Annotated in this window: 54 protein-coding genes and 1 riboswitch (2 of these 55 only partly in view); of the genes, 32 read left to right on the top strand and 22 right to left on the bottom strand. The window is 45.3% G+C overall.

Annotation, left to right across the window (positions count from 1 at the left end):
• The 8 genes from ON006_RS11965 to ON006_RS11930 form a co-directional block, all read left to right on the top strand.
• Positions 1 to 202 carry the 3' end of a sensor histidine kinase gene (locus ON006_RS11965; protein ID WP_244820020.1) on the top strand. 890 nt of this gene lie to the left of the window's left edge, so 202 of the gene's 1,092 nt are visible here — the last part of the coding sequence; its start codon lies off the left edge, out of view; the stop codon is at positions 200 to 202.
• 210 nt (positions 203 to 412) lie between these two features.
• Complete coding sequence (locus ON006_RS11960; RefSeq protein WP_244820019.1) at positions 413 to 1,363, top strand: exonuclease/endonuclease/phosphatase family protein; 951 nt, start codon at positions 413 to 415, stop codon at positions 1,361 to 1,363.
• 77 nt (positions 1,364 to 1,440) lie between these two features.
• The gene (locus ON006_RS11955) at positions 1,441 to 2,754 is read left to right on the top strand and encodes a Gfo/Idh/MocA family protein (RefSeq protein WP_244820018.1); all 1,314 of its coding nucleotides are present in this window, start codon (positions 1,441 to 1,443) and stop codon (positions 2,752 to 2,754) included.
• A 15-nt stretch (positions 2,755 to 2,769) separates the two neighbouring features.
• A complete protein-coding gene (locus tag ON006_RS11950) occupies positions 2,770 to 3,921 on the top strand; it encodes a beta-propeller fold lactonase family protein (protein WP_244820017.1) in 1,152 nt (383 codons plus the stop codon).
• 48 nt (positions 3,922 to 3,969) lie between these two features.
• Positions 3,970 to 4,107: riboswitch (cobalamin riboswitch) on the top strand.
• Between the two features lie 215 nt (positions 4,108 to 4,322).
• The gene (locus ON006_RS11945; protein ID WP_244820016.1) at positions 4,323 to 4,949 is read left to right on the top strand and encodes a cytochrome c biogenesis protein CcdA; all 627 of its coding nucleotides are present in this window, start codon (positions 4,323 to 4,325) and stop codon (positions 4,947 to 4,949) included.
• A 311-nt stretch (positions 4,950 to 5,260) separates the two neighbouring features.
• A complete protein-coding gene (locus tag ON006_RS11940; protein WP_244820015.1) occupies positions 5,261 to 8,335 on the top strand; it encodes a carboxypeptidase-like regulatory domain-containing protein in 3,075 nt (1,024 codons plus the stop codon).
• Positions 8,336 to 8,941: 606 nt separating this feature from the next.
• Entirely contained in the window at positions 8,942 to 9,286 is a 345-nt protein-coding gene (locus ON006_RS11935; protein WP_310590190.1) for a Dabb family protein, read from the top strand.
• A 49-nt stretch (positions 9,287 to 9,335) separates the two neighbouring features.
• On the top strand, positions 9,336 to 9,545 hold the full coding sequence (locus tag ON006_RS11930) for a hypothetical protein (protein ID WP_244820014.1): 210 nt from the start codon (positions 9,336 to 9,338) through the stop codon (positions 9,543 to 9,545).
• 209 nt (positions 9,546 to 9,754) lie between these two features.
• Here ON006_RS11930 and ON006_RS11925 read toward each other — a convergent pair whose 3' ends face one another.
• Both ON006_RS11925 and ON006_RS11920 read right to left on the bottom strand, forming a co-directional pair.
• Positions 9,755 to 10,426 carry a T9SS type A sorting domain-containing protein gene (locus tag ON006_RS11925; RefSeq protein WP_244820013.1) on the bottom strand — a complete coding sequence of 224 codons (672 nt, stop codon included), beginning with the start codon at positions 10,424 to 10,426 and terminating at the stop codon, positions 9,755 to 9,757.
• 183 nt (positions 10,427 to 10,609) lie between these two features.
• A complete protein-coding gene (locus ON006_RS11920) occupies positions 10,610 to 12,349 on the bottom strand; it encodes an FAD/NAD(P)-binding protein (protein ID WP_244820012.1) in 1,740 nt (579 codons plus the stop codon).
• 290 nt (positions 12,350 to 12,639) lie between these two features.
• On the opposite strand from ON006_RS11920, the gene ON006_RS11915 reads away from it, so the two are divergent.
• The 4 genes from ON006_RS11915 to ON006_RS11900 all read left to right on the top strand — a co-directional run bounded on the left by ON006_RS11915 (position 12,640) and on the right by ON006_RS11900 (position 15,791).
• The gene (locus ON006_RS11915) at positions 12,640 to 13,011 is read left to right on the top strand and encodes a BlaI/MecI/CopY family transcriptional regulator (protein WP_244820011.1); all 372 of its coding nucleotides are present in this window, start codon (positions 12,640 to 12,642) and stop codon (positions 13,009 to 13,011) included.
• 14 nt (positions 13,012 to 13,025) lie between these two features.
• On the top strand, positions 13,026 to 14,360 hold the full coding sequence (locus ON006_RS11910; protein ID WP_244820010.1) for a M56 family metallopeptidase: 1,335 nt from the start codon (positions 13,026 to 13,028) through the stop codon (positions 14,358 to 14,360).
• Positions 14,357 to 14,956, top strand: coding sequence for an OmpH/Skp family outer membrane protein (locus tag ON006_RS11905; protein WP_244820009.1), 600 nt, complete (start codon positions 14,357 to 14,359; stop codon positions 14,954 to 14,956). The genes ON006_RS11910 and ON006_RS11905 overlap by 4 nt, the downstream gene beginning before the upstream one ends.
• Before the next feature lie 109 nt (positions 14,957 to 15,065).
• Positions 15,066 to 15,791 (top strand): 3-keto-disaccharide hydrolase, encoded by a 726-nt coding sequence (locus tag ON006_RS11900; protein WP_244820008.1) that lies wholly within the window; start codon positions 15,066 to 15,068, stop codon positions 15,789 to 15,791.
• Positions 15,792 to 15,804: 13 nt separating this feature from the next.
• On the opposite strand, the gene ON006_RS11895 is transcribed toward ON006_RS11900, so the two are convergent.
• The 6 genes from ON006_RS11895 to ON006_RS11870 all read right to left on the bottom strand — a co-directional run bounded on the left by ON006_RS11895 (position 15,805) and on the right by ON006_RS11870 (position 24,028).
• Positions 15,805 to 16,308: a DUF7678 domain-containing protein gene (locus ON006_RS11895; protein ID WP_244820007.1), complete on the bottom strand. Its 504-nt coding sequence runs from the start codon at positions 16,306 to 16,308 to the stop codon at positions 15,805 to 15,807.
• 176 nt (positions 16,309 to 16,484) lie between these two features.
• A complete protein-coding gene (locus ON006_RS11890; protein ID WP_267609980.1) occupies positions 16,485 to 17,000 on the bottom strand; it encodes a hypothetical protein in 516 nt (171 codons plus the stop codon).
• A 22-nt stretch (positions 17,001 to 17,022) separates the two neighbouring features.
• The gene (locus ON006_RS11885; RefSeq protein ID WP_244820005.1) at positions 17,023 to 18,483 is read right to left on the bottom strand and encodes a RagB/SusD family nutrient uptake outer membrane protein; all 1,461 of its coding nucleotides are present in this window, start codon (positions 18,481 to 18,483) and stop codon (positions 17,023 to 17,025) included.
• A gap of 13 nt (positions 18,484 to 18,496) precedes the next feature.
• Positions 18,497 to 22,015 (bottom strand): SusC/RagA family TonB-linked outer membrane protein, encoded by a 3,519-nt coding sequence (locus tag ON006_RS11880; RefSeq protein ID WP_244820004.1) that lies wholly within the window; start codon positions 22,013 to 22,015, stop codon positions 18,497 to 18,499.
• Positions 22,016 to 22,234: 219 nt separating this feature from the next.
• Positions 22,235 to 23,299, bottom strand: coding sequence for a FecR family protein (locus tag ON006_RS11875; RefSeq protein WP_244820003.1), 1,065 nt, complete (start codon positions 23,297 to 23,299; stop codon positions 22,235 to 22,237).
• Positions 23,300 to 23,437: 138 nt separating this feature from the next.
• Positions 23,438 to 24,028, bottom strand: a complete 591-nt coding sequence (locus tag ON006_RS11870; protein ID WP_244820002.1) for an RNA polymerase sigma factor — start codon at positions 24,026 to 24,028, stop codon at positions 23,438 to 23,440.
• A gap of 212 nt (positions 24,029 to 24,240) precedes the next feature.
• Between ON006_RS11870 and ON006_RS11865 the strand changes: the two genes are divergently transcribed.
• The 10 genes from ON006_RS11865 to ON006_RS11820 all read left to right on the top strand — a co-directional run bounded on the left by ON006_RS11865 (position 24,241) and on the right by ON006_RS11820 (position 36,372).
• Entirely contained in the window at positions 24,241 to 25,647 is a 1,407-nt protein-coding gene (locus ON006_RS11865; RefSeq protein WP_267609979.1) for a mandelate racemase/muconate lactonizing enzyme family protein, read from the top strand.
• 264 nt (positions 25,648 to 25,911) lie between these two features.
• The gene (locus ON006_RS11860) at positions 25,912 to 26,199 is read left to right on the top strand and encodes a hypothetical protein (RefSeq protein WP_244820001.1); all 288 of its coding nucleotides are present in this window, start codon (positions 25,912 to 25,914) and stop codon (positions 26,197 to 26,199) included.
• A 341-nt stretch (positions 26,200 to 26,540) separates the two neighbouring features.
• On the top strand, positions 26,541 to 27,197 hold the full coding sequence (locus tag ON006_RS11855; RefSeq protein WP_244820000.1) for an SDR family NAD(P)-dependent oxidoreductase: 657 nt from the start codon (positions 26,541 to 26,543) through the stop codon (positions 27,195 to 27,197).
• 164 nt (positions 27,198 to 27,361) lie between these two features.
• A complete protein-coding gene (locus tag ON006_RS11850; RefSeq protein ID WP_244819999.1) occupies positions 27,362 to 29,716 on the top strand; it encodes an ABC transporter permease in 2,355 nt (784 codons plus the stop codon).
• A 201-nt stretch (positions 29,717 to 29,917) separates the two neighbouring features.
• On the top strand, positions 29,918 to 30,205 hold the full coding sequence (locus ON006_RS11845; RefSeq protein ID WP_244819998.1) for a dihydrofolate reductase family protein: 288 nt from the start codon (positions 29,918 to 29,920) through the stop codon (positions 30,203 to 30,205).
• Between the two features lie 20 nt (positions 30,206 to 30,225).
• Positions 30,226 to 30,486, top strand: a complete 261-nt coding sequence (locus ON006_RS11840) for a dihydrofolate reductase family protein (RefSeq protein WP_310590196.1) — start codon at positions 30,226 to 30,228, stop codon at positions 30,484 to 30,486.
• A 119-nt stretch (positions 30,487 to 30,605) separates the two neighbouring features.
• Positions 30,606 to 31,250, top strand: a complete 645-nt coding sequence (locus ON006_RS11835; protein WP_244819997.1) for a (2Fe-2S)-binding protein — start codon at positions 30,606 to 30,608, stop codon at positions 31,248 to 31,250.
• A complete protein-coding gene (locus ON006_RS11830; RefSeq protein WP_244819996.1) occupies positions 31,247 to 32,245 on the top strand; it encodes an FAD binding domain-containing protein in 999 nt (332 codons plus the stop codon). Before ON006_RS11835 ends, ON006_RS11830 begins: the two co-directional genes overlap by 4 nt.
• A gap of 4 nt (positions 32,246 to 32,249) precedes the next feature.
• On the top strand, positions 32,250 to 34,430 hold the full coding sequence (locus ON006_RS11825; protein ID WP_244819995.1) for a xanthine dehydrogenase family protein molybdopterin-binding subunit: 2,181 nt from the start codon (positions 32,250 to 32,252) through the stop codon (positions 34,428 to 34,430).
• A 106-nt stretch (positions 34,431 to 34,536) separates the two neighbouring features.
• Positions 34,537 to 36,372, top strand: coding sequence for an alkaline phosphatase (locus ON006_RS11820; RefSeq protein WP_244819994.1), 1,836 nt, complete (start codon positions 34,537 to 34,539; stop codon positions 36,370 to 36,372).
• A gap of 201 nt (positions 36,373 to 36,573) precedes the next feature.
• On the opposite strand, the gene ON006_RS11815 is transcribed toward ON006_RS11820, so the two are convergent.
• A complete protein-coding gene (locus tag ON006_RS11815) occupies positions 36,574 to 38,073 on the bottom strand; it encodes a choice-of-anchor I family protein (protein WP_244819993.1) in 1,500 nt (499 codons plus the stop codon).
• Between the two features lie 665 nt (positions 38,074 to 38,738).
• On the opposite strand from ON006_RS11815, the gene ON006_RS11810 reads away from it, so the two are divergent.
• The 5 genes from ON006_RS11810 to ON006_RS11790 all read left to right on the top strand — a co-directional run bounded on the left by ON006_RS11810 (position 38,739) and on the right by ON006_RS11790 (position 45,755).
• Entirely contained in the window at positions 38,739 to 40,460 is a 1,722-nt protein-coding gene (locus ON006_RS11810) for a phospholipase D-like domain-containing protein (protein WP_244819992.1), read from the top strand.
• Positions 40,461 to 40,690: 230 nt separating this feature from the next.
• Positions 40,691 to 41,884 (top strand): inositol-3-phosphate synthase, encoded by a 1,194-nt coding sequence (locus ON006_RS11805; protein ID WP_244819991.1) that lies wholly within the window; start codon positions 40,691 to 40,693, stop codon positions 41,882 to 41,884.
• A 150-nt stretch (positions 41,885 to 42,034) separates the two neighbouring features.
• Positions 42,035 to 42,400: a hypothetical protein gene (locus ON006_RS11800; protein WP_244819990.1), complete on the top strand. Its 366-nt coding sequence runs from the start codon at positions 42,035 to 42,037 to the stop codon at positions 42,398 to 42,400.
• 165 nt (positions 42,401 to 42,565) lie between these two features.
• On the top strand, positions 42,566 to 44,326 hold the full coding sequence (locus ON006_RS11795) for a serine hydrolase (RefSeq protein WP_244819989.1): 1,761 nt from the start codon (positions 42,566 to 42,568) through the stop codon (positions 44,324 to 44,326).
• A gap of 10 nt (positions 44,327 to 44,336) precedes the next feature.
• Positions 44,337 to 45,755, top strand: a complete 1,419-nt coding sequence (locus ON006_RS11790; protein WP_244819988.1) for a carboxylesterase family protein — start codon at positions 44,337 to 44,339, stop codon at positions 45,753 to 45,755.
• Positions 45,756 to 45,777: 22 nt separating this feature from the next.
• On the opposite strand, the gene ON006_RS11785 is transcribed toward ON006_RS11790, so the two are convergent.
• Positions 45,778 to 46,566, bottom strand: coding sequence for a DUF3050 domain-containing protein (locus ON006_RS11785; RefSeq protein WP_244819987.1), 789 nt, complete (start codon positions 46,564 to 46,566; stop codon positions 45,778 to 45,780).
• A 430-nt stretch (positions 46,567 to 46,996) separates the two neighbouring features.
• Positions 46,997 to 47,386 (bottom strand): VOC family protein, encoded by a 390-nt coding sequence (locus ON006_RS11780; protein WP_244819986.1) that lies wholly within the window; start codon positions 47,384 to 47,386, stop codon positions 46,997 to 46,999.
• Positions 47,387 to 47,691: 305 nt separating this feature from the next.
• Between ON006_RS11780 and ON006_RS11775 the strand changes: the two genes are divergently transcribed.
• Complete coding sequence (locus ON006_RS11775) at positions 47,692 to 47,814, top strand: VOC family protein (RefSeq protein WP_255772863.1); 123 nt, start codon at positions 47,692 to 47,694, stop codon at positions 47,812 to 47,814.
• Positions 47,815 to 47,844: 30 nt separating this feature from the next.
• On the opposite strand, the gene ON006_RS11770 is transcribed toward ON006_RS11775, so the two are convergent.
• Positions 47,845 to 48,936 (bottom strand): PIN domain-containing protein, encoded by a 1,092-nt coding sequence (locus ON006_RS11770; RefSeq protein WP_244819985.1) that lies wholly within the window; start codon positions 48,934 to 48,936, stop codon positions 47,845 to 47,847.
• A gap of 401 nt (positions 48,937 to 49,337) precedes the next feature.
• Between ON006_RS11770 and ON006_RS11765 the strand changes: the two genes are divergently transcribed.
• A complete protein-coding gene (locus tag ON006_RS11765; protein WP_244819984.1) occupies positions 49,338 to 49,592 on the top strand; it encodes a hypothetical protein in 255 nt (84 codons plus the stop codon).
• A gap of 194 nt (positions 49,593 to 49,786) precedes the next feature.
• Here the strand turns inward: ON006_RS11765 and ON006_RS11760 are convergent, their stop codons facing one another.
• From ON006_RS11760 to ON006_RS11730, 7 genes are all read right to left on the bottom strand, one after another.
• Entirely contained in the window at positions 49,787 to 50,257 is a 471-nt protein-coding gene (locus ON006_RS11760) for a hypothetical protein (protein ID WP_244819983.1), read from the bottom strand.
• Between the two features lie 52 nt (positions 50,258 to 50,309).
• Complete coding sequence (locus ON006_RS11755) at positions 50,310 to 51,182, bottom strand: CE1 family esterase (protein ID WP_244819982.1); 873 nt, start codon at positions 51,180 to 51,182, stop codon at positions 50,310 to 50,312.
• Between the two features lie 110 nt (positions 51,183 to 51,292).
• A complete protein-coding gene (locus ON006_RS11750; protein ID WP_244819981.1) occupies positions 51,293 to 51,475 on the bottom strand; it encodes a hypothetical protein in 183 nt (60 codons plus the stop codon).
• 5 nt (positions 51,476 to 51,480) lie between these two features.
• Positions 51,481 to 52,005, bottom strand: coding sequence for a hypothetical protein (locus ON006_RS11745; RefSeq protein WP_244819980.1), 525 nt, complete (start codon positions 52,003 to 52,005; stop codon positions 51,481 to 51,483).
• A 302-nt stretch (positions 52,006 to 52,307) separates the two neighbouring features.
• A complete protein-coding gene (locus ON006_RS11740) occupies positions 52,308 to 52,730 on the bottom strand; it encodes a VOC family protein (RefSeq protein WP_244819979.1) in 423 nt (140 codons plus the stop codon).
• A gap of 12 nt (positions 52,731 to 52,742) precedes the next feature.
• Positions 52,743 to 53,246, bottom strand: coding sequence for an SRPBCC domain-containing protein (locus ON006_RS11735; protein WP_244819978.1), 504 nt, complete (start codon positions 53,244 to 53,246; stop codon positions 52,743 to 52,745).
• Positions 53,236 to 53,562, bottom strand: coding sequence for an ArsR/SmtB family transcription factor (locus ON006_RS11730; protein ID WP_244819977.1), 327 nt, complete (start codon positions 53,560 to 53,562; stop codon positions 53,236 to 53,238). Before ON006_RS11730 ends, ON006_RS11735 begins: the two co-directional genes overlap by 11 nt.
• A gap of 301 nt (positions 53,563 to 53,863) precedes the next feature.
• Between ON006_RS11730 and ON006_RS11725 the strand changes: the two genes are divergently transcribed.
• The 3 genes from ON006_RS11725 to ON006_RS11715 all read left to right on the top strand — a co-directional run bounded on the left by ON006_RS11725 (position 53,864) and on the right by ON006_RS11715 (position 55,971).
• Positions 53,864 to 54,637, top strand: coding sequence for a hypothetical protein (locus ON006_RS11725; protein ID WP_244819976.1), 774 nt, complete (start codon positions 53,864 to 53,866; stop codon positions 54,635 to 54,637).
• A gap of 98 nt (positions 54,638 to 54,735) precedes the next feature.
• Positions 54,736 to 55,365 (top strand): WG repeat-containing protein, encoded by a 630-nt coding sequence (locus tag ON006_RS11720; protein ID WP_244819975.1) that lies wholly within the window; start codon positions 54,736 to 54,738, stop codon positions 55,363 to 55,365.
• Between the two features lie 117 nt (positions 55,366 to 55,482).
• Complete coding sequence (locus ON006_RS11715) at positions 55,483 to 55,971, top strand: hypothetical protein (protein WP_244819974.1); 489 nt, start codon at positions 55,483 to 55,485, stop codon at positions 55,969 to 55,971.
• A gap of 166 nt (positions 55,972 to 56,137) precedes the next feature.
• On the opposite strand, the gene ON006_RS11710 is transcribed toward ON006_RS11715, so the two are convergent.
• From ON006_RS11710 to ON006_RS11700, 3 genes are all read right to left on the bottom strand, one after another.
• Complete coding sequence (locus tag ON006_RS11710) at positions 56,138 to 56,647, bottom strand: SRPBCC family protein (RefSeq protein WP_244819973.1); 510 nt, start codon at positions 56,645 to 56,647, stop codon at positions 56,138 to 56,140.
• Between the two features lie 12 nt (positions 56,648 to 56,659).
• Entirely contained in the window at positions 56,660 to 57,019 is a 360-nt protein-coding gene (locus ON006_RS11705) for an ArsR/SmtB family transcription factor (RefSeq protein WP_244819972.1), read from the bottom strand.
• A 142-nt stretch (positions 57,020 to 57,161) separates the two neighbouring features.
• Positions 57,162 to 57,671: the 3' portion of an NYN domain-containing protein gene (locus tag ON006_RS11700; protein ID WP_244819971.1), read on the bottom strand. The gene runs 345 nt beyond the window's last position; 510 of the gene's 855 nt are visible here — the last part of the coding sequence; its start codon lies beyond the right edge, outside the window; the stop codon is at positions 57,162 to 57,164.

The following is a 57,671-nucleotide window of genomic DNA, read 5'->3' as shown; positions in this document are numbered from 1 at the left end:
CAAGGATCAGGGAGCTGGTTTCGATATGGATCTCGTGAAAGACAGGCTCTTCGGGCTAAATCAGACATTCCATAACCATAGCGACGCCAAAGGTATCGGGCTTTACCTGGTACGTAGCCACCTGACCAGCCTCGGAGGAAGCATTGCAGTTGAAAGCAAACCCAACGAGGGCACGACATTTACATTGTCGTTCAAAAGCTGACGCGGGCTTTTCGTACCGGGTTTTCCCATATCAAGTCATTCCTACCATTTTTCCAAGGAAATCCACCGTTTATGAACCCGGCGAATCTGTGGTAGATTTTTAAATCAATTTTGATTCAGAAATTTTAAATTAACGATTACATAATTTTCCAGAAGTACTGGGGCAACATGAAAGGGCTAGATTTGACAAACATATCCAGGAAAAAAGAGAATGTCCAAAGTCTACGCTTCTCCCATTACCGCTTTGTTGCTAATCTTAATGCCTTTTATTTTCAGCGAGGCCCCTTTACATGTTTCTTCCAAAAGGCATCTTGCTTCTTTAAGTATTTCGGATTCCGGCAGCTTTTCAGCGATCACGTATAACATCGCGGGGCTGCCCGAATTCATTTCAAGCGCGGTTACCCGGCGGGCTGTCAGTATTGCCGATATTGGCGGGCGGCTCAATTCGTACGACATTGCGCATGTCCAGGAGGATTTCAACTACCACAAAAATCTCTGTGAAAGTCGCAACCAGCATTTCTACCGCACACAAACCAAAGGCGCGGTACCATTTGGTGACGGCCTGAATACGCTATCGAAATACCCGATCCACCGTCTCAGCCGCATCCGCTGGAACGACTGCACGGGAGCTGACTGCCTGACGCCGAAGGGATTTACTTATACTCAGATACAGGTTGCGCTGGGCGTGTTCATTGATTTTTACAATGTACATGCCAATGCTTATAACCATCCGGCGGCGGCCAGGGCGCGATGTGGGAATGTTCGGCAGCTTAGCAGCTACATTGCCAGTCATTCAAAAGGCCACGCCGTCATTGTCATGGGAGACCTCAACGGACATTATAGCTTTTCAAAAGATAATATTCATACGTTGCTCAAAAATAACGGTTTAGCGGATGCCTGGGTGTTGTTGCAAAACAAAAATGAAATGCCCGGTCACGCAGATTCGTTGCCGGCAAGCAATATTCTCGACATCGGGCAGGGCACTGAAACTATTGACAAAATTCTGTACCGAAGCTCTGAGGACCTCATGCTGGAACCGGGAAATTATAAACTGGAAAATGAAAGCTTCCGAAACCATACGGGATTGCCACTGTCCGATCACCATCCGGTAAGCGTTTCGTTTCAATGGAGGAAACGACAGGCACGGATCGCCAGCATGTAGTCGCGCAGATTCCACGGGTAATATTTCACCGGTAGTGACCTTTTATGATTTATATGATCTACTAGATTTTATTAATCATGACAAATTCGCGACGAAAATTTATCAGTTCTGCTACCGCTATTGTGGCGGGCGCAAGCATTTCAACGGTATTCCCGTCTACATTGTCGGCTTTTCCTAAGCTTTCATCTCCCGCAGATACCATCCGGATCGGTGCCATAGGTGTGAATGGAATGGGTTGGTCGGATCTTACGGCCATTTTGAAAAACCCCGGGGTTGAATGTGTGGCGTTGTGCGACGTGGATAAAAATGTCCTGGACAAGCGCGCTGCCGAACTCGCTGCGAAAGGAATGAAAGTGAAAACCTACGCCGATTATCGTGAATTGCTGAAAGACAAAAATATAGATGCCGTGGTCATCGGGTCGCCGGATCACTGGCATTGTTTGATGATGGTAGAGGCTTGTCAGGCGGGGAAAGACGTATATGTCGAAAAACCCATCGGAAATTCTATCGCGGAATGCCGTGCTATGGTTGCTGCGCAGAAGAAATCGGGCCGGGTGGTGCAGGTAGGGCAGTGGCAACGGAGCCAGAAACACTTTCGGGATGCGATGGATTTCGTGCATTCGGGTAAGCTGGGTAAGATACGGCTGGTGAAAGTATGGTCGTATTTTAGCTGGGTAACACCTATTTCCAAGCTGCCTGATGGTACTCCGCCAGCCGGGGTTGACTACAATATGTGGCTGGGGCCAGCTCCTAAAAGACCTTTTAACCCAAACCGTTTTCATTTCAATTTTCGCTGGTTCTGGGATTATGCCGGCGGGCTGATGACTGACTGGGGCGTTCATTTGCTGGATTATGCGCTGCTGGGAATGAAAGCCGAAATTCCGAACAGCATTATGGCGGCGGGAGGTAAGTTCGCGAATCCTGATTCCGGCGCAGAAACGCCTGATACGTTGACTACTGTATATGAATTCGGCGATTTCAACATTCAATGGGAGCACGCCATTGGCATTGACGATGGGCCATATAACCGCCAGCACGGGATCGCTTTCATTGGCAATAATGGCACACTTGTCCTCGACCGGAATGGATGGGAGGTGATACCGGAAGGTAAAAAAATGGAGGCGGTGGCACTGCAGAAATCGTCGGACAATGGGCTGGACCTGCATGCGAAAAATTTCATCGAAGTGGTCCGTTCCCGGAAATTGGAGGACTTGCACGCGCCGGTCCAGGTGGGGGCTGACATTGCTATTTTTTCGCAGATGGGAAATATTGCTTTCCGTACCGGCAAAAAATTGTATTGGGACAAACAAAAAGGCTTGTTCACCGATGCTGCGGCCAACAAATTCATTGCCAAAGAATACCATAACGGTTATAAAATACCTTCTGTTTAAATGACTAATCCCATCATGAAAGCCAGACTGTTTACATTATTCTGCGGCCTGATCCTGCTCTCTTCGAATGTACATTCGCAAACATTAGCGAAGACGGTAGTGGCAGATAAGCGTCCAAAAACCGATAGAAAAGCTGTTGAAAAACGATACCTGTACGTAGCCACGCCCGGCATCCGCGACTACCTCGGGTATGGTGGGCACGGGCTGCTGGTTTTTGATATGAACGACAATCATCGTTTTGTCAAAAGGATCACTACCAATGGATTGCACCCCAACGGCAAGCCGTCCAATGTGAAAGGCATCGCGGTCAGCATTCCGCTCAACAGCATTTATATCAGTACGATAGAAGGCTTGCAGCGCATTGACCTGACGAGTGAAAAGGTGATATGGGAAAAGACTTATGAGGGAGGATGCGACCGGATGTCGATTTCGCCGGACGGGCAAACCATGTACCTGCCGTCACTGGAAAAGGGTTTCTGGAATGTAGTCGATTGCAAAACCGGGGACATTATGAAGAAGATCAATGTCCATAAAAGGGCGCATAATACCATTTACGGGCCGTCCGGGAATTTTGTTTACATGGGCGATATTGCCAGTCCGTGGCTGCATGTGGCAGATCCCAAGACTCATACGCTGGCAGGGAAAGTTGGGGTTTTTGCCAATAACATCAGGCCATTCACGATCAATGCGAAGGAAACGATGGTGTATGTGACGGTGGATAGTCTGCTCGGTTTTGAGGTAGGGGATTTGAAAAAAGGCACTAAAATCGCGCATGTAGCCGTGGAAGGATGGGAAATGGGCCCCGTGCGTCGCCACGGAAATCCCAGTCACGGAATTGGTCTTACGCCTGACGAAAAAGAGCTTTGGGTTTGTGATGGGCATAATATGCGGTTGCACGTATTTAAAGCGACGGCACCTTACCAGCAACTGACGACCATTCCGGTGCAGGATATGCCCGGCTGGGTCACATTCAGCATGGACGGGAAATACGCGTATCCGTCGAGCGGGGAGGTGATAGAGGTGAAGACCCGCAAGATTATTTCTACATTGAAAGACGAGTTCAATAATAGTGTGGCCAGTGAAAAAATGGCCGAAGTGCAGTACAGCGGCAACCGGGCTGTGCGTGCGGGCGACCAGTTTGGGATCGGAAGAGCAGGCCAGGATTAATATGTTAATGTAAAAAAGCTTACTTTGCGCACTTAAAGTTCTTTGTCTTGCTTCTCCACAAAAATTGGTTCACGTCCACGATGTGAAAAATAGGGAACCGTGTTAAATTCACGGACTGTCGCGCAACTGTGAGTAACGATGATAAAACGTTACAAGTCAGATACCTGCCATTTTTTGTTTGATGATGCTTTCGCGTAAAAAAGCTAGTCAGGTCCGGATCATTTTCTGCATATCCTGTCAAGGATATTTGTGCGTCTTTGCGCGATGCTAATGCATAATTTCTCTTCTTTTCCTGTCTGATTTATTTCCGCCGCATGATCGGCAGCCTCTGAGCTTTTAACTTCTTTTAATTCATTTTGGATTACGGGAATGCTAAAAATTCTAAATCATATTTACAGGAAATGTTAAATTACTTATTGATTGATTCTCTTCTTTTGGGTGTACAGCATTCATTTGAACCCGACCACATGGCTGCTGTGTCTGTACTGGCTACCGGCAAAAATCAAAAACCGGCGGATCGTTTAAAACTAATCTGGCGCTCGTCCCACTGGGCACTGGGGCATTCATTTACATTGATTCTTTTTGCCTGCCTGGTTTTATTATTAAAATCCACCATTTCCTTAGATATAGCCGAGAAAGTAGAGCTGATTATCGGGCCCTTGATGATATGGCTTGGTGTACTTGCACTACGGCGAAATTTTCACAAAATAAATGTGGTAAAAGAACCATTGAATGCTAAAAAAGTAAGCCGATCATTTTGGGTAGGAATGGTGCATGGACTGGCCGGAACTGGCGGCGCATGTGCAGTTGCATTGACGCTCGCGGCGAGTGATGCATATACAGCAGTTTGGATTATCATACTTCAAAGTGCCGGAATTATTTTATCAATGTCCGCCTACGGATATTTCTTCGCATTTTCAATCAACAAATTTGCTGCTAAAAAAGAATCGGTGCTGAGAGCTATTAATTATATCGTTGGTTTTTTATCCATTACAATCGGAACAATCACATTATTGGAAGCATTTTAGATTTCGTTTTTGTAAAATCTATTTATTAATATGAACAAATCATATTAATAAATTTCACGGAATAAATATCCGCATACTTACTTTTTGTACAACAACTATCTGCCAATAAATCAAGTAGTTATACTTACTCATTTCAGTATAACTACTCTGTGATTTAATGTTGGTAGCAAGCTACATTTACTCAATATTTTATTGCTCCTGCAAGTCATCGCCACTACTTCTCATTTTTATTGACCAATACAAGATTTCCATTTTGTAGTTAGTACGCAGTCCAATTTCTATTCCGTATCGATAATTAACCTTTTATTACCATGAAAAAGATTTATGCTTTTGCGTTAATTTCTATGGGCATTATTGCCTTGCTGCAATTGGAGTCGTGTTTTAAGCCAACGCCGAACGGCCCGATAGCAGGACTTATAACAGGATATGTCTTTACGGAAGTTAGAATAAAAGACCAATCTGTTAAAAAAGTATTCTTACCGGATGTAATTGTCACTATTAAAAATACTTCCGGTAGTACAGTTGCAATTGACACTACGGAATTGGATGGTGGTTACCGCACGAAAGATCTTCAACCTGGTGATTACACGATTAATCTTTCTAAACAAGGATTTATCAATCAGAGTTATAAAACAACTGTTGAAAAAGCGACCAATCATCCGGGACAATTGAGAATTAGTTTTCGTGAGAATAATTACATTTTCGGTACCGTAAAATTAGCTGATGGTTTTCCTGCTATTTTTAAAAATGAAGTATTTGGGATTAGTTTTTTTACAACCGTTTTTGTTGATCTTGATAAAATAAAAAGTGCAGTAAGGTGTAATACTTCCGGAGAATTTATTTTAACAGGAGTACCACCAAAGGCAAGGTTTTCCATTACGGCTACTTGCCAGCGGGCAGTGGTCAATCAGACGGTACAGGCTAATGGTCAGGTGTATGACTTGGTTTTTAAAAATACAAAACCTGCTATTAAATACATTGTAGCATTCAATGAGAGTGGTAAGGCAGTGCTGCGCACTTTGCCTTCGACCAAACTGAAAGTTGTAGCAAATACATTGGACAAGGAAGGGCAAACCCTTACCTATATGTGGCTTCCCGGCGGAGATTATCCGGGCTCAACGTTTTCAAATAATGCTGAGGCGACATGGCAATTAACGGCCGTGAAAGCAAAAAACCTGCTGACATTACTAGTACTCGATGATTTTGGAGGGGCCGCATTTACCTCTTATTCAATTGATGACAACGACGGAAAAGTCGCATTTTCGGGTGTGGCGCTCAACATCGACGGGAGCGGGAAGATCCCCGGTGCTGTGATCACGATTAATGGGCAACAGGTGGCGGCAACTGACAGCAAAGGGCATTTCAGTGTGCGGGTCGATGAGGCGGAAAACAACCGCTATGTGCTCAATGTCGAGAAACCGGGATTCATGCTCAGTTCGACGATTTTCCAAAAAGAGGCTTTTGAACAAACATATAAATTGGTTAGCGCCACGGTGAAGGAATTTGATCCGGGAAATGACATTGTTTTGACGGAGGAAGAAGACAAATTCACCAGATTTGTCACTTTTGACAAAGAACAAAAACGACGCTCCCGACCAGCGGCGACCATCAAAATACCTGCCGGGAGTATTACAGACAGCAACGGCAATAAGGTATTATCAGCAGTGAATGTTCAGCTTCGTACCATTGACCTGTACAATTCGCAGGGATTAATGCCGGGAGATTATGCGGCTGTGGAAAATGGATCGGACAAAACATTGGTGAGTTTCGGGGCCATTGACGTACAAATACGAGATAAGGCAAACCCCACAAAAAGGTACAACATCAGCCCAACCGCCCTTGCGGACATTAATGTGCCTATTTCATCAGATATTCAAAGTGCTGCTCCGGCCAATATCGGGCTTTGGGACTATAACGAGAAGAGTGGGATCTGGGAGAAGATTACGACGGTCAATAAAAGCGGTGACAAATACGTAGGCACTACCAACAAGTTTTCGTCGATCAATACGGATGTCGCCATTACCGGAGGAACTTGCATTTATCTGCAAGACAATCTGAACAACCCGATTTTTCCGGGTGGAGATTGTGACGTAACCATTACGATCCCGACAGCCGGTGCGCCGAAAATCAAGCATGCAACCATCAGTGCGGCGGACCCGACATTGATCATAGCCCGACTTCCGCTGAACACCAACATTTCGATTGAAGTGAAAAGAGGTGCGGACATTGTGGCGGCCCGTACATTACTTACTTCCTCTGTATCCTCAGGTGCTGCCTCGGCTATTGATCCGGCCGATCCCGGAACTGTTTGTACCAATGATTTCTATAAAAAAGATCCGCCTCTTGCGGACGTGACATCTGCACCTTTTCTGAGTATGGTTGAAACGCTTACCGAGGCGCAGGCCATAGCTTATTACAGGTCCACTGGCGCCATTAAGGATACCGACGCCGACGGTGTATTTGAATTGAGTGAAGGAGAGACATTCGCCCAATGGAAAGCGAGGAACAATTTCGGGGCTGGTGATGACGCACACGCTTCTTATTTCAATGCGGGCGATTTAGGATTTCACCGGGCTATGCATCAAAAAGGTTCTGGTGGTCACATTGCCTACTATGTGTCCAATTATGCCAATGCTGTGCAGGCGGAGGACGATGTTTTCGGGACACGTTCGATTGTGCCCAATGCGACAGTTGCCATGGAATATGATATCAATGCGAACACCGGCGTCCGTGGAATTATCAAGTTCTACTTGTTCACAGGTCCCGCGGAGACGCTCAACACGCATGTAGACTTGGACGGAGGTGGCGAGAGATTTGTACCGGGCTTATGTATTGTTTGCCACGGCGGTCGGGAGATTGACTACTTGGCTGTGACCAGTTTGCAAGACTACTATAAGCTTAATCCCACACATTCACCCGCGTTTCTGGCATTCGATGCGCAGTCATTCGAGTATTCGGCAGCCCATGACCGCCCTTCGCAGGAGACGGAGCTAAGAAAGCTAAATCAGCGGGTTTATGATGCCAACTCGACACAGGCTATTAAGGATTTTCTGAATGCGGCGTATAGCAGCACCGGCACATTGGCGGGGAATTTCGCTGACAACAGTACCGCTGTGAACTGGCTCCCCGGGGCTACCAATGGCATTAATAATGCATTTTTCTATTCCCGCGTGGTCGGGCCTTCGTGCCGGACTTGTCACGCATCCAAATCGGCAAATGTCGTTTTGCAATTTAACACGCCGGGCGACTTTTCAGCATTTCCGGTGTGTGGGCCAGGAAAATATATGCCCAATGCCAAGGTTACGTTTATTAATTTCTGGACAAGCTCGAATCCTTATCAACCTGAGCAGCTACGGTTATTTGTCGGTGACCAAATTTGCGAATAACGATTGGGTGGCATTCATTTCAGAAAGAGTTCCATTCCCTCGCTCTGCTGGTTACGGAACCAGTCCAAAAAAAATATTGATGCTGTACGCTGATGATCACACCCGCCATCACTCTGCAGATTGAAAGCGAAAAGCTGATGCAAATAAGAGTTGCGTTTTGTACATTGAGCTGCTTTAACTCTTAAACGCATTTTTATAGGAGCATCATGAATAAAAGGATCATCGCTGTTTGCTTGATCGCCGCGCTTGTCTCGGTCACAGGTGTACTTTATAGTTTCACAGAGCACGGTTCAGCCAAACCGCTGAAATGGAAAACTGGTGTGGCACTGTACTCATTTAATCATTTCTCCTTCGCCGAGTCGCTGAAAAGGGCGGATAGTGCCGGTGCCAAATACGTGGAAGGCTTTTTCTTTCATAAGCTGGGTGATGATTTTGGCGGCCATTCCATTCCAGCACTGTCGAATGAAGAGATTGCTAAGATGAAGACCATGTTGAGCACGAAAGGGCTTCAAATGAAGTCGTTATATGCTGGCAATGGTAAAAATCTGAAAGAATGGCTGGCGTATTTTGACTTTGCAAAACAAACCGGTGTTGAATTTCTGAACTGTGAGCCCGAGAAAAAGGACTGGAACTTGCTGGATAGCCTCGCCGGGGTTTACAAAACTCAAACTTCCCGAAAACTCACCGGAACAGACCAGGTTTTGGGAGGTGGCCAGGAATCTCGCCCATATACCCGGCGTCCTGAATTTTCAATGTCTGAAACAAACCAGCCCCAAAAATCCATTCGAATATGGCTTGTCCATGGAATTCGAGGATCAGGGAAAATATGATAGTTATTCGGACCATGTTGAACACCAGGCGTTTATTCAAAACTTCTGGCTCAACGATGTCGGGGATTTTCTGGAAATAGATTATGAAGTTTTAAAAGTGAAGTTGTGGCAACTAAAATAAAAATGAATCAAAATTTGTCTAATATCCGACAAGTAAATATATTTGAAATATGAAATCCTTTGATACTATTCCCGAGGCTTTTGACTGGTGGATAAAAAATCTTTACCCATTACTTAGTCCCGAGTTAAAAAAGGGAAAAGCAGTAAGAGCCTGGAAGGATTACACATATAATCAGGGGATTTCAGAAAAGCGTATGAGAGAGATCCTAGTAGAGTTTGGACATTTCAAAATTCAAACTTCTATCGTTTATGAGCCTTAAACGGCTTTTTATTTGTCTGTTTTTTGTCGGAAAATAGACAAATTCTTGAAAAGAAAAACCCGGAGCAGAGTCGCGAAACTTAAATCTCCGGGTTCAGTTCAATCAATTTACCAATGGCAAATAAAGTTGCGCTGGTGCCGGTCAGGAGACCGGCTATCGCTCGGACGTAGTGGGACACTACGCCCAACTGTGGCAAATGACCTTAACAATCAATCCAGATCTTCCAGTTTATAACCCAGGTACTCGTCGATTGTGAGCTTGTAATTCAGCTTTTTGCGGGCGTTGTAGACATGTATACTGTAAGTTCCTTCCATCAATTGTGATACATCGAACCAGCGACCATAGGACGATGCATTGATCTGTTCGGTATAAATAGTATGTAGTTCGTTATCGAGGATAGTGACCTGGTAAAACTCTTCCAGCGGGTTTTTCAGGATCACTTTTACCCTGCCTTGCCTGGTTACATATACATTATGAGCCGCGACTTTCGGGTCCGAAGCGACGGTTTCGAACTCAACCGGTTCTGATTTATATGTCTCGTGAAATCCTATTCTGCTGTCGGCAATGATGTCATATGCCTTTACATCGGATTTTAGCATGTTTTTGCTCATCAGTTTACTGAGTAGTTCGTCGAACTTTCGCACATTCTTTTTGCTGAGCTTAATGTATTTTCGCGACATCGTTTCCTGATACATCGGCTGATGGTCGGCGTCAAAAAAACGGACCATCGTGTTTTGGGTCTTGTAATCCGTGTGCACCTGCCAGTATCCACTTTCGGATTTCTGTGGTGAATAATACGATTGGGCGAAGAGGTGGATTGAAATACCCGGCAGGAGCGTCAGCACGAGCATTTGAACGATGATTAAATGGACTTTTTTCATGGCTGTAAGGGGTTTGAGATTTGTAAAGACAAATGCAAAGAAATGCCTGCGGAAAGTGTTCTTTTCTCCGTTTACATTCAGTCAAAAACTCGATGGCCATAAGTAACTCAAAGAAGAAGAATGCGTTATGAACGTTGCAGGAAACCACAATTCTTTTTTAGATCCTGCAAAAGAAATCCCGGATTAATGATCGGATTGTTTCAAATGCGTCTTTTGAAGTTTCTCGACAATGCAGCCAGATGCCTCCTTGCAGAAATCCAGGCCGGAATAATCGGGATTATAGCCGCCAATGTACGGGACTGCCATGATGTAAATGCGTTCATTTTCAAGACCGTATTCATTGACAACCTGGAAATCGTCATTGATCGTGATGCCGGATACTTTTAAAAAGTAATCCCCATTTGAATTACATACAACCAGATCATTTCCTTCCTTCAATTCCTTTGCGCCAGCCTCATTATCCTTGAACCGAATGACCGCCTGGCTTACCGTCTTCTTGACGATCAGACTTTTGAACGGTAGGTCTTCGTAAGACAAATGAGGCTGTCCGACGCAGTTAATGTAAGTTTTGTAATTGATCGCATGCGCTTTGCCTTGCTCGTCGGTGTATTTGTAAACAATGCCGCCTTCTTTCTTCGGTACCACCGTGCTGTCGGGCCCGACGGGGACAATGTCGAGCCTGCCGGCGTCATTCAATGCGAATAATTCTTCACAGGGACTTTGCGGAACGAATGCGATCACGACCGATATGAGCGGCATAAGTACCTCTTTCAACCTGAGCATATCTTCCGCTGACAGATATTTGGCGGGGTAGTTCATCGTAAAGCTCAGTTCAGCGAGCATTTCTTTCCAATAAATAGATTTCCGCTCCTCGATCGATTTTTCCGCTTCCGCATATTCTTCCCTGAAAAGCTGAAATGGCTCTTTTCCTTCCCGCATATCCATCACCAGCTCCACGAAGCGTTCGATCTTCATGTTGCTGATCTTTTTGTGAAATTTCGGATCTTTTTTGCGGAAACCTTCTTTAAAGTTCTTTTCAAAAACATAGTCAAGAGAAAGAAAGCCGTTATTTTCTTCTCTGTTTTTCGCGATCTCTTCTTCGGTCAGCAGCGAGTCGCCTGAAAGTTGCGGTTCGTCGAGGTGGAAACGGATCGCTGGTAGCAATCCGTTCCTCGAATGCATGACGATCTTGAATTTTGGACTTTCTTTCGACGGTATAAAGATCAGTTTTCCTTCTTCATTCTTTTGAAAAGAGCCATTATTTCTTGCCAAAGTACGTATCGCGTCGATCGCGGTGAGCGACGAGCCTTTCATCGCGATCGTGTGATTGAATGTTTTTTGAAGCTTTGCTGGCGGGTAGGGAGAGTCGTAGTAGCCAGGGGTTTCTCCTTCGTGCTCCAAAGGCCAGTTGTGACCGGTACATATAATGACTGAGTCAAAGTCTTTGAATCCCTGTCCCTCCACTTCGACCTGAACCGTACCTAATTCCGGCCAGTCGATGATATCTGTTACATTGCTTCCGGGGTGAACCCTGGTGACTATACCGGACCTTTCGGCCTGTTCCTGCAAAAGCTTAAACTGTGCCGTCAGATATTGACCAAACAAAAGCCGTGGCAGCACGTGGTATTGGTTAAAAGCTTCACGATCGATCTGAAACTTACTAAGCGTTGTTTGCGGCACTGTTTCGATCCAATCCTCAATGGAATTAACAATCTCAGGTATTTCATTGTCCGAAACATTGGTAATGTGTTCAATGCAGGCCCCTTCTTCGCTGTACGGCATACCGGCGCCCAATTTCGTTTTTCTCTCGAAAATGTCAATTTCAAAATCGGTATCCGATTCAACCAATCGTTTATAGACAAACAATGCGGCTGGTCCGCCACCTAGCAAGGCAATTTTTCTTTTTTCTTTTTTGGAGGTCATAGTCTGACAGCACTTTTTATCACCATTACAAAAATCGCGCCGCTACATATCCGTATTTGTCCGGAAATGCAGCGACAGTACCAGTGCAGAAAACGTGTATTTCTTCAATCCAACGTTTTTGTGGGTATCATTTGTGATCAAAACATAGCGTGAAAATTGCTGATATGGTGCTAGTCTTGTATTTTTTTACCAAAAAAGCTGATACTACTAACTAATTAGTTTGCAAACTAATTAGTTAGTAGTATCTTTGTTTCAAGGGGTTGCTATTTACCAGTCTCACTATTACGTTTATGGAGATCCGTTCGCTTACCCGTGCCGAGGCTGAGATTATGAGGATTCTGTGGCAGCTGGAAAAGGCTTTTATTAAGGATATACTGATCCGCATGTCGGAGCCGAAGCCAGCTTATACTACGGTTTCTACATTCATCAGGATATTGGAAAAAAAGGAAATTGTCGCGCATAATACCTACGGGAATACGCATGAATATTACCCGCTGATCAGTGAGGAGGAGTACAGAAGGCACGAGGTGCAGCAGCTAATGGAAAATTACTTTGACAATTCGGTAGGTAACCTGGTTTCCTTTTTTGTGAAGGATAATTATCTGAAAGACAAGGATTTGGACGAGTTGATGGCATTTATTACCACTAATAAGGGCAAATAAAACGATTGGATTTTATGGAACAACTTCCCTACTGGGTCAAAGTGAACCTGTACTGGTTCCTGTTTTACGCTTGTTACTGGCTGCTTTTCAGGAAGCATACTTTTTTCCGATGGAACCGGGTTTATCTGGTCGCTACGCTCTGCCTGGCCATGATATTGCCGTCCATTGAATTTTCAGAACCGGTGAAAGTGCTGCCGGTAGTTGTGACGGAGAGAGTCTCCAATCCTGAAATGACCATTAGTCCTGAAATAATGGAGCCGGAATCCGGCTGGATAAACGCCATTCCGCTGATCTATCTGGCGGGTGTTTTGCTAATGTCATTTAAATTTCTGGAAGGATTGTATAAACTCAAACAACTGATCAGCAAAAGTGAATGCATTGATTTGGAGCAATTTACCCTCGTTCTGTTACCTGATGGCCCGGGTGTTGCGACAGGTTCATTTTCATTCTTTTCCTACCTGATCGTGAGCCGCAATGATTATGAGAATCATTTCCAAACCATTCTTGAACATGAAGAAGTACATATCAGGCAGTGGCACAGCGTTGACATTGTTTTGATTGAAATACTAAAAATAGTCTTCTGGTTTAATCCTGTACTGTGGATGTACAAGCTTGCGCTCCGGGAAATTCACGAGTATCTGGCTGATGAACAGGCTGCTAACCGGGACAGCTACGCCACTTTTTTGGTACTGTATGCAAGGAATGCGGCCATCAGATCTATCTCCAATCAGTTTTACAATTCCTCACTGCTGAAAGACCGTATCAAAATGATCTACAAAGGCCGTACTTCCCGCTGGCTCCGGGGCAAATACCTGCTCCTGATCCCATTTGTGACTGTTTTGGTCATGATCACGGCGGCACGCAAGCAGCGCATTGAGCACGAAAAAAAGCCAACCGCCACAGTAGCAACGGCTCAGAAGGCTGCCGGGAAAAAAGGGAAAATAATTGTTGCTAAGGAGTATACTGCGAAGGAAGTTACCGTTCGGGGCAAAAAGGCAAAGGCTTCGGGAAAGAGCGCAAGCAAGCGTGTTGCTTTGAAGGCAGTTGCCGGAAACGAAGAAGCTAAACCGGTAACAGAAAATTCGAAATCTGCTGATAAAGAGGAATTCCTGCAATTCAGTAACTGGAAGAACGCTCTCGCACCGCCTGATATATTCGAGAAAACTGGCGAAAGTAAGACATTTCAGAATTATGCAATGAACTACGCTGTGTCCAACTATTTGGATTTTCTAGCGCCCAAACTGACCGTCATTGAACCGCCGAAAATGAAGTTTCACAGAGCCGGATTTATTACCCGTCCCGCTGTTTTACGTGCTGTTGATATGAAGTTTAAAAGAATCGAATTATGAAGTACTGTTTGTTTTTGATTACCCTGTTGCTGCTTCAAACGCTGTCAACCTCAGAAAGCTATGGCCAGAATATCAAAATTGGCTATGTAGACATTGGTTATGTTTATGATAACCTGCCTGCCTACAAGGCTTTTATGAAAGAAATCGAAGCGACTTCCCTGCAATACCAGAACCTGCTGAATGAGAAAATGACGAGCTATCAGCAGAAACTCGAAAGCTATCAGAAAGCGGTGAAAGATGGCGTATCCGAACCCATTCAGAAAGACAAGGCCACCGAGCTGGAAAACCTCCAAAGGTCGATCCAGGAATTTCAGGCGAATGCGGAAAACGATGTAAAGACGCAGTATTCGAAGAAATTCGGGCCGATCCAGCAACGCGTCAGACAGGTGATCGAGAACCACGCGAAGGAACAGAGTTTTACCTGCATAGTCAGGCTGCATGAGGATGAGGCTGGCGGTGAATCGCGGCCATTCCTACTTTATGCGCATGACCAAAGTGGTGATGTGAGCGACGTGATCCTGTCGAAGTTGGGGGTAGCGGCCCCGACAGGGAAACCCAATCGCCCGGTTGGTATGCAAGTGAAGGTTAGAAAGTAAGAGACCCCGAGGCATCAGATCGGGACAGCTGATACTTTTTCAAGATTCAACAGTATTTTTTGACTCGCGAATGCTTGTGATAGTTTGAAATATAACCTCACCGCATCACATGATAAGATTTTCCTTTTTTGTCCTGCTTTTGACCCTCGTTGTTGTAAAATCCAATTCACAGAGTCTCAATACACTTTCCGCCGCTGAAAAGAAGGATGGCTGGAAGCTTTTGTTCGATGGAAAGGATTTTAAAGGCTGGCACGCTTATGGAGGCACGGGTGTTGGATCGGCCTGGATTATCGAACAGGGCGCTATCAAATTAAATGTTCCGGAAAGAGCGGGCAACAAGGCAAAGAATGGCGGCGACATTGTGATCGATGATGTGATCAATGGCGATTTTGAATTTAAGGCGGAATGGAAAGTGAGCAAGTATGCGAACAGTGGTATCTTTTTCTTCGTGAATGAAGCGCCTAAGTACAAAAATATGCACGACACTGGCCTGGAATTGCAGGTAATCGACGACAAGATCTACGAAGGCGCCAAGGAAAACACGCACCGCGCGAGCGATTTTTTCGGCGTTGCCAATGCGCGTCTGCGGGAGGGTAACCCCGAAGGTGAATGGAACAAGATCCATTTTATCATCAAAAAGAACAAGCTGACCGTGTACCAAAACGAATTTATGGTACAGGAACACGACCTGGCTGGCACGGACTGGAAACAAAAAATCGCCAACAGCGGATTGAAAGCGGCTCCTATCGGCAAAGGTTCTTACTCAGGAAGGATCGGCCTGCAGGACTGGGGCAGCACTGTGTGGTACCGCAACATTAAGCTCAGGAAATTGTAAGATCAGCCCCTATCTACCTCAAAAATCTGTTCTTAATAAATTGCTCTGCTGATTGTACCAGCAGGGCTTTTACTTTGTTGAAGTAGGGCTCGGCGATTTTGCTTGGTTTAATGTCCCAGCCCCGGTCGTAGTTGACAATGCAGGAGCCGATGAAGTTGCCGGTATTCTTCAGCACCTCGGGATCCCAGATAGCAACTTTGGATATTTTTCCCCTGTCGAGGCCTAATTTGGAAGGCAATTTCAGGATCAGCGCTGAAAATTCATATTTGTCGACAGTGCCCGAAACCCAGAAAGCCCCCTGCACATTGGCGTCGCCGGAATGGTCCCTGAACTCAGCCCGGATATCATTTTCCTTAGGAGGCGTGAAGTCCAGCTTTTGCTTTTGAAGATATTCGTCAATGGCTCTTTTGGCGTGCTCCATGGGGTCTGTCCCATCAAACTCGCTCAATTCAGTTAATCGCCTGCTTTGTAAATCGGTCAAGGCAACGTGTTTTCGGTACCTTTTCGGCGGTGTCATGGCTTTGTAATTTTGTGCTTAACTCAAAATTACAAAGCCTGAAAACGTATTCGATGGATAAAACTAAATTTTTAGAATCTAGGATAAAATTTAGAATTGTTCCTAATATAGATAGGAAATAAAAGAAAGCCCTTCGCAATCTGCAAAGGGCTTCTAACCTAAATGGTAACCTTTATTTATTTCACCTGCAGTTTTCCTACCTCGACGACCGCCAGCTTGAAGTCGTTTGTGTTATAGCCGTGATTGGTCACTACCACTACCAGATTGAATTCCCCGGCTTTGGGATAGGTGTAAGTACAGTACCAGCCTTCGCTCGACAGGGTGGTTTTAAGGCCTTTGGCACCTACCAAACCATAATCGGAATAGAGATCGCTTTTGACCAGCACCGGGTGGTTGAACATGTCAACGGAGTCGGCGAAGGTCGCGCCGCCGTCGGTACTGATCTTTTTCTTCATGATCTCCCGGGTTCCGCCCGGCCACACCGAACACATATCGGCATCGGTATCCACCACGATCTTCACCGATTTCCCTTTCACCGGCTGAGGTACCAGCGAGTCTTTTCCTTCGGCGGTAGTAATGTAGAATTTGACGCCGTTCAGCGATGGGGTCGCCACAATGTCTTCTTTAAGACAGGATGTGAACAGCATTCCCGCGAACATCCCAATGGTAATTTTGGAGAATATATTTTTCATTTTCGTCATTTCAATTAACATATTAATAACCTGGATTCTGAGGTAATGTCTGGTCTTTCTCAATTTCACCTACAGGAATGGGCAGTAGCAGCTGCTCTTCCGGGATCGGTCCTGATATGGCGATATTTGTATCATAGTCAATAGGTGTCATGATGGCTTTGGTGAGTACTTCCACGGCCTTTCCAGTTCGTACCAGGTCAAAGTACCGGTGTCCTTCAAATGCCAGCTCCATTCTTCTTTCATGCAGGATTGCGTCAATGTCGAGTTTGGCGGCTGTAATGGCGGGAACTTTTGCCCGTGCGCGGACCATGTTCACGTAGGTAACGGCTTCGTCCTTTTTACCCAAAACCATCAATGCTTCGGCATACATTAAAAGTGCGTCTGCGTAGCGGGTTATGACATAATTGTTGTCGGTACCAGTATTATTGTAAGGTTTCAGCTGTGCCGGGGCGGGGGAGTGTTTGATCACCCATGCCTGGATCGGGATCGTACTGGAGGCAATGTAGCCGGAGTCGATAGTGGTTTTGTAGCGAACTGTTTCTCCGGTATTTACAAACTCCCGCATCAGATTATGCTCGATCAAAAGGTTGGATGCACCGGCAACTCCCCAGATCAGCCCCACATCATTATTGACCCACCTGAAAAAGTAGCTGGGCTGGCCAGCAGCAATGTTGAAGTTCACCTCGAAAATGGATTCATTGTGAAATTTGTTTGTTGCCAAAAACACATCGCTGTAATTGGGTAAAAGTGAGTATGAACCTGCCTCATTATCCACAATCAGCTTTTTCAGCGCTTCCGCGGCTTTCGCATGGTTGTTCAAAGTCAGATATACCTTTCCCAGCATCGTCAATGCAGCACCTTTCGAAGCCCGGGCTTCCTCGCCTTTCAACTCTGATTTTTTTAAACAGTTGGCCGCCGCGAATTCCAGGTCTGGAACGATCAGTTTGCTGTAAACATCGGCTACCGGCGTTCTTCCGATGCCAAATGCTTTGGAAAGATCGGTGAACGGTTCCGAAACCAGCGGAACTGCACCGTAGATTCGCACCAGATTGAAATAGCCCAATGCACGCAGGAATGACGCTTCTGCTTTGTAAGCATTGATCGTCTTCTCTTCATCTGCATTTTTGGGCACATAAGCCGCCATGATCGCAATGAGTGTGTTGGCATTGGCAATCATCTTGAAATTGTTATTCCATATGCCTGCCTGCGAGTTTCCGTTGGTCTTCTTGAAGGTCTGCCAAACGTCCGTGCGGAAGCGGTCTTTTCCATCATCCGACATCAGTTCGGGAATGAGTGGAAGGTCATTTTGATTGTAAATGCTTTGCAGGACTTTGTAAATTCCTACAAGCCCGGTTTTCATCTCGGCCGGGTTACGGTAAAATGCTCCTGGCGAAAGTGTGTCCTCAGGCTGCCTGTCGAGAAAATCTTCCGAGCAGGAAACGAATAAAATCGCGGCTATAAAAACTAAAAATATATGCTTCATTTTGATGTCTGAGTTAGAAAGTTAAGTTCACACCGAACGAGATCGACCTGGACATGGGGTAGGAATCCCGGTTGATTCCCTGCGAGAGTGAATTGTCGCCTTGCGCATTAGCCTCAGGGTTGTATCCCGGGAACTTGGTGAAGTAAAACGCATTGATCGCCGTCGCATATAGCCTTACCCTAGCCAGGTTTAACTTGGCAACCAATTCCTGGGGCAGCGTATATCCCAGAGCAATGTTCTGGAAGTTTACGAAAGTTCCTTTGTACAAAAGCGATCCGCTGAGGTTGGTACCGTCATACGATTTGCGGCTTGGCGCGGTGTACTTGGCATCCGGATTGGTGGGTGTCCAATAGTTCTGATAGTAGTCAACCGTCGTGTTGTTTTGGCCGGTACCTCTTCCATAAATGCCTTCCATCTGACGCATCGAAATATCTCCGCCTTGCGTACCGTTAACCTGAACAGTGAGGTCTATGCCTTTATATTCGAACGAGTTGGTCAAACCCCAAACAAAATCAGGGATTGCCGAACCAATGATCGTGTTGTCGCTCGCATCGATGATCCCGTCGCCGTTCACGTCGGCCAGCTTGGGAGTTCCAGGACTGGATCTGAACCGCCAGCTAGGATTATTAGCATTCACGATCGGGGAGTTTTTTACATCTTCCCAGTCACGGTATGGCCCCAGGTAACTGGCCCCGTAAATTCCAGCAATGGGCCTTCCTTCCGTGGTATAGCCGTCATTATTCAGCAACGGGCGTTTGTCGGCTCCAATGTCCAGTACGCGGTTGCGATAATATGACAAGTTTGCGTTCGTCGTCCATTTTAGCGCGCCTACCAGATTGCGTGTGGTGATGGAATACTCAAAACCACGGTTACGCATTGCACCAATATTTGCCATGTAGTCACCGAAGCCGGTGATCACCGGAAGCGGCATTCTGAAAAGCATGTTTTGGGTATGACGGTAAAAATAATCGACACTGAGGGAGATGCGGCTGTTCAGTAATTCAGCATCAACTCCTGCGCCCCAGTCAGTCGTTTCTTCCCAGCCGAGGTTTGAATTCGCGATTTTGCCTTCGGTATAGGAAGGTGATACCGTTGAACCACTGCCGAGTACATAAGAAGATGAATTCAGTGTGCTCAAAGCCAGATAGTTACTGATTCCGGCGTTTCCAATAATACCCCAGCCTCCACGGATTTTCAGGTCGTTGATGAAGCGTTGAAATGGCTTGAAGAATGGCTCATCCGAAATACGCCAGGCCGTGGACACGGAGGGAAATACACCCCATTTCTTGTCAGCTCCAAATTTTGAGGAGCCGTCGCGACGGATACTTCCTGTCAGGTAATACTTTCCGGCAAAATTGTACATCACCCTTCCAAAACTTCCGATCATTGCCTCACTGTACCGGTTTGTCCTCGCGTCGGTTTGTGCATTCTGAACCGTGATCGCCTGATTTAATGTCGGGATAAGATCAGTTGGGTAATCGTATTTCATCATATAGGCATCCCGGTATTTCGATTCTTCGATAGAATAACCCGCAACCGCGCTCACCGAATGTTTCCCAAATTCACGCTGGAAAGTCAGGAAATTCTGAGAGTTCCAGTACAGCCTGTTGGTGGTCTCATTAATACCCTGCGATCTTGAAAAAGTGGCAGAAGCCGTCGGTACCGAGCTTGGATTGAAATAATCCCGTTCGCGATAGCGGTATTCAGTGTGGAATTCTGATCTGAATTTCAATCCTTTAATAATGTCGATCTCCGTGTAAAGTGTCGAGAGATTCTTGAAATTACGTCTAGCATCCTGTTTGCGGAACAAATGCAGCGGGTTCACGTAAAATGCAAAGTTCCAATCCCACGGGTCCAGTAATGTATTTCCATAAAATACAGGTTCGCCGTCAGCCGTTGTCGGATTCCAGATCGGAGGCATGGCTACCGCGTTGTAAAATGGGTTATTATTGCTGCCGCCCTCAATATTGGGAAGCACATTTGAATTTTCCAGGGTAGGGGCCAGTAACAAGCCGGCGCGAATGCGGTTGGTCAGTTTCAGGTCGATATTGGCACGGAACGAAATACGGTTGTAATCCGAATTCAGTACAATCCCTTTTTGACCAAAATAGCCACCCGAGATCATATAACTAACATTATCAGTACCACCTGATGCCGAAAGCTGTACGTCCGTGACGCTACCCGTACGGGTGATCAGGTCCTGCCAGTCGGTATCATAAGGCATTTTGTAAATGGTGTCCGTAACCGTGATCCAGCGGTGGAAAAGGTTGCCGGGAGCGGCCATCCCTGCTGCATTGCTGGAATATTTTTTCCAGTTTTCAATGCGTTTTTCAGGAGAATCCGTCCACTGCCATTGCGGCGCATCCAGGTTATTGGTGCCAAAATTGGGGTCTTCCACGATGTAGGCATTGGCGCGTGCATCGTCCAGGTATTTCAGGAAGTCGTCGCCATGCAGGACGTCTATTTTATTGATCATCCGGTCAAAACCCCGGCTCGCATTGATGCTCAATGTCGGTTTTCCTTTCTTTCCTTTTTTAGTGGTGATCAGAATAACACCATTGGCAGCCTGGGTTCCGTAGATCGCACTCGAAGAAGCGTCTTTCAGCACCTCTATCGATTCAATGTCGGCGACGTTGATACCATTCAATGGGTTTTCGTCCTTGCTAAAACCGTCTTTCAACGGAAAACCATCGATTACAATTAGTGGATTGTTACTTGCGTTGATAGAGCTCACGCCACGTATACGGATGCTCGTTCCGCCGCCCGGAGCTGTGTTTGAATTTGCAATTTTCACGCCCGCCATCTTGCCAGCCATCGCCGCGGCAAAGTTGGACATCGGTTTGTCTTTCAAATCCCGGCTGGAAACCGACGAGATAGCCGTCGAAACATCACGCTTTTTCTGCGTTCCGTAACCTACCACGACCACTTCTTCCAGCGCTTTGGTATCCACTTTCAATGCAACGTCCAGCACCGTCTGGTTCGATATCGCGATTTCCTGGTTGAGGTAGCCGACAAATGAATACACCAGTGATACATTCTCATCTGGCAGCGAAATGGAGTATTTTCCTTCCGTGTCCGTGATCGTACCTCTCTGGCTTCCTTTAACAATAATGCTGACACCCGGAAGTGGCTCAGCCTTATCGTCGGTGACTGTTCCGGTTAAGGTCCTTTCAGCCTCCACCTGACTTGCTTCGATGATTTCACCCTGCTGATTGGTTTTACGCAGGACGATGTGTTCTCCTGAAACTTCGTACCTGATTTTCAATGGACTGAGAAACCGGTCCAACAGATCTGAGAGCTGTTCTCCTGACGATTCCAGGGTGAAATTGTTATCAGGTTTGGTCAGGGTAGAGCGGTATGCAAATTTTACATTGGCTTTTTTTTCAATCGCTAGCAGGGTTTTGTCGAATGACTGGTTCCTGACGTGGATCTTGATTGGCCGGGTGAGCACGTTTTGCGCCTTCATCGTATGCGCGAGCGAAATTCCCGTACATATCACTGCTATGGTTAGCTGTAATAATGACCTTTTCATAAGCTGGTACAGAAAGGCTTGATTTAGTAATTTTTTGTTCATTAATTTAAACAGGTTTTGTGATTGGGAAATGCAAAACAATGGTCGCTGGTTGCTGCCAGTTACCTCGAAAATCCGGACCGGTAGTGTTGCTGCATTACCGGTTCAATTCTTTGAAAATGTGAAGTTTAAGGTTCGTGTTTTGTCATATATGGTTAAGGGTTTAGGTTTGAGTAGTCATTATTCGCTGCATCCGTCTCCGATAAATATCACCTGGCCGTCTATCATATTATACCTTGCCTCGACGACTTTACCGATCAATTCAAGCTTTTCAAAAAGCGATTCGTCGGAAAGTGACATATTCAAGCGGCAGTTTTTAAACTTTTCCTGGTCGTACACCACCTTAATGCCATAGATATCTTCCAACCCCTCAAAAATCTTTGAAATCGGGGTGTCGGTGTAGGTATACGTTTTGAGTTGTTCAACGGTAACCAGCACTTTCGGCTTCTCCACGACCATGCGGGTCAGCTGCAAGTCCTTTTTTCGGTACACAGCCTGCTGGTTGGGGGTTAATGTCAAGCCACCTGATTCGGGGTCGTCTTTTCCGGTCTCAGTGCTGTACACGCGCACCCGCCCGGAGGTGACCTCTACTTTTACCTCTTCGCCATTGGGATAGGCGGATACTTTGAATCGCGTGCCCAGTACCTTGGTGATCAGGCCATTGGCAAAGACAAAAAATGGTTTTTGGGCATTCTTGGTCACGCTGAAAAACGCTTCTCCCTGCAAATGCACTACCCGACGGTCGCTGCCATTCATTTCATAAGTGACACTGCTTTTTGGCGACAATGTGATCGTGCTGCTGTCGGGAAGGGTAATTACCTTACTCGTCACACCTTCATTTTCAGTATGAATTTCCGTTTTGCTGCCGGTCAATGGTTTTTGTGCAAATGGAATGGAAATGACGTCGGATCTGAACCATAACGCGAATCCGAGCAACAAAATGACTGAGGCGGCCACGGATAAATACATACGTTGCCTGCCGATCGGTAGCGTTCTGCGACGCGGGTATTGGTCCAAAATAGCCTGCCGTCCTTTTTCAATTTCAGAGTCAGGAACCTCGGGATAGAATGTAGAAAAAGCATTCACAAGGTGAACTGCCTGGTCCATAAGAGGAGACTGATCGGGGTATGCGGTTCTGACGGACTCCCAAAATCCGTTACTTTCAGCGTCGGGATATTTTACCCAATGGATGAAATGCTCGTCCTGTATAAAATCGCGAAGGGTATAATTAGCGTATTGATCCATTGTTTGATAAGACTATATATTGACAGATACGAAGTCTTAAAAAACGTACTCAGTAAAATCACAAAAAATATTAAAATAATTCGATCAGTGATTTTTTGATATGATTTTAAATGGATTTTTTGATAATCACAGGGAAAGTTAGGCCGAAAAGCAAAATACCAATGTGAGTAATGAAACAGGGAAGAACGGAAGTTCAGAGCGTAATTGCTGCATAGCCCTGTTTTGCAGGTTTCGCACAGACTGCTGATTAATATTCATGATCCGGCCAATTTCTTCGGCTGAAAAATCATGGTAATAACGTAATTGAATGGCCTCCTGCTGGCGTACAGGCAATTTTTGAAGTGCCTCGTGTAACATCGAAAGCTGAATGCGGTTGCTTTCATCGGAGATCCAGCTGGTTTCAATGTCTTTCTCACTCGGAAACCATTGATCCGAAAGATCGCCGTCGTCACTGAACACAAACCGGTTCGTTTCCGAAGAGCGGATCAGCTTGTTTCGCAGCGACCGGTAAAGATAGAAGCGGGGAGAGGTTACCTGTTCCAGATCGTGGCGTTTGTTCCAAAGATGCAGAAAAAGGTCCTGAACACTGTCCTGAACGAGTTCATGATCGGTCGAGATCCGGTAGCCATATCTGAACAAATCACGGGCAAAGTAGCTGTACAGCTTTTCGAAAGCGTGAGCATTGCCTTTGCACATTTCATTCCAATGTTCCTGTTCTTCTAACCTCATTACCTGTCCGACCTGTTATTTTGCGGGAATTGATAAATCCTTCAAACAATAAATGTAATAATTTAAAGATTGGAATACGAGTACGATCCACTTTATTCGTCATTACTATTAAAGTTATTTTTTGTGCGATTTCCTGTCAATCCAGATCTGTAAAACAATCAAAGTAGGGAAATGACAAGGTCGGCTTTTACTCAATGATCAATCAATCAGCCATGCCAGAAGCGAAAAACGAAGAGATATCACGAAGAGATTTTATTGGCCGTACGGGCGCAGGAGCCGTGTTGGCAATGAATTGGCCGGATGTAGCCGGAGACATTATCCCTACCAAAAAAGCGATGAAAAAGATCAAGATCAGCCAGGTGAGCTCCAACTTCGAAAGGGAGCCGCTAAACCCATACCGGTTCAAAGGAAGCGCCATTACCGACAGCTGGCAGGCGGTTTCAATGCTGGAATCGGAGTCGGGGATACGTAAGGTAGGGCTTGCGACACAGGGTGTGCTCTGGTCTGATTCAACGGTATTTGCGGCACATTCGGAAAGCGCGGGCAATGCTCTGATGTACGCGATGAGCGAGCGGGCGCTGCAAATGATCAAAGGGACTTCGTTTACAAGTCCGGTGCAGCTATTGGACGACCTGCTGCCTGAGGTACTGGCTTATGGCAAGAAAATTACATCCAATCCCGACCTGAGGAAAACCTTTGCATTGAATGCATTGGTATCCGTCGATAATGCAGCCTGGCTGCTCTTTGCCCAGGAAAATAACATTACAAAGTTCGACGATCTGATCCCGGAAGCATACCGCCCCGGCTTATCCTATCGGCACGAAAAAGTGGCAAGCATTCCTTCGTTCGCCGTAGGCACGGCCCCCGACCGGATCAAGCAGGCAGCCGATGAAGGGTATTTTATCATGAAATTGAAGACCGGGTCGGCTGGTACGCAGCAGGAAATGATCGAAAAGGACATTGCATTTCTGACAGCCGTGCACAAGGCGGTCGGACATTATGAAACACCTTATACCAAAAACGGCAAGATACCTTACTACTTTGATCCGAATGGCCGTTATGAGAAAAAGGAAACATTGCTGCGGTTTATAGACCACGCCAAAAAGATAGGCGCATTGGACCAGATCGCTGTGATAGAAGAACCATTTGCAGAAAGCAATGAAACTTTTGTGGGCGATTTGGGAGTATGCATCGCCGCCGACGAAAGTGCGCATACGGTCGAAGATGCAGCGCACCGCATTGAGCTTGGTTACTCGGCAATTGTCGTCAAAGCGATTGCCAAAACCATGAGTATGACCATGAAAATAACCCAAATGGCTTATGAAAAGAAGATACCATGCTTTTGCGCCGACCTGACGGTAAACCCGATATTGGTGGATTGGAACAAGAATGTCGCCGCGCGTTTGCAGCCTTTTCCAGGCATGAGCGTGGGGTTGCAGGAGACCAATGGACATCAATACTACAAAAACTGGGAACGGCTGATGAGCTACCATCCCAAAGCTTCGGGTACCTGGATTCGGACGCAAAAAGGCGTTTACCCTACTGATGCATCGTTTTATGCGGAGAGCGGCGGGATACTGGCACCTTCGCAGCATTATATGGATATGTTTAATGGGTAGGGGTATTATACCATTAGTGCCTTATTCGTGCATTCGTGGCAACAAAAAATATCCGCCACGAATGCACGAATGAACACGAATAATAATCCCCTATATTTGCCACGCGAATTTCAATATTAATACGATGTTAACATATTACCACAAAACCGGCCAAAAATGGTCTTGGAGAGGCATACGGGTGAAAGTTCCGGGGCCGGATCATGATAACATCGTGATGAAGTTCGCAGTGACCTCTCCATTTTTCTACACTTCAATCCATTTAAAATGCGAACACCAAATGGTCCGAATGTTGACTCGAATGCAGATTCAGTCAACAAAACGATTAATACACTTCACGTATCGAACATCAATGTATCATTAACCCAATCCCAATCCGACTTCCTGAATCTTGTCCAGGGTCAGGGCTATCTGGAACTGTCCAGATCACTTAAAATGATACACGATCTTGCTTTGTACCACTTGGACATTTCCTTTAATGGAGTCGAGAAATCTGCTCTTTTTGATTTGAAATTGCTTTGGGAGGGTTTTGAACGAATGGAGGAAAATGCTTAGAATTTATGGAGGACTGTCGTTCGGCAGTCTTCTTTTTTGTCACTGTCAAGTAACGTAGCTCAGTGAAGAAAAAACCTTACCCAGGACGAGCATACCAAAATCATAGCAACCTAAGGCTTCAGCCTTAGGACCGCCAGCGGATGCAAAATCGGCTTTAGCCATAAGCATGTAGCTCGTTTTGCGGCGTCTGTGATCTTCCAGTGTGCTGCATGATCTTTGGCTAAGGCCCGGCATTCTGCGCTTTCTAATTCCAAGGCTGAAGCCTTGGGTTAATAATTGTGTGATGCTTATTTTTGGCTTTACTTTTGGTCTGATCATTTATTCGACAAAAAACAAACGAGATGAGCAATATTCTGATGACCGGCGGCACTGGTAACCTGGGCAAATCGGTGGTTGAAACACTGTCCGCGGCTGGATACCATCTTCACCTTTCCGTGCGGGAAATAAATGAACCGGGAACCGACAAAATATCTTATTATCAGACAGATCTGGAAAGCCCCGGACAATCGGAGAATTTGGTAAAATCGGTATTGGACACGGAAAATGATATTCTGGCAGGGGTTTTTCTGGCCGGGGGCTTTGTTCCGGGCGGACTGGAAAAGACAGGTTGGGACGATATTTCGAAAATGATATCCCTCAATTTTGCTACTGCTTTCAACACGGCACAATCACTCCTTGCTCATTTCCGGCAAAAGGGAGCTGGAAAACTCATTTTTGTTGGTGCCAAAGCAGCAATGGACAGCGGCAGCGCTATTAACAATGTGGCTTATTCGTTATCCAAACAGCTGCTCTTTAATTTTTCGGAAATGGTGAATGAAAGTGAAAACAAAAACGGCATTACTTCTCATATTTTACTTCCCGGAACGCTGGATACGGCATTAAACCGGGGATTTATGCCCGACGCAGATTTCTCCAAATGGACCAGCACAATTGCCATTGCGGAAACAATCAGCGACATTATTGGGGGCCAGGAAATTAGAAGCGTAATATCTTTCTGATTCCGAGGTACGACAAGTTTCGTTCCAAAACGAACAAATATTGTCCGCTAGCGAACATTTATGGAACAGAATTGACGCTTAAATGATTGATTTTGAATTAATTGAAATCCTGGCAGGCTATTTGAGCTGGCTAATGTGAACTTCCACCTTAGCCATAGCCGACGATGTTAGAAAACTATTTCAAAATCGCTTTCAGGAACTTGCTGAGAAACAAAGGATTCTCTGCCATTAACATTTCCGGGCTTGCCGTTGGTATGGCGAGTTCCCTGCTCATTTTGTTATGGATTTACAATGAAGTGAATTATGACAAGTTTCATTCCAAGAAGGATTACCTCTATCATGCATGGAACCGGGGTGTTTTTGATGGCAAACTGCAATGCTGGGATAATACCCCCAAGATCCTCGGGCCCACATTAAAAGAGGAATATCCTGAGGTTGCCAATATCTCCCGCCAGTCGTCCCGCTGGTTTGTCACCAAGGCTGGTGAGAAGAAACTGTCTACTGAGGCGCTCATTACTGATGCTGCGTTTCTTCAAATGTTTGATTGTCCAATGATGCAGGGCGATCCGAAAACTGCATTGACTGGCGCGAATTCCATCATTGTGACGGAGAAAATGGCGATGAAAATGTTTGATACGAAAGACGCATTGAACAAGGTAATCACCATCGACAGAGACAATTTTACGGTCACAGGGGTGTTGAAAGACCTTCCTACCAATACTGTTTTCCATTTTGACTACATTCTCCCCTGGCAATATTTGAAGAGAATTGGTGAGGATGATGATAGCTGGGGTAACAATTCAGTAAAAACATTTGTCCAACTGAAACCCAACGCGAATCCGGAAACATTGGCAGGGAAAATCAAAGACATCACTATCCGGCATTCTAATAAAGAAGAGGAACATGAAGTTTTTCTACATCCGATCAGCAAATGGCACCTTTATTCCAATTTTGAGAATGGGAAAATCTCGGGCGGCAGGATAGCGATCGTTCGGTTATTCGGGATCATTGCGGCCTTTATTTTACTGATCGCCTGCATTAATTTCATGAACCTGAGCACAGCCCGTAGTGAAAAACGTGCGAAGGAAGTGGGTATCAGAAAAACGGCCGGGGCAAATAAAGGATTGCTCATGGGGCAGTTTATCGGCGAGTCGATCCTGATATCCCTGATCGCCGGAGTAATGGCTTTGCTTCTTGTAGCCGCGACATTGCCTGCTTTCAACACGCTCATCGCGAAAGAACTTGCATTTCCATACGATAGCGGTTATTTCTGGATCGCCACTTTGCTTTTTGTGGTTTTTACCGGCATCATAGCAGGTAGCTATCCAGCCTTTTTTCTATCCTCTTTCCAACCCATCGCCATTTTAAAGGGAACATTCAAAAGAACAAATGCAGCCTTGAACCCACGAAAAGTGCTGGTGGTTTTACAATTCAGTTTCGCCATTACACTCATCATTTCCACACTGATGGTGGCACAGCAAATACGCTACGCACAGGATCGGGATGCGGGATACGACCGGGGGCAGGTGGTGTACCACTGGCTCACAGGAGACATTGATAAAAATTACAGGCAGATCAAAAGCGAGCTGATCAATGCAGGTATAGCGTCTTCCGTAACAAAAACGGCTTCACCACTCAGCTTCGGTTCAAGTGATACGTGGGGTGTTGAATGGCAGGGAAAGAACAAGGCCGAAAAAATAGATTTTGACAGGTTCAGTGAAGATGAGGGGCTTGTGAAAACCGCCAGACTTCAATTAATAGCAGGCCGCGACATGGATCTCAGCAAGTATCCGTCAGATTCCAGCGCGATGATTCTCAATGAGTCTGCCGCAAAAGTAATGGGCTTCGAAGATCCGATCGGGCAGATCGTGAAAGACGGGGATAAGGCCTATCAGGTGGTCGGCGTTATCAAAGATTTTCTGATTGGTTCGCCCTACGATCATGCCAAGCCAATGATCATTGAAGGCGCGCAAAGTTATTTCAATGTTATTCATATGAAGCTTAATGCTGCAAAACCGACTGCGGAGAGCGTGAAAGCAACAGAAGCAATTTTTAAAAAATACAATCCAGACTATCCTTTTGAATACCATTTTGTAGATGCAGATTACACTTTGAAATTCGATGATACACAAAAGATCGCAACACTAACGGGCTTATTTGCAGGCCTTACTATATTCATCTCTTGTCTTGGACTGTTCGGGCTGGCTGCCTATATGGCCGAAAACCGGATTAAGGAAATCGGGGTACGGAAGGTACTGGGCGCATCCGTGATGAGCATTACTACTTTGCTTTCGAAGGAGTTCCTGATACTTGTTTTGATAGCCATCTTGATCGCAAGTCCAGTCGCCTGGCTGGCTATGGATACCTGGTTGAACGACTTTTCTTACCGCATCAGCATGCAATGGTGGGTGTTCGCGCTGTCAGGCGCAATGGCCGTGATCGTGTCTTTGCTTACAGTGAGTTATCAGGCAGTGAGGGCGGCTTTGCTTGATCCTGTTAAGAGTTTGCGGAGCGAGTAGTGTGTGTGGCCATTGCCACACACACACACCATAGCCCAGGGTTTAAACCCTGGGCTAATCGCGTATCGCCGGTTCGTGTTTTTACAATTTTTCTTCTGCGTCAGCCTTATTTTTGCTTCCTTAGAGTTGCCGAAAAAGCAACAACTTCTTCTTGTCTGAATGGATGGACGGAGTATTCATCAAACTAAAAATAACAACACCATGAGAAAGATTATTTTAAACCTGGCTGTCACATTGGATGGTTTTATTGAAGGCCCGAATGGCGAGACAGACTGGTGCACAATGGACGATCCTTCCACAGCAGAGTCAACTTTTGAATCACATTTTGAGCAGTTTCTGGCAAGAATCGATACTATATTTTACGGGCGCATCAGTTATGATCTCTGGGGCAATTATGACCCTGGAAATGATGCGTCATTGCCTGAAAAGAAACTATGGAGCGGTGTTCACAGTAAAAGAAATATGTTTTCTCGAAAAGCCCGAATGTAGCGGATGAAAGGGCAACTTATATTAGTGAAAATATCACAGAGCACGTTCGGGAAATTAAAAACCAGCCGGGCAAAGACATCTGGCTTTATGGCGGGGCGAGTTTAACTACGAGCTTTATTAACCTCGGCTTAGTCGACAATTACCTCCTCGCGGTTTACCCGATCATTCTCGGTGCAGGCAAGCCTCTCTTTTCAGATATCCAAGACAGGACGCAACTATCTCTTACTAAAATAGAGACTTCGAAGTCTGGTGTTATTTTGCTGGATTATGATCGTAAGTAAACGGAATAGTCGTTTTTTTATCGATTGAAACAAAGTACAAAACGCCCGTTTTGTACTTTGTTTTGTTTTAAGGCCACCGTGCCGATGAATTGCAACATGCTTTCCTAAACCTAAAACTGATGTTCGAAGAAAAACCACTGAATAGAGAAAATCCTGAAAACGGTGCGCCCGATCATCAGGAAGACCGGCGGTTTTTCCTAAAACAGTCGGTCGCTCTTGCTGGCCTTACATTCGCGCCGATCGCTTTTTCGCAAGCCTGTGACGATGATGAAGTGCCGGTCGGGAATGCCGAAAAAGTGAAACTCACGCTGACTGTCAATGGTACCAAAAAACGTCTGACCATTGATCCGAGAGTAACCCTGCTGGATTTGCTTCGGGAAAAATCCGGGCTGACCGGCACCAAAAAGGGCTGTGATTTTGGTCAATGTGGCGCTTGTACAGTCCATGTCGACGGCCAGCGCGTCCTTTCCTGTTTGACGTTCGCGGTGATGCAGCACGGCAGGAAAGTCACTACCATTGAGGGCCTGGCGAATGGCGAGCAGTTGCATCCGATGCAGGAGGCATTTATCAAACATGACGGATTTCAATGCGGGTACTGCACACCCGGCCAAATCATGTCGGCAGTTAGCTGCATTCGAGAAGGCTGCGCAAATTCCGAGATTGAAATTCAAGAGTATATGAGCGGAAATCTATGCCGCTGCGGTGCCTATCCTAACATTGTCAATGCGATTATGGAGGTTAAAACCAATGGTCAGAAAGTATGAAGCCATTCCAATACCTCCGCCCGACCAAACTCAATGAAGCCATTGACGCAGTGGCTTCCGACCCAAACGCCCGCTTTATAGCAGGCGGTACCAACCTGGTCGACCTCATGAAAAGGGGCATTGTAGCTCCTGAGAAGCTAGTCGATATCAATCATTTGCCTCTCAAAAAAATCGAACAAAAAGACGGAATGCTGCGAATCGGTGCGCTGACATTGAACAGCGACGTAGCGCAACATAAACTGGTGATCGCAAAACATCCGCTGCTGGCGCAGGCACTGAATGCCGGGGCATCCGGGCAGCTGCGCAATATGGCGACGGTGGGAGGTAATATCCTGCAACAGACTCGCTGTACCTACTTTTACGATACGGCACTTCCTTGCAACAAACGTAAACCCGAAACCGGTTGCAGCGCGTTGGAAGGCATTAATAGAAACCACGCCATTTTCGGTATCGGTGAAAAAGCCGATCAAAAATCATGTATAGCAGTGCATCCGAGTGATATGTGTGTGGCCTTGCTGGCTTTGGACGCTACTGTGTTAGTCATGGGGCCAGGTGGCGAAAGGCGCATCAAATTCGCCGATTTTCACAGGTTACCAGGTGACCGGCCTGATTTGAATACGAACCTGGAAAAGGACGAACTGATCGTCGCGGTAGAGATACCGGATGCGCCATTTACCAAACATATACATTACCTGAAAGTACGCGACCGGGCTTCCTACGCATTTGCGCTGGTGTCGGTGGCTGCGGCATTGGAGATTGACCAAAACCGGATCAAAAACGTGCGGCTGACAATGGGCGGCGTGGCTCACAAACCCTGGCGAATGTATGAAGCTGAGAAGATATTAGCAGGTCAAACCCTTTCAGAAACTGTTTTCCGGCAAGCCGCTGAGGTGGCCATGGCCGGAGCCATTTCGAATGAACACAATGCATATAAGTTGAAACTGGCACCGAATGCAATGGTCGAAGCATTGAAAATCGCCGCGCAAATTTCGTAACATCATGGCAAAAACATTACCTGACCCGGCAGTAGCCGACATTTCGCTTGATCGCGTCGATGGTCGCACCAAAGTCACCGGTGCTGCGACATATTCAGCAGAATATCAGATTGAAAACCTCGCCCACGCCGTGTTGGTAACCAGTACCATTGCCAAAGGTAGAATTCTAAGTATTGACACAAAACAAGCGGAGGCTGCACCGGGCGTTTTGGCGGTGATCAGCCATTTGAATTCACCCGGTATTCCCGGTTATGGTCAGGCCAAAAAACCTGCTGAGCGAGCGCCGGTAGGCACTTCATTCCGGGTATTTCATGATGAATTGATCTATTTTGACGGTCAGCCGGTGGCGATGGTCGTGGCCGGTTCGTTTGAGCAGGCCAGGTATGCAGCGTCATTGATTCAGGTAAAATACCAGTCTGAAACGCACCAAACTGATTTTAGTGCGAATCTTGCCAAAGCGGTGGTGCCATTGAATGTACAGAGAAACAAGAACTCGCCTTTCCAGGACTACAATCGGGGAGACGCCCGGGCAATTGAAACTGCCGAAGTGAAAATAGAGGCAGCCTATACCATTCCCACCCAGCACCATCAGCCATTGGAACCGCACGCGATTATTGCAGTATGGGAAGCGACCGACAAGCTGACGGTTTACGATAAAAATCAAGGTGTAAAATCCACGCAAGGCAATCTGGCGCAGGCTTTCAAATTACCGCGTGAAAATGTAAAAGTTATTTCCAGGTTTATCGGAGGCGCTTTTGGCTCGGGTATCCGGGTTTGGCCGCATACAACAGCTGCCGTGCTGGCTGCCAAAATGTTAAACCGGCCCGTGAAACTGGTACTGGGCCGCGAACTGATGTTTACGTCTGTCGGTTACCGGCCTTACACCGTTCAGAAAGTGGCAATAGGCGCTGGAAAGGATGGTTTGTTAAAATCCATTGTACATGAAGGAACCGGCCAAACGTCGGTATACGAGGAACATCTCGAACGTACGATACTTGCGTCGCGTGCTATGTACGCTTGCCCGAATGTAGCCACGCGCTACCGCCTGCTCAGCCTGGACGTGAACACGCCCACGTGGATGCGTGGCCCGGGCGACGCTACGGGTATGTTCGCGCTGGAATCGGCATTGGACGAAATGGCTTTTGCATTGAATGTGGATCAATTGGAATTCCGGATCAAAAATCATGCGGATTCGGATCCCGAGCGAAATTTGCAATGGTCGGAAAAGACATTGAAGGAATGTTACCAACTAGGCGCTGAGAAATTTGGCTGGGACAAAAGGCAGCTCCAACCGCGCTCTATGCAGTCGAATGGCATGCTGGTGGGTTATGGAATGGCTTCGAGTTTGTATGGTTTTCATCGTCATCCTTCTCTTGCCAAGGCCATTATGCTGGGCAATGGCTCGGTTATTGTTCAGAGTGCTACGATGGATATTGGCCCCGGTACCGGCACGGCTATGACGCAGATTGCCAGTAAAATACTGGGTATTAGCCCCAAAAAAGTACGGTTTGATCTGGGTGATTCCAGCCTGCCCGACGCACCAGGGCAGAATGGTTCTTCCACCATTCCGAGTGTCGGATCCGCAGTACATGTGGCTTGCGAATCATTGAAAAAGAAACTGAGCGAACTGGCTGCTGCGATCCCAGGCTCTGCGCCTGACATTGCTTACGCTGACATTTTGAAGTTTCACAAACTGCCTCAGATAGAGGTGACCGAGGAGTCGAAATCGGGGCCGGAGCGTGATCAATATTCAATGTATTCTTTTGGGTGCCATTTTGTGGAAGTACACGTGAGTCCTGTTACGGGCGAGGTACGCGTCAAGCGCGTGGTTACGTGCGCGGATGTGGGGAAGATCATCAATTATAAAACGGCGCGCAGCCAGTCGATTGGCGGCGTGGTCGGCGGAATTGGCATGGCGCTGATGGAGGAATCGGTGATGGACCATCGCTACGGACGATATACTACGACCGATTTTGCGAGTTACCACATCCCAGTTCACGCCGATATTCCGCAGATTGATGTCCATTATATTGACAAACCCGACGTTTATGTCAATCCGATCGGCTCAAAAGGGTTGGGAGAAATTGCGATTGTAGGTGTGGCGGCTGCGGTTGCTAATGCCGTGTTTCATGCCACGGGTAAAAGGATCAGAGAGTTACCGATCACGCCTGACAAACTAATCTGAGCATTTTCAGTATTTGTTTACAATAGCTTAATAGTGGTTGAGGCGCGGAATGGGCGGGTTGACATACATTTGTGGTTTTCCTGTAATCCACAATGATGCGTATCCGATGAAATCGATTTTCTATTTTACACTTTTCACCCTTTTTTCTTTTTTTACAAAAGGACAAAATTCCAACACTTATACCACGACCAATGCTCATTCTCACAACGACTATGAGCAAAATATCCCCTTCTTTTCGGCTTACTATCAGCATTTCGGGTCGGTTGAAGCCGATGTGATATTGAGAAATGATACCCTTTTTGTGGCGCATCAGGAGTCGGATATGCATGGCGACCGGACATTGGAAAGCCTGTATCTGGATCCGCTAACAGCGATGATCAAAAAGAATAATGGACAGCTTTTTAAAGATGGTAATCAATCCATTCAACTGCTGATTGACCTGAAAACATCCAGTGCGCTAACCATGCCTGTTTTGGTAAAAGCATTGCAACGTTATGAATCCATTTTAGCGCCCAAAGGACCTGTTAAAGTAGTTTTGAGTGGTAACACGCCGTCTCCCGCAGACTTTGAAAAGTTTCCGGCGTATGTTTATTACGATGGTAGGCCGGAAGTTCAATACACACCCTCGCAACTGGAAAGGGTTGGGCTGATCAGTCAGTCATTTTATAAGTACACCCGCTGGAATGGTAAAGGAGTGCTTATTGAAAAAGACAAAGAGGCAATTGAAAGTGTGATCAATCAGGCGCATAGCCTAGGAAAGAAAATCCGTTTCTGGGCCACGCCGGACCACGTCAACACCTGGAAAATGCTCATGAACCTGGGCATTGACTTTATCAATACAGACCATGTGGAGGAACTCGGTACTTATTTACGCAACCGCACCAACGCAGAGTATCTTTCCAAAGAACAATACACGCCTTATCAGCCGACTTACCGCAATAATGATAGCAGGACGGCAGTAAAAAACGTGATTCTGTTGATCGGTGACGGAATGGGACTGACACAGATCTATTCGGGCATTACCGCCAACCGTGGAAACCTGAATCTGACAAAGATGCTGAACATTGGTTTTTCAAAAACCAGCGCGTCCGACAGCTACATTACCGATTCTGCTGCCGGAGCAACTGCGATGGCGACAGGGAAAAAAACGAGGAACCGGGCCATTGGCGTGGACAGTAATTTTGTGGCGCTACCCAATCTTCCTGATCAGTTGAAAACCTACGGTATCCAGTCGGGATTGATTTCGGCAGGAAGCATGACCGATGCCACGCCAGCGGCTTTTTACGCGCATCAGCCTTACCGTGATTTGGAAGACGAAATTGCGCGTGATTACCTGCGTTCATCGGTCAAAATTCTCATTGGCGGTGGTACCGAGCGTTTTATAAAAGGAAAAGTAGCAGATTCGCTGAGGTTGAAAGGAGTTCAGTTTTCGGAGAAATGGGACGACCTTAAAAGTATGAAGGCACCATTTGTGCTTTTGGACAACTCTAAAATCGTATCGGTTCAAAAGGGCAGAGGGGAGTTTTTGATTCCAGCTTTGCAAAAAACACATCAATCGCTTGCCCAAAGTAAGGCTGGCAGCTTTATTATGGCCGAAGGAGCGCAGATCGATTACGGCGGACATGCGAACATTGTTTCTTATGTGGTAACTGAAATGCTGGATTTTGACAAACTGGTGGGAGAGGCAATGCGCCTGGCTGATGCGGACGGCCAGACATTAGTCATCGTCACAGCCGACCACGAAACCGGCGGTCTTACATTACTGGACGGAAATATAAAACAGGGCTATGTAGACGGACATTTCAGTACCAATGATCATACCGCTGTGATGGTACCGGTATTTGCCTACGGTCCTCATTCTCTGGATTTTCGCGGCGTGTATGAGAATACGGAGATCTATTCGAAGATACTTAATGTGTTTAAGAAATATAGCAGGAGGTAAAGTTACATGCCTACGGCATTTTGATGTATACTTCAATTTTTATTTTCTACCGCGGCGGCCGCCAATGTTACGTCCCTATGGGACTTTTTAAAATCCCGTAGGGATGAAATATCGGTAGATAGAGGAGAAATCTGCAAGAACAAAAAAGTGCCGTAGGTACGCAACATTGCACACCTACGGCACTTTCAATTCAAAATCAAACTAGTTAGTCTGGTAGAACTTCACAGTCCCGTCACCTTCATTGCTGGTGATCAGCAGGCTTTTGCCGTTCGGGCTTTTGTCGGATGCTACGAACAATACTCCTTCGGGTGCATCGCCGGTTTTAATAATTTGAAGAAATTTCGGTGCTGCCGGGTTGCTCAGATCGTACACTGCGATGGCGTCTGCACGTTCCATCGCGATGAAGGCGACAGATTTATTGCCGATCGTTCCAACAGTTACGCCTTCCGGCTCCACACCTTTGTCGTCTGAGCGGTCATCGTCATAGATACCCGCATTGATTGCTTCCTGCTCCAAACCGTTGCCCGAATCGTGTACCAGCTGAACATTGGCAGCATTGAAAATACTGAACCCACGACCTCCAAAGCCATATAGAACATCGTAGTCACCATCATTATCAATGTCGCCACGCGTACTCGTTACACGCAGCCGTCCCAGGTTTTCAGGCTTTTGCAAAGTGGCAGCATTCGGGAAAACAGTCGGATCCAGTTTAAGCGAACTTACTCTTTTTTGTTCGTCAAAAGCTGTGTACTCGCGGGCATCGCCTTCATTGGCGGTAATCAGGTATGATGATCCGTTGACATTGAAATACGAGATCGCGTCGGGCAGGTAAAACGATTTCACCGGCCAGGTACCAAGTGCAATCTTGCTATCCTTGTCGCTTGCGTCCATTGCATTGATCAACTGGCTGATGTCCTTGGTTCCGAGTGGGTTTATTTTAAGAATGGTACCGCTTGTAAGATCGATTTCGGCGATACCATTGTTTTCCTGCAATGTTACAAATGCCTTTTTGGAATCCATAGAAATCGCTACATATTCTGGTTCAATGTCCTGCTGGAAACTGGCTGCTGGTCCGAAAACCCTGAAACCGTCCATCGCCAAAAGATTGTAAACTCCTGCAAATGAGCCAAAATTCAGTGTTTTAACACTGTAATTATCCGTAACATCGATAATAGACACAGATCCGTCCGGGTCGGTGGTGTAATCAGGGCTAGGCTCACCTTCATTGGCGGTCACAATGTATTTACCATCAGGACTGAAAGTAACCATGTCAGGCAAGGCGCCTACCGTCACCTGTTTGATCATCGCCAATGTGCTGGTATTCATTACGATCACGCTTCCATTCGCCTGCTTGTTAGTAGCTTCAAGCGCAATAGCCAGCTTCCCGTCATGAACAGAAACACTGTTAGCAACGCCTCCAAGTGCGGAAACATCGATAGCCTGCAATTTGGTGATCGTAGGAAATGCGGAAAGATCAAGCACTTCTACTTTGGCAGCCGACTCATTGTTGACCGTGAAAAGACGGCGCGAAGTTGGGTCATAAGCAGAGATTTCAGATGCGGCTGTGCCGCCAAGGTCGGTGGAAGCCACTTCTTTAAATGATGCCGGATTCTCGGGTTCGGGATTTTGCGGAACGTGATCCGTACAAGCGTTCAGCAATGCTGCCGATAACGTGAGTACTAGTAAAACCTTTTTCTTCATAATTAGCTTTGGTGAGTAGATTTGAAACGTTAAATGTACTTACCGCTCAAAAATTGTAAATGGCGCCGGAGAAAGCTTAACAATAATATAACCTGAGGCCATTGGAGCACATTATGGCTCGTGTACGTGTATAGGGTACGTTCGCGACGTATACACGAGGTGGATGCCATGGAAAAAATCGTATTGCTCTTGGGAGTGTTGTTTGTTTCCGCTTTTTGTTTTGTTTCAAAAACTGAAACAACAACGATCATGCCAGTATCGAATGGTTTGGCCTGAGTGAAGACGAATTGATCGTCAATGGTCGGAAGCAATCCGCAGAATTGCAGCAAAAATTGAAACAGAAGTACGGTATCAGTACTGGGAACGGTCTTTATTACGATGAGGTCAAAATGACCGGCTCTGGCATTTTTCTCGATAAAGACGGCATCTGATTAACCAAATTTTAAGAATCGCGTATGTGCCCGGAATATTATTAAACGGTAACTACTGTTTTGTCAAATTTAAAGACCTTTAAATGCCATTGTATCCAGCCAGCCCACTGCTTTAACATGTCTTAATAGCTTCTGAATGAGTATACTACCGGCGGTATAATGGCTTAGCGACATTGTTTGCTTTCAGTTTTTAAATTCTAAAACACTTCCGTTTAACCATTTAAAAAAAGCCATATGCCAAACGTAGATCATTCCGAATTTGAAGTCCGGGGACAAAACAGAACAGCATTATTCAGTTTAAAAATACACCGGGGCGAAGGCATGTGCCTGTTAGCCATGAACTGGAAAAACGGCACACCGCCGGACGATTTTGTCGGCTTCGCCATCGAATACCGGGAGCCGGACGGGGACCGGTTTTTTCAACTCAAAAACCGTCTTTCATTTGTAGGCAGTACCACCAACAGCAGCCTGTCTACCAGGCTTTCACCGATCCAGAAATTCAGGTGGGTACATTTTCCGAGAAATGCGGACATACCCGGCAAATTTACGTACCGCGTCACGCCGGTATTTATGAACGAGCTGGACGAACTGAGTTACGGAGAATTCCAGGAAGCCGACATTGCGTTAATGCGGGAAACGTATCCCAGTCAGTTGAATGTGACTTTTACACGTGGTTTCGTATCATCACAGGCATTTGTGGATTTTTACGATTCGGCAGGACCGATCTCAACCCTCTTGCCGGCAAAAGCTGATGAAGGCCTCACTTTTACCCCGACCCACCCGAAGACGAAGGAAGCGCTGGCATGGATGGGCTTTGAAGCAAGGACTGAAATTTTGGATGTGCTGGATAAAGCGATTGCCGATGTGACAGCGAAAGTGCTGGTGGTAGCCTATGATCTCAATGAGCCTGAAATGGTTACACGGCTCGAAAAGCTTAAAACCAGACTACGGATTATCATTGACGACGACGGTGCACATGGAGAAGCGGGTTCGGGAGAAAATATGGCGGAGGACAGGCTTGTAATTACTGCGGGGCGAGAGCAGGTGAAACGACAGCATATGGGTAAGCTGCAACATAATAAAATGATCGTGGTCGACGGAGATAATGTGAAGGCTGCTATCGGCGGATCTACCAATTTTTCCTGGCGGGGATTTTATGTTCAGGCCAATAATGCAGTCGTGCTGAGCGGGGCGGCTGCTATTGAACCGTTTAAAAAAGCATTTGAACAATATTGGCTGTCATCTGTGTCATCTCAATTCGGGGCCACGCAGTCTGCGGAATGGAATGATCTTGGATTGACGAATATTAACGCCAAGGTTACTTTTTCGCCGCATTCAGCCGGCAATGCCGTGCTTGCATCCATTGCCAGTGACATTAATGATCATGTTACTTCAAGTCTCTTCTTTTCGCTGGCATTTTTATACCAGACACAGGGTCCCGTGCGGGCTGCGGTAACCAAAGTAACAGCCGACCCGGATATGTTTGTTTATGGCATTTCCGACAAGCGGGTAGGTGGTATGGATTTACTGAAACCGGATGGTAACCGAGCTCCTGTATTTCCGTCGGCCCTTAGAAAGAATGTGCCTGAACCATTCAAATCCGAGGTAACCGGCGGCGGCGGAACGAGGATGCACCACAAGTTCGTCGTCATTGATTTCGATAAGCCGACGGCAAGGGTCTATCTTGGATCGTATAACTTTTCGGGTGCTGCCGACAACACGAATGGTGAGAACCTGTTGCTCATTAAAGACCGCAAGATCGCCGTTTCCTACACCATTGAGGCACTACGGATCTTCGACCATTACCATTTCCGTGTAGCACAAAATGAAGCAAAAGAGGCCCGAAAGAAGCTGGAACTAGCCAAGCCACCAAGAGCGGCAGGTGAGCTGCCTTGGTGGGCGGAGGATTATTCCGATGTGCGGAAAGTGAAGGATCGGGTGTTGTTTTCGAAGTAAGTGGCATAAGCTACGCCTAACCCTTCATTGCGTCCGGTTACATTAATCTGTCCACATTTATTATAAAAGTACAATTATGCTTCAATTAATGCAAACGTTTGCATTAATTGAAGCATTCGTTTGAAATCCTCATTTTTATTGCCTTTTTTTGTGTTTATGAGTATTTTATAAACATAGTTTGTAGAATATTCTTATTTACATAAAATTTTATTTTAAAAAGTATAGTACAAGTGGAAGATGAACTAAAAAAGATAAAAGTAGCCATTTTGGGAGTAGGTAATTGTGCCAGCTCGTTGGTGCAGGGAGTGGAGTATTACACCCGGTTTTCTGAGGAAACTTCTGGTTTGATGGCGGACGATATTGGTGGTTACAAAGCTGCCAACATTGAATTTGTTTGCGGGTTTGACATTGATGAAAGAAAGATTGGTCTGACGCTAGGGGAGGCTATTTTTGCAAAACCCAACTGTACCATTGTTCTCAATGACCAGATCAAGACCGAGGCGCCGATTTATCGTTCTCCCGTTATTGACGGAGTTAGTCCGTTGATGTCAGCTTATCCGGCCGATTGCCGCTTCGTGATCAGAGAAGATTTGACCACAACTGATTTGCTGCTTGACAAAGCGGTTTATGATGCTGATTTGGTAGGTATAATACGCTCGGAAATAGTTGAAAACCTCAAAAAGCATGAGGTGGAAGTTTTGATCAACTACCTGCCTGTGGGCTCGCAACTGGCGACTGAATTTTATGCCGAAATATGCCTTGAACTGGGCATTTCTCTGGTGAACTGCATTCCGGTATTTATTGCGTCTGATCCTGTGTGGGAGCAGAAATTTATCGATGCAGGTATTCCTATTATTGGCGATGATATGCGGAGCCAGTTTGGGGCGAGTATCGTTTCGCAAATGTTGCAGGAGTTAGCGTTCGAGCGGGGACATCATGTGAAAGCACACATTCAGAGAAACGTAGGCGGTAATACCGATTTCTTGAATATGGAAGACAAAAACCGTCTGAAATCGAAGAAAATTTCTAAAGAAAATGTCATCAGGGCGCAAAATGAGATCCGAGGGATCGCTACTACGGGCAGCTTTTTGCATGCCGGTCCTTCTGAATACATTCCTTTTTATGGCGATAACAAGGTTGCCAATTTCCGTTTGGAACTGGAAGGGTTTATGGGCGCGCCGGTCATTCTGGATGCTCAGTTGTCGGTACAGGATTCACCCAATTCCGCGGGTGTGGTGATCGATGCGATCAGGTATGTGTATGTAGCGAGGGAAATGGGCCTGGTAGGGGCGCTGAGAGGACCTTCGGCCGCTACACAGAAAACGCCGCCGCAGCAAATGATGTTCCGTGATGCGGTGGTGGAATGTAAGGCATTGGCAAACCGTCAATTGACCGAATCGACGAAAAAGCAATTGAAAAAATGAGGGAAACCAGCCGGTATGTGCCTCATATACCGGCTGGTTGACTTAAAATCACCTTAATCAGCTTCGAGAGGTAAGTCGTCGGTTTCCGAATATTAGTTTTCAACCTAAAAGAAACGTATCTTACATGATGGAAAACCGAAAACAACTACCTTGAAACCAACTCCCGAGCAATTAAGAGACTTTTTTAAGTCTGATATTTTTCAGATTGAAAATCTGAAAGGAAATGATTACGAAAAGGCCATTGAAGAGTTTTATCACAGATTTTATGGTGATTCTTCTGTTAATGAACCTTTACCTCACCCAAGGAAATGGCAGACCACATATGTCAGGAAATACTCGGTTAAAGCGTTTTTAAGGACTAAAGACGGCACAATCCACCACGTAATTTTCAAACAAGGCATTGAGGCTAACCAGATCCTGAATTTCGACGGTACCACCTGGGAAGGCGATCCTAATTCGCTGGACGTTTGGCAGGAATATTATGAAACCGATCGGAGCCTGGAACTTACCAATTAAGCTCAGCTAAATCTTTTTCTACGTTATTGACGCTATATCTGCTAAGTCAGGTAGATTAATTCTGCATGTCTCCATTCATCACAAAAGTTTGCGTGCGATTTTGTAAAAGTTTGTACATTATCCTTTGTAACACTTTTACCTTCAATCCACATTCATTTTTTATCGATGAAAGCAGCTTTATCCGCACTCATATTGGCTGGTTTTATGATGACCGGCGCTACATTCAGCCTGGCGCAGTCGCCAGCTCCGACATCTAAATCAACTGTCCCAACAGCCAAAGTAGATTCCCTTTTTACGGAATGGAACAAGCCGGGCATGCCGGGAGCAGCAGTAGGGGTTTTGTATAAAGGCAAACTCATTTATGCCAAGGGATTTGGTGAAGCTGACCTGGAAACCGGCGCTAAAATCGGCCCTGAAACGATTTTTCATGTGGCATCTGTTTCCAAGCAATTTACAGCTTATGCCATCACATTACTGGCCCAGCAAGGCAAGCTCTCGTTGGACGATGACATTCACAAGCATATTCCCGAAGTGCCGGATTTTGGAAAAACCATTACGATCCGTCATTTAATACATCATACCAGCGGCCTGCGCGACCAATGGAACCTGCTGGTCATGGCGGGCTGGCAACTCGACGACGTGATTACCAAGCAGCACGTACTCAACCTGGTTACCCGCCAAAAAGAACTGAATTTCGATCCGGGTTCAGCTTATGCCTACTGCAATACCGGCTATACATTGCTGGCCGAAATTGTAGCGCGCGTCACCAAACAGCCGTTTGCCTATTGGATGCAGCTGAACGTTTTTAAGCCATTAGGGATGAAAAATACGCAGTTTTACGACAATCAGGAAGGTATTGTAAAAGGCCGGGCCTATTCTTTTCACCGCACACCGGGCACATTGGGGCCAACGATGTTCAGCAAAAGCATTTTGAGTTATGGTAATGTAGGAGCAACGAGTTTGTTTACAACCGTTAATGACCTGGCCCTCTGGATTGGTAATTTTCGGGTAACGGAAGTGGGTGGCAAGGAAACCATGACGCAAATGCTGGAACGGGGACGGCTGACCAAAGGAGATACATTGCCTTATGCATCGGGTTTGTCGCATGGGAAATACAAAGGCCTTGCCTACTATGGTCACGATGGGTCTGATGCGGGTTTTCGTTCGCATTTGTCTTACTTTCCAAAGGAGGATTATGGCTTCATTGTGCTGAGTAACCAGGCCGAGTTTAACCCTCCGAAGAAAAGTTTTGAAATGGCTGACCTTTACCTGGCGCCATTCATTAAAGAGGAAAAAACAGCTAGCACAGCCGTTGCAGCTTCAAAAGAGCAAGTCAAATTCGATTCAACACTTTTCAGGCAGTATGCCGGATCCTATTCCCTGACCGAAGCACCGGGGTTTATTATGAAATTCAAGAAGGAAGGTGACAAATATATGACACAGGGGACCGGGCAGCCATGGTTTGAAATATTCCCGTCCTCCGACTCTACATTCTTTTTGAAAGTGGTGGAAGCATCGGTTACTTTTCATCGGCCCAAAGAGGGTAAGGTAAACCGTATCACATTGAAACAGAATGGAGACCATCCTGCAACACGCGTTGAGCCGCAGGCAGATGGAGAGATACCACGTGAGCAATTTACGGGCAAATATTATAGCCCTGAGCTGGAAACAATTTACAGTATTGAGCTGAAAAACAATGTGTTGAAACTCATCCACGTACATCACGGAGAAGTGGATTTGAGTGTGGTCAACAAAGACCGGTTGCAAGCTCCCTGGTGGTTTGTACAAAACATTGATATGGTTCGCGATGCGGCAGGCAAAGTTATCGGCTTGAAAATGACCAATGGACGCGTTGCGAATCTGTGGTTTAAGCGTTTGCCTGACGATTTTGCAACGGAAACAGCACCGCCGACGGCAGGCAAATAACGTGATCATCATGAACAAAAGCTTCTACACTTTCGCGAATTTCTTTCTGACCCTGATTGTTTGCGCAGGCGTGTTGACCGCTGTTGTTCATTTTTTCACCGGCGCGTACATTGCCAAGCTTGAATCATTTAAAAACTGGCATTTGACGGTCAGTATCGTTAATCTGGTCGGTTCAATATTTTTGTTAAAGTATTATTATTTCAAAAGATACCGGCTTGCATTTTATTCAGGCATCATTGCAGTCATAACATCCATTGGTTTTGCTTTTATTTATTATATGATGCTTGTAAGGCAGAGGCAATTTGAGGCATATTATATTGCCGGGTTGTATTCTGCCTTAATTACGGGTATCATTTATTCATTCAGTCTTATTGTTTCCAGCGCAAGTAAACCGCCCTGGCTAAAAGCTGCCGGTATCCTCTATACCATATCCGGAGTGATCCTTCTGGCAACCGCGATATGGTTTTTCAACTCCCAGGATATTGCATTGAAATTGACATTGGAAAGCATACACCAATGGACTTCAAGAGTTACTAGTCTGGTGCCTGTTTTATTCATCATGCATTTGAGGGCCGAGGAGGCTTTGCATATAAGGAATAAGGATTTTGATAAAACCCCAACTGCGATTTCTGAAAGCTGGCTGGGGTTAGCCGCTGTGATCGCCTTTGGATTTACACTATTTTTCGGCATAAATATCGCCAACCAAACTTACCGGCTTGATCATGTCTCAGCGAGCGCAAGAGTAATAGCCCAGCCGTTTGAGGCGAGATATTATGTGAATGGGAAAGGAGACACTCTGCGCTATCGTTTTATGAAGCCATTGGATTACAATCCTGAAAAAAAATATCCGCTTGTTGTATGCCCTCACCATGGCGGCACGCACGGAACTGACAATATTAGGCAAGTGGAAGGTTCCTGGGCTGCATACTTGTCCAGGACGGAGTACCGGGAAAAGTATCCCGCTTTCCTGTTTGTCCCGCAATGTCCCCGCGATGCCGGCTGGGGAAATTATCCTGACTACCCTGCCATCGATACCCTGATTTTCGAGGCCATGGAGGCGTTGGAGAAAGAGTTTTCAATCGATGCTAAAAGATGTTATTCCATTGGCGTCTCGGGGGGAGGGTATGCTTCATGGCATTTTATTACTGCCCGCCCGGCCATGTTTGCTGCGGCCGTCCCAATTTGCGGTGGAGGCAATCCGAAGCTGGCGCACAACATTGTTGATGGCAAGGTTGCTGTTTGGGCGTTTCACGGCGAACAAGATGATTTGGTTCCCGTCAGCTACTCCCGTGATATGATTGCCGCAATCAAAAAAGCCGGTGGAAAACCCAGGTATACTGAATTCAAATACCTGGGTCACAACATGGGTAATGCGGTGGAAAACACCCCAGGCTTACTGGATTGGCTTTTTGCGCAGAAGCGGGAGTAGGTATATCTCTGCAATGCACGATCTACGCCCTTACTTCCTTTTTCGCCGTGATTTCCTCATAAACGCCGTCCCACAGCTCGATACGCTTTTGTAAAGAAGCGACGGCCGCCGATTGGGCTTCTTGCCAGTACGTTTCATTATCTGCGCAAAGATTGGAGGTCATTTGCATGGCAAGGTGGCTGTGATGATCGCCGTCCACTTCGATATGCCTTTCGAGATAATATTTGAAGACCGAAATGCTGTTGGGCAAATGTTCGTGCAGATCGTTGATGATGGAATGGAACATGCCCGGTATCAGATCTTCGCGTCCAAATGTGAAAACAGCGGCTTGAATGTAATCTTTGTTACCGTTGATAATATCAAATGTAAAATCAACAAATTGACGCGCTTTTTCAGGTGTGCCAACAGTCAAGAATGCCTCATGGAGGTCGCCACCTTGCTTTAATACTGAAATAAATTGTTCTATTTCGGAAACGTCCGCACCGCATTGTTCCATCGCCTGGATGTACAGTTCAAAATGACTTGTCCTGACTCCGTCCATATCGACATCAGATTCCTCACCCAGAACGATTTCATTGATCAGGTACCGGGTCTCCGCAGAACCTTTTGGAAACCAGGGTGTTGATGTGCAAGTGAGGTTGTTTTGCAGCGATTTCAAAAGCGACATAAAATCCCAAACCGCATATACGTGGTACTGCATGAAAACGCGCAGGTCTTCAATGTCATTGATAACGGAATAGACTTTGTGGTTAATAATCTGCTGGCGCAAAGGCTCGATCTGTTGCTGAAGTTTTTCGATGTGGTTATTCATGATGTGGTTTTACAGGAGGAAATCAATGGAGTTCCTCTTTTTACGGCAAAGTTAAGGCACAAATGCCCTATGTCCACAGTCCAAACCCAAAAACACTACAACCCATGACGGCCCTGTTGATGAATGCATCCACATCCGGAACTAATTGAAAGTCGCGTAGCGACGAGACCTCGGTAGCAGGCGGATAAAAAGAAAATTTAAAAATCCCTTTTGGGATGCCACGCACATTCGTCCTGTGCCATACCTGACGGCATTTTGATCATGGATTTCAAATTGCATTGTGCTAGCGAGATTGCATGCCTAGCGGCATTTCGGCTTTGCGCTCATACCGCCATTTCAATTACCATACATCTCGCGAAGGATTTCTTGTTTCGTTCATCAGTACCAAACCAGGGCAATAAATGACAAAACCTGACCAAGAATGACCCCTCTATATCACCATCTCAATCATCCAAACATGCCCAAATGGATCCTTAATGTCACCTTGCCGGTATCCGTAATCATAATCCTGGGCGGGCGAAAGTACCTCTGCACCCGCGGCGACGGCCCTGTTCATGAACGCATCCACATCCGGCACGAATAGCCCGATGGTAGTAGTGGTCCCGTTGTAACGCTCAGGACTAAACGACGCCGGATTACGCGTTACTTCGTGCAGGTGAAAAATGGCACCGTCAATCGATAGTTCGGAAACGTGGATACTGCCATCGTCATTAGAAAACCGCCTGAGCTCCACGGCCCCAAAGGCATTTATGTAGAAATCGACGTTGGTAACTCCGTTTGGAATGTAGAGCTGCGGGGCGAAGGTAGGGGTTTTGGGCATGGTACCATTTTGATTAAGTGGTGATAATCAATTGTATATGCAAGCAACATGATGTCCAGCGAAAAAGCAAATAAAGGAATGCTGATCCGTGAGGGTGAAAGGTAAAGTGATGGTCAGGTGTTGTCATTTTTAGTCATGTGTTGTCATTTGTTGTATTGTTCTTTGGAAATATTCAATCCGCGAAAATACCTGACAATAAACGGCCATCCTCGACGACACTTGAAAACAAATTACCTTCATGACAATAAATGACAACCCATGACCAAAAATGGCCTTTTTCTAACTATTGCTTCAATCATTCAAACATGCAGGAACTCAAACCAGGCGCCGAAATTACCGAGGAAATAGAAAACAAGCCCTGGGGGTTAAGACAATTTGCGGTCAGGGATTTGAATGGGCATTTGTTTTATTTTCATTGTGAGGGATGAAGCCAAAATTACATATCAAAGTTAATGGCGTTATTCTTCGCTTGACCCAGTCGCATCTTCCAATTGGGTAAAATCGGCATCATCCAAATCGTAAATGTCGCTTGGCAACTCGAAATCTTCATCATATTGAAACGAACTGCTGATTGCATATTTGTCAAAAGCAGTTGTAATAGCAAAAGAAATGTTTTTTTTTACTTCAGCCGAATATGTCAAATTTTCCAGAGAAATCCATTCCTTCGTATCAGGATCTTTCACCATGTAATCTGGGTCTGAGTCGGTTACATGTACCTTATAACCAATTTCCACATCTAGCTCCCATTCGGCGTTGTTTTCACTCTGTATAATTAGGCTAATATCATTTATTTGAACAGATACACTGCCATCTTCAATCTCTGCCTCAGGGTCAAACCATTCCGAACCAAAAACAAAATCTACGTTATCATAGACTGATGTATCAATTGATAGAGAAATGTCTTCGATTTTTGTCTTCATTACTTCATGAAGTTCCTTAGTAAATTCAGAATCGTAGTGTGAGTTAATAAAATCTGAAAAAGTACTAATGTTTTCAAAAAATCTGACTTGGGGGAAATTCTGGCAGAAATTTTTAAAATCTCTATCGCAACTCACAACACAAGTTTGATCTAGCGAATCCCAAAATTGATTGATAAATGAGTTTAATATAATAGCGTCAGGAAATTCATTTTTCTTTCTTTGGCTAAATGGAGGATCTTCATTGAAGTAATCAGTAAGTAGCCTATCTATACTAAAATTTTTGTATGATAAGTTTACTTTATTAATGGATTTGAAAAAATCGGATACCTTCTTTTTCCTGTAAGTGGTCATGTTTTTCTTTAACAATTTACTGTCTTTTAACAAATAATCAAATTCATCAAGATCAGCCTTTGCTATATGATCAGCCTCTTTTACAGTACTTTTTATTGAATTGATAAATTTTATAATGCTGTCCTCAATATGTTTATCAATTTCTTTTATAATGATAGAACACGAGACAATTTTGATTTTGTCCGAATCGCTAAATTGCTTTATAGCATCAAATTTTGAACCAGAAAAAGACAATCCTTCTTTTTCAAAAGCAGAAGTATCTATTAATACTGTAAACATTGGAAGTTATATATAGATATACTAAATTCTATCCTTTTTAACCAATCTTCTATAATGCTCTCCAAGAGCAGTCAGCTTGCATGTTTTGCTTTCCATTGCGGCATTCAACTTTTTCAATAAACCCAATTATTCCATCAAATGGAAGTAATTCTATGCAATACTTATTAAACGGTAAAATTGAGTAGCACCATCTCACGATTTTCCAAAATATCCCCCGACCTCAATTTGCATTTCTCCAAAAATCTTCCGAACCTCGCATTCCTTTAACATATACTTTTATGAAAAAACTTGCGAGCATTGCCCTGTTATGGTGTGGGATCGGTGAAAGCCCCCCGAACGTTGTATATGACGTTAGGACACCTTAGACAGGGCATTTTATTAAAACCTAAAACATATACATTATGAACACACAAACAAATTCCGCCGAGTCTATGGATTCGACGTACCTGGCTTATGGTCAGGAGGTTAAAGAATTACTTAATTACGGCACACCCGCCAACTTCATCGAAGAACTCTGGTCCATTTACAGCGACTGCATGGCCTATCAAAAGGAGGGTGGCTACAATCCTCGTACGAGTGACAACTTTTTAACATTTAGGGAATTGGTGTTTTTCTTTCAAAGGGTAAGGAAGTTGGAGAAGGAGGTTGAAGGATAAAAGCGGTTCGTGCGGAGGAAGGAAGCAGTCATTTATTGTCATGTTTGGTCATTTATAGTCAGGGGGGTGTCATTTGTTGTCATGTTTTTTAAAATAGGCAACACTTAACAATTCCTGACGATAAATGACCATCACTGACGGCAAGCGACCGTTGTTTTGTAATCTTCGATGCATTCAATCGCGGAAACGAAGTGTCACTCCTTATAAGTCACAACAACATTTACTTTTGTGTCGTCGGATATTTTCGGAATAATCGCATAGTAGTAGGTGTTACCGTTAACGGCTTCATTGCCTTCCTTCATTGTAACATGATAGGTCAATTCTTTTGATTCGCAGTTGCTGACTATGTTCTGCTCTACTAGCGGGCTATTGGTTGAGTGAAATTTTCTGCCAAGGATAATCGTCTTCCTCTCAAAATCCAACTCGGGTAATCCTCCGAAGCTGCTTCCTTCGATGTAAGATCTCCATTCTATCTCGTTCCGGATCACAAACTTTCGTTGTTTCAAGCTATCGATATCATTCTTGAACCGGAAAACAGATGTAAACCGTCCAGAAAATTGCTCAATGGGTACAGCACCGTCAGAGCATGTGATCACATACGGCGTTTCTTCCTTGCACCCTACAAGCATCAAAAACAAAAAGCAAAAACTTAAAACCTTCCGCATAATGACCACAAATGACAATAAGTGACAAAAAATGACCACACCCAACAAACCCTTACTTCCCCATCTGCCGTTTAAAAAACGCCCACGTCTCTTCAAACACATCGATGTCCGTCAAAAACTCGTGCTTGCCATTGATTACTTTTAATAGCGTCACTTCGGGTTTTCCTTTTTTCTGATAAGTGTATTTTTCGATGGCGATATCGTTGTTCGGATTGGCATCAGGAACCATTGACTTGGTTGGTTCGCCGGTATGGCCGTCCAGTTTGGCCCAGTATTGAAATGACTGGTCGGTTGCGCGGACATGGCCAAGCGTTACTCCGACGGTTTTCACTTCGCCACCATTGTAAGGGTTTGTGGCGTCGGCCGTACCATTGGTGATCATGACCGGGAGCGGAACATTCACAGGCGTACAATCCATATTTTCGTCAGTAGGCAAATTGGCCACAATCGCTGAAATTGCCTTGATTTTCCCCGGCATCGTCAATGCCAGTTTATAGGACATGTGTCCGCCGCCCGAAAAACCGGTAGCGAAAACGTGCGCTTTATTGATCTTATATTTCTTGAAAAAGAGGTCAATCATAGCAGAGAAAAAGGCCTCTTCATTCAAATTTTCGGTATTTGCTACCGCCGTGGAAGCCTTGCGGCATTCATTCCAATATCTCTTATACCCAGCGGGATACACCAGTACCAGGTTTTCAGCCTCAGCTCTGGCTTGTAACTTAGCAGCCCGCGGCGCAAATCCCATGGGCTCACCACCCGAGCCATGCATCACAAAAACAAGGCTCGCGCCAGGCTTAACCTTCACAGATTTGTCATAAACGAACACACGCTGATGTCCTTCAATCAGCAAGGAATCGGAGACTAGTTGCGCTTTGGCGGTAACAATGGACGAGAGAAGTAGCGCGGGGAGAACGTATTTGAACATGTTGGGAATAGGTGGCTAAATGTATTTCGCAAGTTACATTAAGTCAATATTATTCCAAGTGCCGGGATGAGTCGGGATTGCGATTTGTGCGCTGTGAAAACTTTTTCAAGTTAAACGGCAGCTTTGCGCGAATCGATTTTCGGGTTCTTTTGGATTGACAACGCTGGTTTATCAGGAGCGTCTTTACTTCTATAGTTTTTAATAAAAGCACTGATTTCTTCTTTTGCCTTGTCTGTCAACGGTTCACTCTCGATGTTGTACTCGGTGTCGTTGGTTTCTTTTATGTGTCTCATAATGATTACGATTTAAAGTATTTGTCGATCAAAAATTGTGCCGATTCCGTGGGAATGATCATTTTCTGTCCGCCCAGATTAAACGCACCCAGTGTTTTTTGGTAATGAGCAATCAATTTCGTTTTTGCCGTAAATGCTACAAAACCTTCAAATCCCTGTTGAAACGATACTTTGCAGGCGTGCGCCACAAGATTTCCCGGTACGCCTTCATAAAGTTTGTTTTGACCAATGTTAAACGGTGCGTTTTCCAATAAATGCATGTAGACGTGATCGCGCTCTAAAGACAAACTAAGCAAGCCTTGAATGATTTTGGGGTTGTTCGTTATTGTCAGCTTGAAAACCTCCTTTACATTGTTCGATAGTTCAGACCTCCAATCAAAATTCCACCCAATTTTCTTTGTCACCAATGTCAAATCAGCCTTGGTAAGGCGCAAAACTTCGGTGTTGAAACTGTCACCGGAAATCGTGTTCTGAATAGAATTTGTAAGCTTGTCGACTAAAAAGTCAAGCTCAAAAGTGTGTGGTTGCATAAGGTAAATATACAAAAAAAGCAGTTCTGACTTGCGACCCAACTTCTAAAACTTTTGAATTTGTTCTTTTGTCACTTATTGTCATTTGTGGTCAGGTATGGTCAGAAATTGTCATTCGTTGTCAGATATAGTCACTTGTTGCTGTTTACTGAGAACACGCAAGTTCTGGCAGCACACAACAACAAATGACAAACCCTGACGATCAATGACGACATTCCACCCAGCATGGCAACCGCTTAACATTACATGACAATAAATGACAACTCCTGACTATAAATGGCTAAACTCAACGCAAAGCCGTTTCAAGCATTCTCCAGTGCAGCAATATCAAACTTCGACATTTGCATAAAAGCCTCAATAACTCTCGGGGCTTTTTCCGGATCGGACATTAGTTTTTGCAAAACCGCCGGTATAATTTGCCAGGACATACCGAATTTGTCGTCCAGCCAGCCGCATTGATTGTACGAGCCACCTTCGCCCAGCTTTTCCCAGTAGTAATCAATTTCTTCCTGGGTTTCGCATTCAACTACGAACGATGTAGCAGGGGAGAATTTATAATGCGGCCCACCATTGAGGCCCATGAATTTGAAACCATTGATCTCGAACGTTACCACCATCGGATTTTCGGCTGTGATCCTGGAATTTTTGAAAATGGAGCAATAGTGATCGGCTGCGGCTTTGGCGTTTCCGTCGTACCAAAGGCAAGGGTAAAGTGATTTGATCATTTTATTTGAAGTTTAGTTGTTTACAATACTATTAGCGAATATTTCGTCCAGTTTTCTGAATCCTTCATTCATGCCGCCTTCCATGCCCGATTGCAGTAAACCATCACGGTCTTCCACCGATTTGAAGACAGACTGAATGTGTAACCGGGTCCTGTTGTCAGGCAGCTCAATGAGTGTCAGAAATTCCAGCGAAACATGGCCGCGTTCGGGAAGTCCTTCAAACTCGAAAGTCCTGATAATCCTCTCCGGTGAGGCTACCTCATGGATCACGCCATTGAATCCGAATTCGCCACCACCATTGCAGAGCGAGTGAACAAAGCGATAAGAACCGCCCGACTGGTTGTCGTATTTGTCAATTTTCATCTCCATATCCTTTGGCCCCAGCCATTGGAGCAGAAATTCCGGCTCATTGAACGCGCGAAATACAAGTTCGCGTGGCGCTTCAAATTCGCGCTCGATAAAAAACTCCTGTTTGCCTTCTTCGGCAGTGATTTTTGTTGCGTTTTTATTTAGCATTTTCTTTTGCTTTTAAGTTTTCCAATATATTATCTAAACGGTCGAAACGCTCTTCCCACATTTTCTGGAATGGCGCTAACCAGTCGGCTACTTCTTTCATTTTCTGGGGATTAAAGTGATAATAAATTTCCCGTCCATTCTGCTCCTGGTTCACGAGCTGGCACTCGGTCAAAATCTTAATGTGTTTTGAAACCGCTTGTCTGCTCGTGTCAAAATGCTCAGCCAATGCATTGGGCGTCATGGCCTGCAATGCAATTAATGTCAAGATGGCCCTGCGCGTGGGGTCGGCTATGGCCTGAAATACGTCTCTTCTCATTTCTCAAATTTGTCTACTTGCTACCAATCGGTTGCAAGTATAAGTGCAATTGATCGGTTGCGCAAGTTTTTTGTAAAAAATATTTTTAGAAATGATTTCTCACAATGTTATGCGGAACTATAAAAGCAGCCGGAAGTACTTCAATGGTGGGTCTTGATCTGTTAGTTCTCAAAACTCATGGGCTTCATCATAGTCGTTTACAAGAATGATCGCCCGGCCTAGTTTCGTTTGCGGTTTTTTCTTTACTATTAGCAAAAAAACCTTAAACTATACAGAAACACCTGAACCTCAGCCTCCGCCCATGAAACAAAACAACGTCATATTTCTTTTGCTCCTGATCGCAAATACCGCGTTCGCCCAGCATACCGATTCATTCTCTGGTAAATATTACAACCTGGTTAATGGGAGCGAAACGTCTGCTCGGAAACGGATCGAGCTGCAATCGGACATTGATACTACCTGGAATCGCTGGAAGGAGCGGGGATATAGTTTCGGATTTATTCCTTCCAAAACACCGATGTACACGACTGTCAATGGCATTCTGAGTACGCCCTACATGATCCAGGTACGCGGCAATGCCGAAGAACGGAACAAAAAACGCTGGGGGTACCATGTTTTTGAGGGTTATGCGAAAGACGATAAGTCGCGGATAACGATGTTGGTCAACAAGCACATTGAAAAGGAGAGGCCGGTTGCAGAGCTGTACTATTATTCAACGGTTTACAATCACGACGAAACTGCCTACAACTGGTTCAAGATCGGTTCCGATGTGAAACAGCATTCATTTATGTTCGGTCGGGATAAAGCGTTATTCTACGGATCATTGAAATTAACGAATGCATTAACATTAGGCGCCATTGGAAAGGAAGACATTTCAACTGCAAAGCCCGAAGGCGACGACGAGCAGAATGCCGAAAAAGATGCTAAATATGTAAATTACAAGGAGTTGAAAAACGGTGGTGATGGTACTATTTTCTATGACAAAGACCGGGACATTGTAGTTATCAAGATTAAGGGTAAATGGATGAAAGTAGCGGTGGAGGCGCTGCCGGATGATGTACGATATGATTTTTGAAGATTTGAACCGCCGCACTAAATTATCCGGCTGAGCGGAAATAGTTATCCCATTTGTGATATGTTGTGTTTAATGTTTTCAATTACTATTCCCCAGCCATGATAAAAACGTATTTGATTTTCACTTTAATGTTAACTCATGTTTTTGTTTTTGGCCAAGGCAGAAGAGATTATCTCATATCGTTTTCCGACACAACATCCGGTGAGGAGCTATTCGGTTTTAAGGCCAAAAATGGCAATATTATCATCGAACCAAAATATGAAATCACTGGCACTGCGAGAATGCATGCAATTGCTTTTGTTACAAAAAAATTCAGGTGGGTTGCGATTAACAGGAAGGACAGCATTCTTTTGTCGCCATATATTTACGATAACGGCCCTGATGAACTTCGTGAAGGGCTTTTTCGATTTGAGGAAAACGGTAAGATTGGTTTTGCCAATGAAAAGGGAGAGAAAATCATTAAGGCCAGGTTCGACTACGTTTCCTATTTTATAAATGGATTAGCGTTATTTAATGTTGGTGGACACGCAGATTATACAGATCCCGAGCACGCGACCTGGGATGGAGGTTTGTGGGGGTTCGTTGATAAAAAGGGAATTGAGGTTATTCGACCTCAATTCATTAGTGCCTATTCTTTTAGAAAGAGGTTTGCTGAAGTGTGGACAGGAGACAAAAAACATTGCTTAATTGATAAAAAAGGCAAAATTCGCAAAACCTTTACTGACTAGCTTACTTTCCACGTGAGCCGCCACACACTTAAAAACTCGATATGTATAAATGTTTAAATAATATAAACCCGACTATCGAAGAGGTGCGTCTTTTGGGGTTATGATGATGATTTATTATTGACCGAGCAAGATGAAGATTTGATATTATATGGGACACAATATGTGCAGATTCTGATGAGGCTTGCGTCTGATCCTGAATGTCCGAAAGATTATTATTGCCTTACGATTTTGACTTCATACTGCCAGGGCAAACTGGCCCGGCGGCAACTAAAAGCCATCGAAGAAATTGAAAAACAAATCATTGGATTCGAGGGAGATACCACAGCTGCATTGGATAAATGGAGGGCTGATTTTCTGACATTTAGTGCGCTGGCAACGCATCCCATGCCTGTCAGCGAAACTGTGGCGGATGCGCTGGCGTTTTTTCTGCTGGTAGGCCCTCACAGAATTCTAAACTTCAATAAAATCAGTGAATCACAGTCAGGATTTCTCCATTACATCGCTTCCAATGAGAGCTATCGCGAGTATTGCTACGTCAACAAAGAAACCGGTTTCTGGGAAGTGTCTAAGACGGAATTTAAAGAAGCGGATGTAAAATGGTTTTGAGGAAATAGCTGATATTAAAGATCTTATAGTGAAGACGTTAATTGTCAAAAATGGCCATTTGTTGTCAGGTATTAAGATATTTTTCCAGTTCGCCGTTTCAGCCAACTCCAAAAATCACAACACCCGACAACCCATGACAACAAATGACCATTCCTGACAAAAATCCCTATCCCTGAACCTTCCCAAGATAAGCCTCCAACTGATCAAATGTCCCGCCAAACCCTTGGTGCATACTATCCATAATCGAATGGTAAATTTCAATTTGAGCCTGAGTAGCGTTAATCGGATGCCCCTGAATAGTTAATGTAGTAATCCCATTATTTTCTTCCAATGTGATCCGATTGAAAATCTCCAAGGGGAAATCCATTGGAAAGGGCGACGTGATGATATTTCCTTCTGCGTCCGCAAAGGAGTTGATGAATTCAAGCAGGTCAGCGCGCTGGATGTTTTGGTATTGAAACAGTCCCCACATTACGTGGCCGTTACCTTCCATTTTGTAATGCGTTTTGCCGCCAGGCCGAAAGTCGAAACTTTCAACGGAAAGCTTGCTCCCTGATGGTCCCCACCATTCGGCAAATGCTTCCGGCGATGCAAAAGCGTCGAATACCAGCGTTTTGGGTGCTTTGAACTCCCTTACGATTTTCAATCCTTCTCTTTTTTCTGTTTGTTGGTCCATGTGAGTGTTATTTTACTGATTTGTGTTTAACTCCTCATTTGATAGATTATTTGCCTGAATTCTACTTAAATAACTTCCCAGGGTATCGAATTTCTCGTTCCAGAACTGGCGGTATTGATCCACCCAATTAGATACTTCGCTAAGCCCATCCAATTTTGCTTCACAAAACCTCTCGCGACCTTCCTGCCTCACCACCACCATTCCGCATTCAGTAAGAATTTTAATGTGCTGCGAAATCGCTGGCCTGCTGATATCGAAATTGTCCGCAATGGCATTGAGATTCATAGCCTTATGCGCAATCAAGTTGATGATCTGCCGTCTGGTAGGATCTGCGATTGCCTGGAAAACGTCTCTTCTTGCTTCGATTGACATGATGTGTAAGTATTTGCTTACGCAATATTATATGTAAGTATTTACTTACGCAAATTTTTCGGACAAATTTTTTTTGATGGGCTACCCAAGGTCGCCTCCATGCCCCACCGTCGTGCCTAGCCCAAGACCGCTAGCCCAAGGCTTAAGCCTTGGGTTTGGGTACGGGTTTGGGTACGGGTTTGGGTTCGCGATTGCGTCCGGGACCACGCCCTGGGACGCGGTCGGGTTTGAGTTTGATCAGGGGATGGTTTAGGCCATTGACCTCATTTTTGACGATGATATATTTTGCCAGGCTTTTCAGAAGCTGTGTCAAAGTCTTGAATCCATAGGTACGTGAGTCGAAACTTGGGTCGATTTTCCGGAGTGAAGAACCTACTTTTGAAATCAATGCTTCCTCCTCTTCATTGGTCGATATTTCAAAGGCCTTATCAATGATAGTCATGTCAATTTTTGGAAACTTTCGGCGCGTATCTGCGTTTTTGGCCTCTTTATGAATTTTCTCCTGCGGTGCGGTGTCAATCTTTTTAACCTCAGGTTCTTCTACGATTACGTCCAGTTCCGCCACGAGGTTCTCGCTAAATGTGAAAATCTCGCACGAGTTGACAAACGCAATGGGTGTTGTTTTCCTACCGATACCCATCACAAAAAGCCC

The organism is Dyadobacter pollutisoli (assembly GCF_026625565.1).
Classification (GTDB): domain Bacteria; phylum Bacteroidota; class Bacteroidia; order Cytophagales; family Spirosomataceae; genus Dyadobacter; species Dyadobacter pollutisoli.
This window is presented reverse-complemented; position numbering and strand designations above follow the sequence as displayed.

What these genes read in the sequence shown, in the direction of transcription:
- ON006_RS11750 (WP_244819981.1), bottom strand. Translation starts at nt 51,475, where the DNA reads ATGAGACACATAAAAGAAACCAACGACACCGAGTACAACATCGAGAGT.
- ON006_RS11810 (WP_244819992.1), top strand. Translation starts at nt 38,739, where the DNA reads ATGCCAAACGTAGATCATTCCGAATTTGAAGTCCGGGGACAAAACAGA.
- ON006_RS11765 (WP_244819984.1), top strand. Translation starts at nt 49,338, where the DNA reads ATGAACACACAAACAAATTCCGCCGAGTCTATGGATTCGACGTACCTG.
- ON006_RS11830 (WP_244819996.1), top strand. Translation starts at nt 31,247, where the DNA reads ATGAAGCCATTCCAATACCTCCGCCCGACCAAACTCAATGAAGCCATT.
- ON006_RS11915 (WP_244820011.1), top strand. Translation starts at nt 12,640, where the DNA reads ATGGAGATCCGTTCGCTTACCCGTGCCGAGGCTGAGATTATGAGGATT.
- ON006_RS11825 (WP_244819995.1), top strand. Translation starts at nt 32,250, where the DNA reads ATGGCAAAAACATTACCTGACCCGGCAGTAGCCGACATTTCGCTTGAT.
- ON006_RS11940 (WP_244820015.1), top strand. Translation starts at nt 5,261, where the DNA reads ATGAAAAAGATTTATGCTTTTGCGTTAATTTCTATGGGCATTATTGCC.
- ON006_RS11865 (WP_267609979.1), top strand. Translation starts at nt 24,241, where the DNA reads ATGCCAGAAGCGAAAAACGAAGAGATATCACGAAGAGATTTTATTGGC.
- ON006_RS11885 (WP_244820005.1), bottom strand. Translation starts at nt 18,483, where the DNA reads ATGAAGCATATATTTTTAGTTTTTATAGCCGCGATTTTATTCGTTTCC.
- ON006_RS11890 (WP_267609980.1), bottom strand. Translation starts at nt 17,000, where the DNA reads ATGAAAAATATATTCTCCAAAATTACCATTGGGATGTTCGCGGGAATG.
- ON006_RS11740 (WP_244819979.1), bottom strand. Translation starts at nt 52,730, where the DNA reads ATGATCAAATCACTTTACCCTTGCCTTTGGTACGACGGAAACGCCAAA.
- ON006_RS11860 (WP_244820001.1), top strand. Translation starts at nt 25,912, where the DNA reads ATGCGAACACCAAATGGTCCGAATGTTGACTCGAATGCAGATTCAGTC.
- ON006_RS11785 (WP_244819987.1), bottom strand. Translation starts at nt 46,566, where the DNA reads ATGAATAACCACATCGAAAAACTTCAGCAACAGATCGAGCCTTTGCGC.
- ON006_RS11910 (WP_244820010.1), top strand. Translation starts at nt 13,026, where the DNA reads ATGGAACAACTTCCCTACTGGGTCAAAGTGAACCTGTACTGGTTCCTG.
- ON006_RS11775 (WP_255772863.1), top strand. Translation starts at nt 47,692, where the DNA reads ATGCAGGAACTCAAACCAGGCGCCGAAATTACCGAGGAAATAGAAAAC.
- ON006_RS11835 (WP_244819997.1), top strand. Translation starts at nt 30,606, where the DNA reads ATGTTCGAAGAAAAACCACTGAATAGAGAAAATCCTGAAAACGGTGCG.
- ON006_RS11720 (WP_244819975.1), top strand. Translation starts at nt 54,736, where the DNA reads ATGATAAAAACGTATTTGATTTTCACTTTAATGTTAACTCATGTTTTT.
- ON006_RS11875 (WP_244820003.1), bottom strand. Translation starts at nt 23,299, where the DNA reads ATGGATCAATACGCTAATTATACCCTTCGCGATTTTATACAGGACGAG.
- ON006_RS11735 (WP_244819978.1), bottom strand. Translation starts at nt 53,246, where the DNA reads ATGCTAAATAAAAACGCAACAAAAATCACTGCCGAAGAAGGCAAACAG.
- ON006_RS11705 (WP_244819972.1), bottom strand. Translation starts at nt 57,019, where the DNA reads ATGTCAATCGAAGCAAGAAGAGACGTTTTCCAGGCAATCGCAGATCCT.
- ON006_RS11945 (WP_244820016.1), top strand. Translation starts at nt 4,323, where the DNA reads ATGTTAAATTACTTATTGATTGATTCTCTTCTTTTGGGTGTACAGCAT.
- ON006_RS11780 (WP_244819986.1), bottom strand. Translation starts at nt 47,386, where the DNA reads ATGCCCAAAACCCCTACCTTCGCCCCGCAGCTCTACATTCCAAACGGA.
- ON006_RS11760 (WP_244819983.1), bottom strand. Translation starts at nt 50,257, where the DNA reads ATGCGGAAGGTTTTAAGTTTTTGCTTTTTGTTTTTGATGCTTGTAGGG.
- ON006_RS11710 (WP_244819973.1), bottom strand. Translation starts at nt 56,647, where the DNA reads ATGGACCAACAAACAGAAAAAAGAGAAGGATTGAAAATCGTAAGGGAG.
- ON006_RS11925 (WP_244820013.1), bottom strand. Translation starts at nt 10,426, where the DNA reads ATGAAAAAAGTCCATTTAATCATCGTTCAAATGCTCGTGCTGACGCTC.
- ON006_RS11905 (WP_244820009.1), top strand. Translation starts at nt 14,357, where the DNA reads ATGAAGTACTGTTTGTTTTTGATTACCCTGTTGCTGCTTCAAACGCTG.
- ON006_RS11820 (WP_244819994.1), top strand. Translation starts at nt 34,537, where the DNA reads ATGAAATCGATTTTCTATTTTACACTTTTCACCCTTTTTTCTTTTTTT.
- ON006_RS11845 (WP_244819998.1), top strand. Translation starts at nt 29,918, where the DNA reads ATGAGAAAGATTATTTTAAACCTGGCTGTCACATTGGATGGTTTTATT.
- ON006_RS11920 (WP_244820012.1), bottom strand. Translation starts at nt 12,349, where the DNA reads ATGACCTCCAAAAAAGAAAAAAGAAAAATTGCCTTGCTAGGTGGCGGA.
- ON006_RS11960 (WP_244820019.1), top strand. Translation starts at nt 413, where the DNA reads ATGTCCAAAGTCTACGCTTCTCCCATTACCGCTTTGTTGCTAATCTTA.
- ON006_RS11745 (WP_244819980.1), bottom strand. Translation starts at nt 52,005, where the DNA reads ATGCAACCACACACTTTTGAGCTTGACTTTTTAGTCGACAAGCTTACA.
- ON006_RS11755 (WP_244819982.1), bottom strand. Translation starts at nt 51,182, where the DNA reads ATGTTCAAATACGTTCTCCCCGCGCTACTTCTCTCGTCCATTGTTACC.
- ON006_RS11770 (WP_244819985.1), bottom strand. Translation starts at nt 48,936, where the DNA reads ATGTTTACAGTATTAATAGATACTTCTGCTTTTGAAAAAGAAGGATTG.
- ON006_RS11730 (WP_244819977.1), bottom strand. Translation starts at nt 53,562, where the DNA reads ATGAGAAGAGACGTATTTCAGGCCATAGCCGACCCCACGCGCAGGGCC.
- ON006_RS11950 (WP_244820017.1), top strand. Translation starts at nt 2,770, where the DNA reads ATGAAAGCCAGACTGTTTACATTATTCTGCGGCCTGATCCTGCTCTCT.
- ON006_RS11895 (WP_244820007.1), bottom strand. Translation starts at nt 16,308, where the DNA reads ATGACACCGCCGAAAAGGTACCGAAAACACGTTGCCTTGACCGATTTA.
- ON006_RS11880 (WP_244820004.1), bottom strand. Translation starts at nt 22,015, where the DNA reads ATGAAAAGGTCATTATTACAGCTAACCATAGCAGTGATATGTACGGGA.
- ON006_RS11870 (WP_244820002.1), bottom strand. Translation starts at nt 24,028, where the DNA reads ATGAGGTTAGAAGAACAGGAACATTGGAATGAAATGTGCAAAGGCAAT.
- ON006_RS11815 (WP_244819993.1), bottom strand. Translation starts at nt 38,073, where the DNA reads ATGAAGAAAAAGGTTTTACTAGTACTCACGTTATCGGCAGCATTGCTG.
- ON006_RS11930 (WP_244820014.1), top strand. Translation starts at nt 9,336, where the DNA reads ATGAAATCCTTTGATACTATTCCCGAGGCTTTTGACTGGTGGATAAAA.
- ON006_RS11850 (WP_244819999.1), top strand. Translation starts at nt 27,362, where the DNA reads ATGTTAGAAAACTATTTCAAAATCGCTTTCAGGAACTTGCTGAGAAAC.
- ON006_RS11955 (WP_244820018.1), top strand. Translation starts at nt 1,441, where the DNA reads ATGACAAATTCGCGACGAAAATTTATCAGTTCTGCTACCGCTATTGTG.
- ON006_RS11790 (WP_244819988.1), top strand. Translation starts at nt 44,337, where the DNA reads ATGAACAAAAGCTTCTACACTTTCGCGAATTTCTTTCTGACCCTGATT.
- ON006_RS11795 (WP_244819989.1), top strand. Translation starts at nt 42,566, where the DNA reads ATGAAAGCAGCTTTATCCGCACTCATATTGGCTGGTTTTATGATGACC.
- ON006_RS11900 (WP_244820008.1), top strand. Translation starts at nt 15,066, where the DNA reads ATGATAAGATTTTCCTTTTTTGTCCTGCTTTTGACCCTCGTTGTTGTA.
- ON006_RS11725 (WP_244819976.1), top strand. Translation starts at nt 53,864, where the DNA reads ATGAAACAAAACAACGTCATATTTCTTTTGCTCCTGATCGCAAATACC.
- ON006_RS11855 (WP_244820000.1), top strand. Translation starts at nt 26,541, where the DNA reads ATGAGCAATATTCTGATGACCGGCGGCACTGGTAACCTGGGCAAATCG.